Annotated in this window: 50 protein-coding genes, 2 tRNA genes and 3 rRNA genes (1 of these 55 only partly in view); 20 read left to right on the top strand and 35 right to left on the bottom strand. The window is 59.2% G+C overall.

Annotation, left to right across the window (positions count from 1 at the left end; all coding sequences use genetic code 11):
* From BFL40_RS15080 to BFL40_RS15055, 7 genes are all read right to left on the bottom strand, one after another.
* A protein-coding gene (locus BFL40_RS15080) for a DUF4118 domain-containing protein (RefSeq protein WP_071484749.1) crosses the window boundary here: on the bottom strand, positions 1 to 1758 show its 5' portion. Its footprint begins 894 nt before the window's first position; the window shows 1758 of its 2652 coding nt (coding positions 1-1758); it begins with the start codon at positions 1756 to 1758; its stop codon lies beyond the left edge, outside the window.
* A gap of 61 nt (positions 1759 to 1819) precedes the next feature.
* On the bottom strand, positions 1820 to 3889 hold the full coding sequence (gene kdpB, locus BFL40_RS15075; RefSeq protein WP_071484748.1) for a potassium-transporting ATPase subunit KdpB: 2070 nt from the start codon (positions 3887 to 3889) through the stop codon (positions 1820 to 1822).
* A gap of 11 nt (positions 3890 to 3900) precedes the next feature.
* Positions 3901 to 4548: a K(+)-transporting ATPase subunit C gene (kdpC, locus tag BFL40_RS15070; protein ID WP_071484747.1), complete on the bottom strand. Its 648-nt coding sequence runs from the start codon at positions 4546 to 4548 to the stop codon at positions 3901 to 3903.
* A gap of 10 nt (positions 4549 to 4558) precedes the next feature.
* Positions 4559 to 6265 (bottom strand): potassium-transporting ATPase subunit KdpA, encoded by a 1707-nt coding sequence (gene kdpA, locus BFL40_RS15065; RefSeq protein ID WP_071484746.1) that lies wholly within the window; start codon positions 6263 to 6265, stop codon positions 4559 to 4561.
* Between the two features lie 107 nt (positions 6266 to 6372).
* Positions 6373 to 6471, bottom strand: a complete 99-nt coding sequence (gene kdpF / locus BFL40_RS33025) for a K(+)-transporting ATPase subunit F (RefSeq protein WP_074851717.1) — start codon at positions 6469 to 6471, stop codon at positions 6373 to 6375.
* Positions 6472 to 7074: 603 nt separating this feature from the next.
* Positions 7075 to 8238, bottom strand: a complete 1164-nt coding sequence (locus BFL40_RS15060; RefSeq protein WP_071484745.1) for a catalase family protein — start codon at positions 8236 to 8238, stop codon at positions 7075 to 7077.
* Positions 8235 to 10046 (bottom strand): di-heme-cytochrome C peroxidase, encoded by a 1812-nt coding sequence (locus tag BFL40_RS15055; RefSeq protein ID WP_071484744.1) that lies wholly within the window; start codon positions 10044 to 10046, stop codon positions 8235 to 8237. The genes BFL40_RS15060 and BFL40_RS15055 overlap by 4 nt, the downstream gene beginning before the upstream one ends.
* Positions 10047 to 10293: 247 nt before the next feature.
* On the opposite strand from BFL40_RS15055, the gene bamJ reads away from it, so the two are divergent.
* From bamJ to BFL40_RS15035, 4 genes are all read left to right on the top strand, one after another.
* Positions 10294 to 11034: a BamJ family beta-barrel-assembly machinery protein gene (bamJ, locus tag BFL40_RS15050; RefSeq protein WP_071484743.1), complete on the top strand. Its 741-nt coding sequence runs from the start codon at positions 10294 to 10296 to the stop codon at positions 11032 to 11034.
* Between the two features lie 298 nt (positions 11035 to 11332).
* Entirely contained in the window at positions 11333 to 11788 is a 456-nt protein-coding gene (locus tag BFL40_RS15045) for a YkvA family protein (protein WP_071484742.1), read from the top strand.
* 96 nt (positions 11789 to 11884) lie between these two features.
* Positions 11885 to 12223: a helix-turn-helix domain-containing protein gene (locus tag BFL40_RS15040; protein WP_071484741.1), complete on the top strand. Its 339-nt coding sequence runs from the start codon at positions 11885 to 11887 to the stop codon at positions 12221 to 12223.
* Positions 12220 to 12591 carry a hypothetical protein gene (locus BFL40_RS15035; RefSeq protein ID WP_071484740.1) on the top strand — a complete coding sequence of 124 codons (372 nt, stop codon included), beginning with the start codon at positions 12220 to 12222 and terminating at the stop codon, positions 12589 to 12591. Before BFL40_RS15040 ends, BFL40_RS15035 begins: the two co-directional genes overlap by 4 nt.
* On the opposite strand, the gene BFL40_RS15030 is transcribed toward BFL40_RS15035, so the two are convergent.
* Complete coding sequence (locus BFL40_RS15030) at positions 12588 to 14357, bottom strand: bifunctional diguanylate cyclase/phosphodiesterase (protein WP_071484761.1); 1770 nt, start codon at positions 14355 to 14357, stop codon at positions 12588 to 12590. The two genes, BFL40_RS15035 and BFL40_RS15030, sit on opposite strands and share 4 nt — an antisense overlap.
* A 118-nt stretch (positions 14358 to 14475) precedes the next feature.
* Positions 14476 to 16557: a carboxy terminal-processing peptidase gene (locus BFL40_RS15025; RefSeq protein ID WP_235864750.1), complete on the bottom strand. Its 2082-nt coding sequence runs from the start codon at positions 16555 to 16557 to the stop codon at positions 14476 to 14478.
* A 138-nt stretch (positions 16558 to 16695) separates the two neighbouring features.
* Here BFL40_RS15025 and BFL40_RS15020 point away from each other — a divergent pair, with 138 nt between their 5' ends.
* On the top strand, positions 16696 to 17658 hold the full coding sequence (locus BFL40_RS15020) for a zinc-binding dehydrogenase (protein WP_071484738.1): 963 nt from the start codon (positions 16696 to 16698) through the stop codon (positions 17656 to 17658).
* Between the two features lie 545 nt (positions 17659 to 18203).
* On the opposite strand, the gene BFL40_RS15015 is transcribed toward BFL40_RS15020, so the two are convergent.
* The 6 genes from BFL40_RS15015 to BFL40_RS14990 form a co-directional block, all read right to left on the bottom strand.
* Positions 18204 to 18857: an HAD family hydrolase gene (locus BFL40_RS15015; protein ID WP_071484737.1), complete on the bottom strand. Its 654-nt coding sequence runs from the start codon at positions 18855 to 18857 to the stop codon at positions 18204 to 18206.
* A gap of 31 nt (positions 18858 to 18888) precedes the next feature.
* Positions 18889 to 19878 (bottom strand): ABC transporter ATP-binding protein, encoded by a 990-nt coding sequence (locus tag BFL40_RS15010; RefSeq protein ID WP_065901349.1) that lies wholly within the window; start codon positions 19876 to 19878, stop codon positions 18889 to 18891.
* On the bottom strand, positions 19875 to 20675 hold the full coding sequence (locus BFL40_RS15005) for an ABC transporter permease (protein WP_071484736.1): 801 nt from the start codon (positions 20673 to 20675) through the stop codon (positions 19875 to 19877). Before BFL40_RS15005 ends, BFL40_RS15010 begins: the two co-directional genes overlap by 4 nt.
* On the bottom strand, positions 20662 to 21525 hold the full coding sequence (locus BFL40_RS15000) for an ABC transporter permease (RefSeq protein ID WP_162843042.1): 864 nt from the start codon (positions 21523 to 21525) through the stop codon (positions 20662 to 20664). The genes BFL40_RS15005 and BFL40_RS15000 overlap by 14 nt, the downstream gene beginning before the upstream one ends.
* On the bottom strand, positions 21504 to 22310 hold the full coding sequence (locus BFL40_RS14995; RefSeq protein WP_071484734.1) for an alkaline phosphatase family protein: 807 nt from the start codon (positions 22308 to 22310) through the stop codon (positions 21504 to 21506). The genes BFL40_RS15000 and BFL40_RS14995 overlap by 22 nt, the downstream gene beginning before the upstream one ends.
* Before the next feature lie 186 nt (positions 22311 to 22496).
* Positions 22497 to 23564 (bottom strand): ABC transporter substrate-binding protein, encoded by a 1068-nt coding sequence (locus BFL40_RS14990; RefSeq protein WP_071484733.1) that lies wholly within the window; start codon positions 23562 to 23564, stop codon positions 22497 to 22499.
* A 351-nt stretch (positions 23565 to 23915) separates the two neighbouring features.
* On the opposite strand from BFL40_RS14990, the gene BFL40_RS14985 reads away from it, so the two are divergent.
* Positions 23916 to 24641 (top strand): UTRA domain-containing protein, encoded by a 726-nt coding sequence (locus BFL40_RS14985; protein WP_071484732.1) that lies wholly within the window; start codon positions 23916 to 23918, stop codon positions 24639 to 24641.
* On the opposite strand, the gene BFL40_RS14980 is transcribed toward BFL40_RS14985, so the two are convergent.
* Genes BFL40_RS14980 through BFL40_RS14945 form a run of 8 tightly spaced genes read right to left on the bottom strand, consistent with a single transcriptional unit; the run spans position 24622 to position 30772 of the window.
* A complete protein-coding gene (locus BFL40_RS14980; RefSeq protein ID WP_071484731.1) occupies positions 24622 to 25575 on the bottom strand; it encodes a metal ABC transporter substrate-binding protein in 954 nt (317 codons plus the stop codon). The genes BFL40_RS14985 and BFL40_RS14980 overlap by 20 nt on opposite strands.
* Entirely contained in the window at positions 25575 to 26474 is a 900-nt protein-coding gene (locus BFL40_RS14975) for a metal ABC transporter permease (protein WP_071484730.1), read from the bottom strand. The genes BFL40_RS14980 and BFL40_RS14975 overlap by 1 nt, the downstream gene beginning before the upstream one ends.
* A complete protein-coding gene (locus BFL40_RS14970) occupies positions 26471 to 27217 on the bottom strand; it encodes a metal ABC transporter ATP-binding protein (protein ID WP_071484729.1) in 747 nt (248 codons plus the stop codon). Before BFL40_RS14970 ends, BFL40_RS14975 begins: the two co-directional genes overlap by 4 nt.
* Positions 27214 to 28134, bottom strand: a complete 921-nt coding sequence (locus tag BFL40_RS14965) for a metal ABC transporter substrate-binding protein (RefSeq protein ID WP_071484728.1) — start codon at positions 28132 to 28134, stop codon at positions 27214 to 27216. Before BFL40_RS14965 ends, BFL40_RS14970 begins: the two co-directional genes overlap by 4 nt.
* 19 nt (positions 28135 to 28153) lie before the next feature.
* Positions 28154 to 28714, bottom strand: a complete 561-nt coding sequence (locus BFL40_RS14960; RefSeq protein WP_071484727.1) for a DUF6162 family protein — start codon at positions 28712 to 28714, stop codon at positions 28154 to 28156.
* On the bottom strand, positions 28711 to 29040 hold the full coding sequence (locus tag BFL40_RS14955; protein WP_071484726.1) for a hypothetical protein: 330 nt from the start codon (positions 29038 to 29040) through the stop codon (positions 28711 to 28713). Before BFL40_RS14955 ends, BFL40_RS14960 begins: the two co-directional genes overlap by 4 nt.
* Positions 29037 to 29573, bottom strand: a complete 537-nt coding sequence (locus BFL40_RS14950; protein WP_071484725.1) for a PA2404 family protein — start codon at positions 29571 to 29573, stop codon at positions 29037 to 29039. Before BFL40_RS14950 ends, BFL40_RS14955 begins: the two co-directional genes overlap by 4 nt.
* Entirely contained in the window at positions 29573 to 30772 is a 1200-nt protein-coding gene (locus BFL40_RS14945; protein WP_071484724.1) for a PepSY-associated TM helix domain-containing protein, read from the bottom strand. The genes BFL40_RS14950 and BFL40_RS14945 overlap by 1 nt, the downstream gene beginning before the upstream one ends.
* A 275-nt stretch (positions 30773 to 31047) precedes the next feature.
* On the opposite strand from BFL40_RS14945, the gene leuC reads away from it, so the two are divergent.
* Together leuC and leuD are read left to right on the top strand one after the other, a co-directional pair.
* Complete coding sequence (gene leuC, locus BFL40_RS14940; protein ID WP_071484723.1) at positions 31048 to 32466, top strand: 3-isopropylmalate dehydratase large subunit; 1419 nt, start codon at positions 31048 to 31050, stop codon at positions 32464 to 32466.
* Positions 32463 to 33077 carry a 3-isopropylmalate dehydratase small subunit gene (gene leuD, locus BFL40_RS14935; RefSeq protein ID WP_071484722.1) on the top strand — a complete coding sequence of 205 codons (615 nt, stop codon included), beginning with the start codon at positions 32463 to 32465 and terminating at the stop codon, positions 33075 to 33077. Before leuC ends, leuD begins: the two co-directional genes overlap by 4 nt.
* 316 nt (positions 33078 to 33393) lie before the next feature.
* Here leuD and BFL40_RS14930 read toward each other — a convergent pair whose 3' ends face one another.
* The 3 genes from BFL40_RS14930 to BFL40_RS14920 form a co-directional block, all read right to left on the bottom strand.
* Positions 33394 to 34308 carry a LysR substrate-binding domain-containing protein gene (locus BFL40_RS14930; RefSeq protein ID WP_218027753.1) on the bottom strand — a complete coding sequence of 305 codons (915 nt, stop codon included), beginning with the start codon at positions 34306 to 34308 and terminating at the stop codon, positions 33394 to 33396.
* Between the two features lie 54 nt (positions 34309 to 34362).
* Positions 34363 to 35238, bottom strand: a complete 876-nt coding sequence (locus BFL40_RS14925) for an alpha/beta fold hydrolase (protein ID WP_071484720.1) — start codon at positions 35236 to 35238, stop codon at positions 34363 to 34365.
* Positions 35239 to 35480: 242 nt separating this feature from the next.
* The gene (locus BFL40_RS14920) at positions 35481 to 35942 is read right to left on the bottom strand and encodes a VOC family protein (RefSeq protein WP_071484719.1); all 462 of its coding nucleotides are present in this window, start codon (positions 35940 to 35942) and stop codon (positions 35481 to 35483) included.
* Positions 35943 to 36167: 225 nt separating this feature from the next.
* Between BFL40_RS14920 and BFL40_RS14915 the strand changes: the two genes are divergently transcribed.
* From BFL40_RS14915 to BFL40_RS14905, 3 genes are read left to right on the top strand one after another with little or no spacing between them, the layout of a single operon-like run.
* A complete protein-coding gene (locus BFL40_RS14915; protein WP_071484718.1) occupies positions 36168 to 37391 on the top strand; it encodes an SfnB family sulfur acquisition oxidoreductase in 1224 nt (407 codons plus the stop codon).
* A 3-nt stretch (positions 37392 to 37394) separates the two neighbouring features.
* Positions 37395 to 38060, top strand: a complete 666-nt coding sequence (locus BFL40_RS14910; protein WP_016980232.1) for a methionine ABC transporter permease — start codon at positions 37395 to 37397, stop codon at positions 38058 to 38060.
* Positions 38061 to 38088: 28 nt separating this feature from the next.
* The gene (locus BFL40_RS14905) at positions 38089 to 38859 is read left to right on the top strand and encodes a MetQ/NlpA family ABC transporter substrate-binding protein (protein ID WP_071484717.1); all 771 of its coding nucleotides are present in this window, start codon (positions 38089 to 38091) and stop codon (positions 38857 to 38859) included.
* A 63-nt stretch (positions 38860 to 38922) separates the two neighbouring features.
* Here the strand turns inward: BFL40_RS14905 and soxR are convergent, their stop codons facing one another.
* Positions 38923 to 39372 carry a redox-sensitive transcriptional activator SoxR gene (soxR, locus tag BFL40_RS14900; protein ID WP_071484716.1) on the bottom strand — a complete coding sequence of 150 codons (450 nt, stop codon included), beginning with the start codon at positions 39370 to 39372 and terminating at the stop codon, positions 38923 to 38925.
* Positions 39373 to 39471: 99 nt separating this feature from the next.
* Here soxR and BFL40_RS14895 point away from each other — a divergent pair, with 99 nt between their 5' ends.
* Positions 39472 to 39837: an antibiotic biosynthesis monooxygenase gene (locus tag BFL40_RS14895; RefSeq protein ID WP_071484715.1), complete on the top strand. Its 366-nt coding sequence runs from the start codon at positions 39472 to 39474 to the stop codon at positions 39835 to 39837.
* Here BFL40_RS14895 and BFL40_RS14890 read toward each other — a convergent pair.
* The 4 genes from BFL40_RS14890 to msuE are packed head-to-tail and all read right to left on the bottom strand — an operon-like array spanning position 39826 to position 43896.
* The gene (locus tag BFL40_RS14890) at positions 39826 to 40929 is read right to left on the bottom strand and encodes a sigma-54 interaction domain-containing protein (RefSeq protein ID WP_071484714.1); all 1104 of its coding nucleotides are present in this window, start codon (positions 40927 to 40929) and stop codon (positions 39826 to 39828) included. The two genes, BFL40_RS14895 and BFL40_RS14890, sit on opposite strands and share 12 nt — an antisense overlap.
* An 11-nt stretch (positions 40930 to 40940) precedes the next feature.
* A complete protein-coding gene (locus BFL40_RS14885) occupies positions 40941 to 42128 on the bottom strand; it encodes an acyl-CoA dehydrogenase family protein (RefSeq protein ID WP_071484713.1) in 1188 nt (395 codons plus the stop codon).
* A gap of 55 nt (positions 42129 to 42183) precedes the next feature.
* On the bottom strand, positions 42184 to 43323 hold the full coding sequence (ssuD, locus tag BFL40_RS14880) for an FMNH2-dependent alkanesulfonate monooxygenase (RefSeq protein WP_071484712.1): 1140 nt from the start codon (positions 43321 to 43323) through the stop codon (positions 42184 to 42186).
* Positions 43324 to 43332: 9 nt separating this feature from the next.
* Positions 43333 to 43896 carry an FMN reductase gene (gene msuE, locus BFL40_RS14875; RefSeq protein ID WP_071484760.1) on the bottom strand — a complete coding sequence of 188 codons (564 nt, stop codon included), beginning with the start codon at positions 43894 to 43896 and terminating at the stop codon, positions 43333 to 43335.
* A 398-nt stretch (positions 43897 to 44294) separates the two neighbouring features.
* Between msuE and BFL40_RS33020 the strand changes: the two genes are divergently transcribed.
* From BFL40_RS33020 to BFL40_RS14865, 3 genes are all read left to right on the top strand, one after another.
* Positions 44295 to 44564 carry a hypothetical protein gene (locus BFL40_RS33020; protein WP_074851719.1) on the top strand — a complete coding sequence of 90 codons (270 nt, stop codon included), beginning with the start codon at positions 44295 to 44297 and terminating at the stop codon, positions 44562 to 44564.
* 233 nt (positions 44565 to 44797) lie between these two features.
* A complete protein-coding gene (locus BFL40_RS14870) occupies positions 44798 to 45958 on the top strand; it encodes a cysteine desulfurase family protein (RefSeq protein WP_071484711.1) in 1161 nt (386 codons plus the stop codon).
* A gap of 47 nt (positions 45959 to 46005) precedes the next feature.
* Positions 46006 to 47814, top strand: coding sequence for an aminopeptidase P family protein (locus tag BFL40_RS14865; protein ID WP_071484710.1), 1809 nt, complete (start codon positions 46006 to 46008; stop codon positions 47812 to 47814).
* Positions 47815 to 47883: 69 nt separating this feature from the next.
* Here BFL40_RS14865 and BFL40_RS14860 read toward each other — a convergent pair whose 3' ends face one another.
* From BFL40_RS14860 to rhtA, 4 genes are all read right to left on the bottom strand, one after another.
* Positions 47884 to 48474, bottom strand: coding sequence for a 2-hydroxychromene-2-carboxylate isomerase (locus BFL40_RS14860; RefSeq protein WP_071484709.1), 591 nt, complete (start codon positions 48472 to 48474; stop codon positions 47884 to 47886).
* A 35-nt stretch (positions 48475 to 48509) separates the two neighbouring features.
* Positions 48510 to 49241: an SDR family oxidoreductase gene (locus tag BFL40_RS14855; protein ID WP_071484708.1), complete on the bottom strand. Its 732-nt coding sequence runs from the start codon at positions 49239 to 49241 to the stop codon at positions 48510 to 48512.
* Between the two features lie 124 nt (positions 49242 to 49365).
* Complete coding sequence (locus BFL40_RS14850; protein WP_053255332.1) at positions 49366 to 49647, bottom strand: hypothetical protein; 282 nt, start codon at positions 49645 to 49647, stop codon at positions 49366 to 49368.
* Positions 49648 to 49813: 166 nt separating this feature from the next.
* Positions 49814 to 50701, bottom strand: a complete 888-nt coding sequence (rhtA, locus tag BFL40_RS14845; protein ID WP_071484707.1) for a threonine/homoserine exporter RhtA — start codon at positions 50699 to 50701, stop codon at positions 49814 to 49816.
* Positions 50702 to 51400: 699 nt separating this feature from the next.
* Here rhtA and BFL40_RS14840 point away from each other — a divergent pair.
* From BFL40_RS14840 to rrf, 5 genes are all read left to right on the top strand, one after another.
* Positions 51401 to 52937: ribosomal RNA gene (locus BFL40_RS14840) — 16S ribosomal RNA — on the top strand.
* A gap of 82 nt (positions 52938 to 53019) precedes the next feature.
* Positions 53020 to 53096 (top strand) — tRNA-Ile (locus tag BFL40_RS14835).
* Positions 53097 to 53126: 30 nt separating this feature from the next.
* Positions 53127 to 53202 (top strand) — tRNA-Ala (locus tag BFL40_RS14830).
* A 249-nt stretch (positions 53203 to 53451) separates the two neighbouring features.
* Positions 53452 to 56343, top strand: a 23S ribosomal RNA gene (locus BFL40_RS14825).
* A 163-nt stretch (positions 56344 to 56506) separates the two neighbouring features.
* Positions 56507 to 56622, top strand: a 5S ribosomal RNA gene (rrf, locus tag BFL40_RS14820).
* Together the 16S, 23S and 5S rRNA genes with 2 tRNA genes alongside form the textbook arrangement of a ribosomal RNA operon.
* Positions 56623 to 56631: the final 9 nt, after the last annotated feature.

Here is a 56631-nt window from a genome sequence, read left to right as displayed (position 1 = left end):
GGTGCCATGGCCGGCAACCTTGCCGTGGTCGTAGCTCCACTGGGCGATGCTGTCGTCAATCGGCAGCCCGCCCGCACCCACGCTGCGCACGGCATCGGCGGCGTCCGGTAGCGCCAGGCCGACCCGTGCCTCAAACACGCCGCTGAAGGTGCGCAGCGCGACTTCTCTGATTTGCTCCACGGTCAACGCCGCCGACAGGTCGCGGGCCAGCCGCGCCAGTGAGGTGGCGCGCCGTTCACGCGCGGCGGCGGTGCGTGCTTCGTGGCGCAGGCGGGCGGTGAGTTGGCCGGTGATCAAGGCGATGCCGAGCATCAGCGCAAAGGTGAAAAAATACTGGGTGTCATTGACGGTAAACGAGTAGCGCGGCTGCACAAAAAAGAAGTCGAAACACAGCACCGCGAGCATCGCCGCCCAGACGCCGGGGCCGCGTCCATAACGCAGGGCCACCAGCACCACGGTGAGCAAAAACAGCATGACCACGTTGGCCAAATCGAACACTTGCAGCAGCAGCGCGGCGATGGCCGTGGCGGTGAAACAGGCGAGGCTGGCCCAGACATACGCCAGTTTTGTACCCGCTGCCGGCGCGGTTTTTTCGATCGCTGCGGGCTTGCCCGGCAGCAGCCCGTGGGCAATCACGATCTGATCGATTTGCGGATGATGCCGACTGATCCGGTCGCTGACCGACTGATGCCAGAACCGCCATGGCTGGCGCGGATGATGGCCCAGCACCAGGCGATTAGCGTTGTGTTCGCGGGCGCAGGCGGCCAGGGCTTCGGCTACGTCCATGCCCGGCAGCGTCGCGGTGTCGGCACCAAACTCGCTGGCCAGCGCCAGGGTTTTCATCGCGGTCAGGTAGCGCTTGGCGCCGCGTCCCTGATGCGCGGCCACATGCACCACGATCCAGTCGGCTTCGAGTTTCTGTGCCAGGCGCGCAGCCTCACGCACCAGGCGCTCGTCACCGGCGTCGCCCGCCACGCCCACCAGCAACCGCTCACGGGCCGGCCACAGCGTACTGATCGAGCGCTCGCGGCGGTAAACGCGCATCTGCGTGTCGACCCGGTCGGCGGTGCGGCGCAGCGCCAACTCGCGCAATGCGAGCAGGTTGCCCTTGCGGAAAAAGTGCTGCGACGCGCGCGCCGCAGCAGGGCCCAGGTACACCTTGCCGTCCTTGAGGCGTTGCAGCAGGTCGTCGGGCGGCAGGTCGATGACCACCACTTCGTGGGCGTTATCGAACACATGATCCGGCACGGTTTCACGCACGCGAATGCCGATGATTCCACTGACCAGGTCGTTCAGGCTTTCCAGGTGCTGGACATTGAGGGTGGTCCACACGTCGATACCGGCGCTGAGCAGTTCTTCGACGTCTTGCCAGCGTTTGGGGTGGCGCGAGCCGGGCACGTTGCTGTGGGCCAATTCGTCCACCAGTACCACGGCGGGATGCCTGCGCAGGGCGGCGTCGAGGTCGAATTCACTGAGCGCGAACTCGCGGTGCAACAAAGCCGCGCGGGGCAGTTGTTCCAGGCCATGGAGCAGCTCGGCGGTCTCCGAACGGCCATGGGTTTCCACCACGCCGGCGAGCAGGTCACGGCCCAGGTCGACTTCGCGTTGCGCCGCGGTGAGCATGGCGCAGGTCTTGCCGACGCCGGCATTGGAGCCGAAGTAGATACGCAATTTGCCGCGCAAGGCGGCCTGTTCTTCCAACTGTATCCGGGCCAGCAGGGCGTCGGGGTCGGGGCGATCATCGTTTAATGCGGGCATGTCATTCCTGCTAAATGTAGGCGCTGGCAAGCCAGCGCCTACAGTTGATTGATGGTGTGGCTTACACCAAGCCCATTCCGGTCAGTAGCATGTCGATCAACTTGATCCCGGCAAACGGCACCAGCACGCCGCCCAGGCCATAGATCAGCAGGTTGCGATTGAGCAACGCCGCCGCGCCGATCGCCCGGTAGGTCACGCCGCGCAGGGCCAGGGGAATCAACGCGACAATGATCAATGCGTTAAAAATCACCGCGCTGAGAATCGCCGAGTTGGGGCTGCTCAGGTGCATCACGTTCAATGCGCCGAGCTGTGGGTAGGTGGCGACAAACGCGGCCGGGATGATCGCGAAGTACTTCGCCACGTCATTCGCAACGCTGAAGGTGGTGAGTGCGCCACGGGTCATCAGCATTTGTTTGCCGACCTCGACCACTTCGATCAACTTGGTCGGGTTGCTGTCGAGGTCGACCATGTTGCCGGCCTCTTTGGCCGCCTGGGTCCCGCTGTTCATCGCCACCGCCACATCAGCCTGGGCCAGCGCCGGTGCATCGTTGGTGCCGTCGCCGGTCATGGCCACGAGCTTGCCCTGGGCCTGGTAGTCGCGGATCAGTTGCAGCTTGTCTTCGGGGCGAGCTTCGGCGAGAAAGTCATCCACACCGGCTTCCACCGCAATGGCCGCCGCGGTCAGGCGGTTGTCACCGGTGATCATCACGGTCTTGATGCCCATGCGCCGCAGTTCGGCGAAGCGCTCCTTGATACCGCCCTTGACCACGTCCTTGAGTTCCACCACGCCCAACGCTTTTGTGCCATCGGATACCACCAACGGTGTGCTGCCGCGCCGTGAGACCTCATCGACTTTTGCCTGCAACGCGGCGGGAAAACTGCCGCCCAAGGCTTCGATATGGCTGCGAATTGCATCCGCCGCGCCCTTGCGGATCGCCCGGCCCTCGGGCAGGTCGACGCCGCTCATACGAGTTTGCGCGGTGAAGTGCACAAAGCTTGCACCCAGGGCGTTGATGTCCCGTGCGCGGATGTCGAACTTCTGTTTGGCCAACACCACGATGCTGCGGCCTTCCGGGGTTTCGTCAGCCAGGGACGCGAGCTGTGCGGCATCGGCCAGCTCGGCTTCCTTCACACCCGGTGCCGGCAAAAAGCTGCTGGCCTGACGATTGCCCAAGGTGATGGTGCCGGTCTTGTCCAGCAGCAACACGTCGACATCGCCCGCCGCTTCGACGGCGCGGCCCGAGGTGGCGATGACATTCGCCGACATCATCCGGCTCATCCCCGCCACGCCGATGGCCGACAGCAGGCCACCGATGGTGGTGGGGATCAGGCACACCAGCAACGCCACCAACACCGTGGCGCTGATCACGCTGCCGCTGCCGCTCATGGCCACGGCAAAAATCGAGTAGGGACTCAGCGTGGCGATCACCAACAGGAACAACAGGGTCAGGCCCACCAGCAAAATCGTCAGCGCGACTTCGTTGGGGGTCTTCTGGCGCTTGGCCGATTCGACCATCGAGATCATGCGATCCAGGAACGATTCACCGGGGTTGACGCTGATGCGCACCACCAGCCAATCCGAGAGCACCCGCGTGCCGCCGGTGACCGAGGAAAAGTCGCCACCGGCCTCGCGAATTACCGGCGCCGATTCGCCGGTGATCGCGCTTTCATCCACCGAGGCCACGCCTTCAATCACCACGCCGTCCAGCGGCACCAGGTCGCCGGCTTCGATCAACACCACGTTGTCCTTGCGCAGTTGGCTGGCCTCCAGCGGCAGCCAGGCGGAGCCGTGGCGGGGTTGTTGCAGCAGCTTGGCGAGGGTCTGGCGTTTCATCCCCCTAAGGCTTGCGGCCTGCGCACGGCTGCGACCTTCGGCCAGGGCTTCGGCGAAGTTGGCGAACAGCACGGTAAACCACAGCCACAAGGTGATGCTGAGGATAAAGCCGCTGGGCGCCTCACCCTGGCCACCCAGGGACTGGAACCACAGCAACGTGGTGAGGAGGCTGCCCAGGTACACCACGAACATCACCGGGTTTTTCCATTGGGCCTGGGGCAGCAGCTTCTTAAAAGCGTCGACGCCGGCAGCGAGCACGATGCGTCGATCAAACAGGGGTAAACGAGCATTTTTCATGAAGGAATCTCTTACTCACTGACCGCAATAGAAGGGCGACGGGCATCCAGCGCCAGATTGAGTTGCAGCACATTCACCCGTGGCTCGCCGAGTAAGCCGAGGGTGCGGGGGGCGGTGTGGTCGTTGAGCAGTTGCAGCAGTTCGGTTTCGGGGATGTGCCGCACACGGGCGACCCGCGCCAGTTGCAGTCGCGCGTTGGCCACCGAGATGTGCGGGTCCAGGCCCGATGCGGAAGCGGTGACCGCGTCCACCGGCACTTGGGCGCCAGCCGCCAGGGCGTTGTCCTGGCGATAGGCCTGGACGCGTGCGGCGACTTGGTCGACCAGTTTCTGGCTGGTCGGCCCCAGGTTGCTGGCGCCGCTGGAGCCTGCGTTGTATGGCTGCGAGATGCTTTTACTCGGGTCTTGCGGGTCGGCACCGAGGGTCATGCTCGGACGGCCACGGAAGTACTCGGGCTTGGTGAAGTCCTGGCCGATCAGCGTTGAGCCGATCACCAGCCCATCGCGTTCAATCAGCGAGCCTTGGGCCTGGAATGGGAACAACAGTTGCGCGGCAACAGTGGTGAAGGCCGGGTAGGCCAGCCCTGTCAGCAGCATGAAAAACACCGCTGAAACCAGCACCGGGCGCAACAGCCCTTTGAATATCGATTGAGTCGTCATCCACGTGTCCTCAGTTATACGTCTGGCCGGACAGCAACTGCAGTTGCTCCACCAGCGGGCCGAGCGCGAGCGCCGGCAAAAAGGTCAGGCCGCCGACCACCAGCACCACGAACACCACCAAAAACATGAACAGTGGGGTCGCGGTGGGAATGGTGCCGGCGCCGGCAGGCACGGTCTTTTTCATCGCCAGGGAACCGGCCACGGCCAGCATCGGCAGCATCGTGAAGAAGCGTCCGACCAACATCGCCAGGCCGATGGTGGTGTTGAAAAACGGCGTGTTGGCGTTCAACCCGGCAAACGCCGAACCGTTGTTGGCGGTGCCGGAGGTGTAGGCGTAGAGCACCTCGCTGAACCCATGAGGGCCGAGGTTGTTGAGGCTGGCCATGGTGTCTGGCCAGAGGGCTGCGAGGGCGGTGAAACCGAGGATGCTGATGGGATGCGCGAGCACCGAGAGCATCACCAGTTTTATCTCCCTGGCTTCGATTTTCTTACCGAGGAATTCCGGGCTGCGGCCGATCATCATACCCACCAGGAACACCGTGAGCAGGGCGTACTGGATCAGGTTGATAAAGCCCACGCCGTCACCGCCGAACACGCAGTTGAGCATCATCTGCGCCAGGGGCACGAAGCCGCCCATGGGGGTCAGCGAGTCGTGCATGGCGTTGACTGAACCAGTGGTTGCCGCCGTGGTGGTGGCGATAAACAGGCTGCTGTCGGCGATGCCGAAGCGCAGTTCCTTGCCCTCCATATTGCCGCCGCTCTGCTCAATCGACAGCGTCTGGTTGGCACCGGCCTGGGTCAGCAGCGGATTACCGTTTTGTTCGGCGCCATACACCAGCGCAAGGAAGCCGATAAACATCACCAGGAAGGTGCCGAAAAACACCCAGCCCTGACGGCGTTGCAGCAGCATGCTGCCAAAGGTATAGGTCAGCGCCGAAGGGATCAGCAACATGCTGAGGATGTGCAGGGCGTTGGTCAGCGGTGTCGGGTTTTCGAACGGGTGGGCGGCGTTCATGCTGAAGAAACCACCGCCGTTGGTGCCGATATGCTTGATCGATTCAAAGCTGGCAACCGCGCCGACAATCAACTGTTGCTGCGCACCTTCCAGTGTCGTCGCCAGGGCTTGGGAGGCGAATGTCTGCGGCATGCCTTGCCACACATACACCAGCGCCATGCCCACACACAGCGGCAGCATTACGCGGTAGAGCGTGCGGGTGAAGTCGACCCAGAAGTTGCCGATATCGGCCGCGCTTGAGCGGCTCAAGCCACGAATGAAACCCGCGGCTGCCACCACGCCAGAGGTAGCGCCGACAAACATCAGAAAGGTGATGACCGCCATCTGGCTGAAGTTCGACAGGCTAGTTTCACCCGAGTACGCCTGCCAGTTGGTGTTGGTAATAAAGGAGGCGGCGGTGTTGAACGCCAGGTCCGGTGTTTGTGCGGCCAGCCCCAGTGGGTTGATCGGCATCACCGCCTGCAAGCGCAGGATGAAATAGCCCAGCAACATCATCGCCGCGTTCGACAACACCAGTGCCGAGCCGTAGCGGGCCCAGCCCATGGTTTCCCGTGGATCAATGCCCAGCAGGCTATAGGTACAACGTTCCGGCAGGGCATGGCGGGTCCCGGTAAACACCCGGGTCAGCCACTTGCCCATCAGCACGGCGAGCCCGGTCATCAACCCCAGGATCAGCGTAAATTCCAGCAAAGTGCTTAACATGTCGTGGCTCCGTTCAAAGCTTGCCCATGGCGACAATGGCCATGGCAGTCGCAACAAAAAACATCAGGGAGAGGCCGATAAACATCACGTCGTACATGGCGAACTCCCTAGAATTTTTCGGCGCGAATGAGGGCATAACCCAAGTAAGCGAACAGCCCGACGGCGCATAAGCCGCTGGCGATATAAATGAAGGTAAGTGTGAGCACTGTGTAACTCCCCTGAATGAATAAGCCGCCATTGCGGACGCGGGGAGGTTAAGGGCTTGCGTATAGAGTTCGGGCACTGATTACGCGGGGCGGTATTAAGACGGTATATAGATGGGGTTGTGGTGGGCGAACGAAAACAAGGGATAGCCCGGTGTTGGGGTATCCCTTGAAAGTCTGGGGTTCTGCTGATTTCGGCGACCAGCTTATTTGGTTTTCTTTTTCTCTTCGCCGCGGGTGGCGAGGTGCTCGAAGCAAAACGCGGCGGTGCCGAAGAGCGCAATCATTGACAGGACGACCATGCCTAAAGTTGAACTTTCCACGATGACTTCCTACGGGTTTTGGGGGTAGGAGGTGACGGTAGAATGTGTGGGCTTAGTTGTTCAACAGGGACGACGTAATCGTTATGGGGAATGGGGGATCTATACGTATTCTTTACGGGCTGGGTGTGCATATCCGTTATTTGGGTAACGGCTGATATGGGTTCCGCTCTTACAGCGGCTCACTTTGGAAAAGCCCCAAAGTAAGCCGCCGTAAGGGCGAAACCCTAAGCCGCCGTTACCCAAAAAACGGATATGTACTCAATAGCGCCATCCCCCCCACACCTCACAAGTTACGACTATGCCGATAGTCGCTGACAGCCTCATACACCGCTTTACGCAACCGGTTGATCCCGCCAATCGGCCGATGCGCCTCCAGCCCAAACCAGGGGTTGAACGATTGGTTGTCACACGCCAGGTTCAACGCCGGCGTGTCGAAATCCTGAGCCGGGATCCTCACCTTGGCCACAGTCTCATAAGCCGCATCGCTTTCCTTCCACTCGACGCTGGTGTCCTCGATCGGCATGAATTTCTGCGGATTCTGCCGCTGAATCTGCAGCACAAAACACGCAGGTACACGGTCGGTGGACAGTTGCTGGTTCAGCGCACTGCGCAAGAAGTTCGGCAGGTCATGGTTCTGTTGGGGCAGCGCATATTCCGGGCAACTTTGCGGGTCGGGCGCAACGCGGAACTTGGCGTTAGCCGCGCCGAACTTGTAGGGCGAAACTGAAAAATAGGTGGTCTGCGTCGGACTGATCGGCGCAGGAGCCAGGGTCGCCAGGGCGATAAACAGGTGGCGCACCTGCCAACTGCGCGGATCGGCCTTGGGGAAGAACGCCAGGACTTTCTTGCCATCCGCCTGGGCGCCGACGTTCTGTGCATATTCCGCCACATCGCTGACAAAAAAGTTCGGGTGGCTGAACATCACGAAGTCTTGTTCCGTGCGCGTTTGCTGGTCCGCCAGCAGCTGTTTGCCTGGTACATCCAACAGTTTGATCGCCATGCCACGGGCATCTCGAATGCTGTCGAACTGTGGATAGGCATTGCCGTTGGACAGCCGCATCATCGCTTGCCAAGTCTTGCCCGGCTCTGCGAACACGCCTTGGCGTAATGCCGGGTCGAGGTCCGCCAGCACGCTGACTTCGGCTTTCACGCAGCCGTGGGCCTTGGCATGGGCATCACGCAGGTAGCGCGTGCCTTCACGGTGCTGGTCGACGATACGCACCGCCGTCTGAATGATGCCTTGGGTCATCGCCGCTTCACCGGGTGGGATCTGTTCATCCGGCGACACCGGGCCGCTGTGTTGCCAGGCGTACCAAGCGGTGGCCGCCAGCCAGCCGAGCAAGCCCAGGCCCACCAGCCACAGCAGGGTTTTGCCGAGAAACTTGCCCAGGCGCAGCCATAGACGGGCGAGCAGGGAGCGCTCGTTGTATTGAGATCGAATAATCATGGCAACTGTTGCTCCAGCGGGCCGCCCAGCACTTTGAGGTATTCCAGCAGCGCCCAGCGTTCCTGCGGCAGCAAGCTGCGGCCGATCACGCCATTGCCACGTGTGCCGGCACGGAATTCGTGGCCGCTGTTGTGGTTGCCGGTGATTTTGGTATCGAACAGAAAGGCGTTCTTGAATGCACCGGTCTGGAAGCCCAAGTGGCGCGGGTCGTAGTCGAAAGTGCCTTTATAGAAAGTGGTGCTGCGCTCGTCCTGGGGTGAGAGCAATTGGTAGATCGTCGGCACCGAGCCGTTGTGCAGGAACGGCGGGGTGGCCCACACACCGGCCAGTGGCCGGGCTTTGTAGGCACGCAGTTCACGCACGCCGATGGGCAGGCCAAACCCGTCCATGTTTGGGCGTTCGGCTGGGGTCACGCCGGCTGCGCGGTAGGCGTGGTCTTCGACGAAGGCGGTGACGTAGGCCAGGCCCTGGGCCACAGACATTTTGTGCAAGTCCAGAGGGGCGGTCGGCTTCGGGTGCAACTCAACATTGAGTTTGGCCAGTTCCGCCGGGTCCCATTGCAGGGCGCTGAGGTCATAGCGCTGGTCGGCGATGTTGTTGGCGGTGCCGGGGTCGGTGCCGATGTATTCCACGGGGAGCATTTTCAGTTGCTGCACCGGCCGGCCATTTTCCTGGCTGACACTGGGTAGATGGCAGCCGGCGCAGTTCTCGGCGAACAGCGCACGGCCTTGGGCGGCGAGGGGCTTGTCGACAGCACCGAACAGGTCTTCGGGCCAAGTGGGTGGCTTGAGACGTTGCAGGGTTTCTTCGATCAGGTTCAGGTCACGCACCCGCACGCTGGAGGGGTAACGGGCGTCGCCCTGAAGCGGTTGGCCGGCGCTGTCGAAAAAGTCCAGGGTCGCGCCGACGCCGAGGGCTTCTCCGATATTGCGCGCCATGGGCTGCTGGGCCGAACCGTTCCATTGCACCCAGTCGAAGGTCCAGATATCCCACAGATGTGGGTAGTCCACTGGCGCGTTGGCGACGCGATAATTGTCCGGTGAGATGGCGTCGCCGAAGCTGGCGTTGGCGATGCGGCCAAACGCGTCGGTACGTCCCGGGCCTTCTTCGGTGGGGTAGAGGCCGCGGTGGGTGTCGTTCCAGGCGACTTTCAGGAATTTGTTCAGCGACTGCTTGAAGTCCTGCCGCAGTTGCTTTTGGTTGTGCTCGTCGTAATCGTGGCCTAGAACCGTGCGAGCAAAGCGCTCGAACTTCCACGGGTTGTAATAAGTTGCGGCAAGGCTGGCCACCAGGGCCTGGCCGAAACTGCCACCCCGCAAGGTGGGCACGCTGGAGGGCAATACGTGCTGGGCCGAGCCGCCGTCGATGCGCAGGGCCTGGCCTTTGAAATGCAACTCGCCGGTGTGGCAGGCGGCGCAGGTGATATCCAGGTATTCAACGTTGCTGCCGGCATTCTGGTGTCGTGCGAAGCCCACCGGCAGGTTGCCGGGGTTTTGCGCGGTAGGCCCTTGCTTGGGGTCGACCAGGAAGCCAAAGCGCGCCAAATATTCCGGCGTGGCGAACCGCTGTTCGGAAAACGGCAGTTCCAGGGCGGTGAACCAGTCGTAATGCAGGCCTTTTACCTGGGTGCCTTGGGGCGTGAAGTAGTAGGTCTGACGATCAGCCGCACTCCATTGGTCCTGGTAGTGCACCTGCTCCACGGGCACGTAGTCCGGCAGCTTGGGGTTGACGGTGTAGTAGATCACCACGGCCAGGACCAGGCCCAGCGCTGCGAGTATCAGGAGTAAAACACGGGAAAAAATGCGCAAGATAACTATCCTTGTCGGGTTGTAGTGTTCTTATGCCATTGCGCCACACGTGCGGCAAGTGGCCATTAGCGTGGTTGCAGGCGGTCCCGCGATCCGTCGCGGGGTTCCATAATGGATGAAAATGCTTTTAAACACGTGAACTTATCAGAAGTTTCCTGCTCACATGCCGGTAGCCATTGGTCGTGGCCGCCTGATAAGCTCGCGACTTTATTCGAATGCCCTTTTGGCGCATGAACAAGGAAATAGCATGAAACAGCATCGGTTGGCGGCGGCGGTGGCCCTGGTTAGCCTGGTACTTGCGGGTTGTGATTCGCAGACCAGCGTAGAGCTGAAAACCCCGGCGCAAAAAGCTTCCTACGGCATCGGCCTGAACATGGGCAAAAGCCTTGCTCAAGAAGGCATGGATGACCTGGACTCCAAAGCGGTAGCCCAAGGCATCGAAGATGCCGTCGGCAAGAAAGAACAGAAGCTGAAAGACGACGAACTGGTTGAAGCGTTTGCCGCACTGCAAAAGCGTGCTGAAGAACGCCTGACCAAAATGAGTGAAGAGTCGGCAGTCGCCGGCAAGAAATTCCTCGAAGACAACGCCAAGAAAGACGGCGTAGTGACCACTGCTTCCGGTCTGCAGTACAAGATCGTGAAGAAGGCCGACGGCGCCCAGCCTAAGCCAACCGACGTGGTGACTGTTCACTACACCGGCAAACTCACCAACGGCACCACCTTTGACAGCTCCGTGGATCGCGGTAGCCCGATTGATCTGCCGGTCAGCGGTGTGATCCCTGGTTGGGTCGAAGGCCTGCAACTGATGCACGTTGGCGAGAAGGTCGAGTTGTACATCCCGTCCGACCTGGCCTACGGCGCGCAGAGCCCGAGCCCGGCGATTCCAGCCAACTCCGTGCTGGTATTCGACCTGGAACTGCTAGCTATCAAGGACCCAGCCAAGGCTGACGCCCCTGAAGCACCTGCTGCACCAGCCGCCAAGAAGTAATCGGCGCCTGAATACACAACGCCCCGTCTCGACGGGGCGTTGTTGTTTCTGTGACCTGCACAAATCCAAACGAACGCCTACAACCTGCAACAGTCTGATATAAGACTCGAACACGGGTAGCTGCACGTCAGCGCCAAGTCAATGAAATCTTGGGTTTTTTTTATGTGCGCAAAAAACGCCCGATCTGACTGTAAGCCTTGTAGTCCGTGGCTTTCAGCCGTTAAAACAGGCTCTGTTCACAAGGTTATCCACAATTTGTGTGGATAACCTTTTATGTCGCCTGGAACTGGAGTGACGAATGAAACCACCCTTCAATTTCACCCGTTTTCTGCCTATGGCTGCACGCCTGCTCGGTCGCGGACGTTTGCCGACGCTGCTGTTTGCCGTGGCTGCCAAAGGCTCAAGCCAGGGCAACCGGCTGGGTAAGCTCAAGGATGATCTCAAATTGCTCCAGGCCTTGTGCCTGGCCTACTGGCGCGGTGAATACCGGGCGATCAGCCCCAAAGCGCTGATCACGGTGGTGGCGGGACTGATGTACTTCCTCAGCCCGATTGACGCGATCCCGGATTTTATTCCGGTGTTCGGCATGTTGGATGATATCGCCGTGCTGGCATGGGTCATGAAGACCCTGAATGACGAGCTGAGCGTGTTTCGCGCCTGGCGCGACGCCCAGCGCCCGGAAAAACTGGCAGTGGTTGAGCGCCTGCCAGAGACGCCTGCACTGCTGGCCCAAGAAAACCCGCAAAAAAACTGATGACACGGATATCCCCCTGCGACCTTTGTGGCTGTTAGGATTACACTTCTAAGGAAAGAACTTACTTAGTAAGTGTTGTTATCCTACGGGGCAGTCATGGATATTCAGATAATTTCACGCAATGGCGAACCCGAATACGCGGTGTTGCCATGGGACCAGTACCAGGCGCTACTAAAAGCCGCCGGTCAGCAGCCACCCACTCTTGCTTTTTCCCCTGCTGCAACCATCGCCCCCGACCAGGACCTGCGCCTGCTCGCAGACCTGCGCGGCCTGCGTGAAGCCAAGGGCCTGGCTGTCGAAACCTTGGCCCGCACGGTGGGTATCAGCCCCTCGTATCTCGGATTGATTGAAAGTGGTGAACGCCAGCCGGATGCCGCGATACGCCGCAGCCTGGCCTGGGAATTGGGCGTTGCAGGTTGGAGGGATGAATCTTGAGCCTACGTATCAGCCGTCAACACTGGGATGGGTTACTCAACGAACTGGACCAGGCGCGCCGCCAGCGCCATCTGCTGACCTATCGCGCACTGCTGGAGCGCCTGCAATTTCCCTCGCCGGCGATGCAAACGTTGGCCGCAGCCCTTGAGCACTTGGCCGCACTGGATGCCAAGGCCGAGCAGCCGTTGCGCAGCTCCCTGGTGATCAGCCAGGGCGCCAGTCGCTTGCCGCGTACCGGGTTTTTCGAGTGTGTGGAGCGCTTGGGGCGTTTCAGCGGGCCATCCGATGGTGTGGCCGCCGCGTCCTGGCACGCCTCGGAAGTGGTGCGGGTGTTCGAATACGAGTATCCGGAGTCTGCCGAGGCTTAAAGCGCCTGGGGCAGGGCGTCCATGCTGTCGATCACATGGATGCTGTAGCCGGCCACATCCTTGGCATGGTGCTTGGCTTGCGAGGCCAGCTCTGCCAACTGGCTGGCATCGAGTTGTCCACAGGCCTGTGGATACAAATGCACCACGCCGATCGACAGCGACAACAAGGCGAACTCCTGGCGCACGCCTTGGCGGTTTAACGCCACGAAACAGCCGGCGTCGAGGTGTTCGGCGCGGTAGAAGCGTCGGCATTGGGTGTGAAAATCATCCAGCAGTTGGTTAAGCCGCTTGCGCCAATCCTGCGGCCCCAACACCAGTAAAAAATCATCGCCACCGATATGCCCGACAAAGTCGCGGCTGGGGTCGACCCGGTCATTCAGGCACTGCGCCAGGCATAGCAACACCTCATCCCCACGCCCATAGCCATAGATATCGTTGAACGGCTTGAAGCTGTCGATATCCACGTAGCAGATCACCGATTCGCGCTGTTGCTGCAGCAGCCGTGTCAGGCATTGCTGGATCGGCACGTTGCCCGGTAGCAGCGTCAGTGGGTTAGCGTAGCGCGCCTGCTGGATTTTCAGTTCAGTGATCAGCTTGAGTACATCAATCACCCGGCCCAGGCCCAGGTAATCGCCGTTCAACGTAATAATGAAATCTTCTTCAATCCGTTGCCGCGCGCGACTGGTCAACAGGCGGCTGACTTGCTGCAGGGATTGACTTAGTTCCACCGCAAGAAAATCATCGCTCATCAAGCGGCTGATGGGCTTGCGCGCGAACAGGTCGGTGGCGAACGGTTTGAGCAGCGCATCAGACAACGAATGCCGATGCACGATACCGACCGGGTGACCACGCTCATCCAATACGGCCAGCGAGTTAAGGTTGGCCTGGCGGCGGAAAGATTCCAGCACCTGGGCGGTGGCGGTATCTTGATCCACCGCCGGTTGTTCGTTGAGCAGGGCGCTGAGGTCGCTGCCTTCTTCGTTGAGGGCAATATTGGCGTTGTCCTGCTTGGGCAGCATCACTCGCGCTTCCTGGGGCGGCTGTTCCTGCGGACGGCAGAGCAGGTAGCCCTGGACCAGGTCGACGCCCATCTCCGTCAACACCGCTAACTCTTCCGGCAGTTCGATGCCCTCGGCGATGACTTGGGCGCGAGACGCCTTGGCGATTTGCAGGATGGAACCGACGAATTCACGCTTGAGGGCATCCTGGTGGATGCCATCGATAAAGTGCCGGTCGATCTTCACATAATCCGGACGCAGCTCTGACCACAAACGCAGGCTGGAATACCCGGCGCCCAGGTCATCGAGTGCGATGGCAAAGCCCATGTTGCGGTAATGGTGCAGGGCCGTTTGTAGCAGGTCGAAATCGTCGGTGGGTGTCTGCTCGGTGAGTTCGATCACCACCTGGCTGGGCGGAATACCGAAGTCGCGCAGCAGTTGCAGGGTGCGTCCTGGTTGGTGAGCCGTCTCCATCAAGGATTCCGGCGAGATATTCAGGAAGAGTTTGCCCGGCAGTTTCTGTTCGCTGAAGCGCCGGCATGCGCTTTCGCGGCAGGCGACTTCCAGTTCGCTAAGGCGCCCGGCATGGCTGGCCACGGAGAACAATGCGACGGGGGAGTGCAGCGGGCTGTTGGACGGTCCACGGCTGAGGGCTTCGTAGCCGAGAATGCGTCGTTCGGATAGGCAGATGATCGGTTGGAACAGGCTGTGCAAACTGCCTTGAGCCAGGATAGAGCCCAATGCATTCAGCTGTTCGGTCATGGTCATGGCGATCTCGATCGAAAAAAAAGGACCGCAGGCGATAAGCCTGCGGTCCTTCATTTCACGACAGAATGATGTCTATATGATGACACTCCGGGGAGTGCTCACATTAAATCGCCATCATTTACTGCTTGGCCACCTGCTTGCTGATCTTCAGGTAGTCCAGCAGGATCCGACCTGTCTCAGACAGGTAGGCGTCGTCTTCCGGCTTGGTTTTTTCCGCCTCGGCCGGCAGTGCATCTTCATCTTCTTTCTTCAGCTCTTTGAGCGGTTCTTCGCCCTTGGCCTTGCGGCGGGCGTTTTCCAGCACAAGCTGTTGATTTTCGATACTGCTGTGTTGCGCACGGCGATCCGCTTCGTTGAGGCTGACGGTTTTCTCTTCCATCAGTTTCTTGGCCAAGGCCAGTTTGTCGCGGATAAACACGAACTCGGCATCCTTGGCGGAGCGAGCGTCATGGTCAGCTTTCAACTGCGCAATGAAAGGCTTGAACGGGTCCGATGCCGGTTTGATCGCAGGACGGATGGTGTCCCACGGCATGGCTTCGGGCAGGGCGCTCTCGCCGATTTCCTTGGTGTCGATGATCGACGGGAAGTCGATATCCGGCAGTACGCCCTGATGCTGGGTGCTCTGCCCGGAGACCCGGTAGAACTTGGCCAACGTCAGCTTCAACTCGCCATGGTTCAGCGGCTGAATGGTCTGCACGGTGCCTTTACCGAAGGTCTGGCCGCCGATGATCAATGCGCGGTGATAGTCCTGCATGGCGCCGGCGAAAATCTCCGAGGCCGAGGCCGAGAGGCGGTTGACCAGCAACGCCATCGGGCCTTTGTAGAAGGCGCCCGGGTTTTCGTCTTCCAGCACGTCGACGCGGCCGTCAGCGTTGCGTACCAACACGGTCGGGCCCTTGTCGATAAACAGGCTGGTCAGCTCGGTGGCTTCCTGCAGGGAGCCGCCGCCGTTGTTGCGCAGGTCGATGACCACGCCGTCGACTTTGTCTTTCTGCAGTTCCGTCAGGATTTTCTTAACGTCGCGGGTGGTGCTCTTGTAGTCCGGATCGCCCGCACGGAACGCTTTGAAGTCCAGGTAGAAGGCCGGGATTACAATCACGCCCAGCTTGTAGTCCTTGCCATCCTGCTTGAGGTTGAGGATTTGCTTCTGCACGGCCTGGTCTTCGAGCTTCACCGCTTCGCGAGTAATCGAAACGATTTTGCTGGTCTGGTCGTTCGGCGCATTGGTGTGCGGAATCACTTCCAGGCGCACCACGCTGCCTTTCGGGCCACGGATCAGCTTGACCACTTCGTCCAGGCGCCAGCCGACCACATCGACCATCTCTTTGTCGGCCTGGGCCACGCCGATGATCTTGTCAGCCGGGGCAACCTGCTTGGTCTTGTCCGCCGGACCTGCCGGCACCAGACGCACGATCTTGACCTGGTCGTTGTCGCTTTGCAGGACGGCACCGATGCCTTCCAGCGACAAGCTCATGTTGATATCGAAGTTTTCCGCGTTATCCGGCGACAGATAATTGGTGTGCGGGTCGTAGGACATCGCGAAGGTGTTGATGTAGGCCTGGAAGATATCTTCGGCACGGGTCTGGTCCAGACGTGCGAGCTGATTCTTGTAGCGCTTGGTCAACAGCTCTTGAATGGCCTTGGGCTCTTTGCCGGCGATCTTCAAGCGCAGCACTTCGTCCTTGACGCGTTTGCGCCACAGGTCATCGAGTGCGGCGGTGCTGGTCAGCCAAGGCGCGTCCTTGCGGTCCACCAGAAGGGTTTCCTTCTGGGTGAAGTCGAGCTTGTCGACGCCTTTGCCCAACTCAGCCAAAGCGAAGTCCAGACGCGCTTTGACGCGGTCCAGGTAACGCTTGTAGATGGTGAAGCCGGGCTGCAGGTCGCCGCTCTTGAGGAAGTCGTCGAACTGCGTCTTCCACTTGTCGAACTCAGCGATATCGCTGGCCAGGAAGTAGCTGCGCGACGGATCCAGCAGCTTGAGGTAGCTGTCGTAGATGATCACCGAGCGAGCGTCGTCCAGCGGCGGCTTGCTGTAATGATGGCGCTTGAGCAACTCGACGACGTTAAGGCTGGCAATCACCTCATCGCGATCAGGCTGAAGGTTGTCCCAGCTATTGGCTGCGAACGTATTGGTCGACATCGACGCGAAGCCGAGACCAATGAAAAAAGCGAGGGCGGTGCTGGGGAACAAATGCTTCATGCTGATTCGACGCGGGGGCAATTGATAACGCATATTAGGCCGTCTTTGAAGTCGCCGGTTCCACATGGGCCGGTCGCATAATGCAAAAAGCCCGACGCTACAGCTACGGGCTCAGTCCAGACTCACTATGGAGGCACTGTGAAAGCATTGCAAGGCGTGGAAGGTCATGTGGAGTGGTTAGAAGAAGCCAGTCCTACCTGCGATGTAGGCCAAGTTCGTATCCGCGTGGCGGCTGCGGGCCTCAATCGCGCTGATTTATTGCAGCGGGCGGGGCTTTATCCGCCACCGCCGGGCGCCAGCCATGTGCTGGGCCTGGAGTGTTCCGGGGTTATCAGCGAAGTGGGGGCGGGCTCGTCCTGGCAGGTCGGTGATCGCGTCTGTGCGCTGCTGGCCGGCGGCGGCATGGCCGAAGAAGTGGTGGTCGACGCACGCCATGTGTTGCCGGTGCCGGAAGGTTTGTCGTTGATCGAGGCGGCGGCGCTGCCTGAGGTGTACAGCACGGCGTGGCTCAATCTGTTCCAGTTGGCGGGCCTCAAGCCCGGTGAAAAGGTGTTGTTGCATGCCGGCGCCAGTGGTGTGGGCTCTGCGGCGATCCAGCTGTGCAAGGCGTTTGGCAGCCCGTGTTGGGTCAGCGTCGGCTCGGCGGATCGCCTGGCTTACTGTGAGGAACTGGGTGCCCAGGGGGGCGTGGTACGTACCGACGGTATCGAAGGGCTGCGGGATTTCGGGCCGTTCGATGTCATCCTCGACCCGGTGGGCGGTAACTATGCCGCGCTGGATCTCAAGTTGCTGGCCCTGGATGGTCGCTGGGTGTTGATCGGTTTGATGGGGGGCCGCGAGGCGCAACTGGATCTGGCGCAGGTGCTGGGCAAGCGTATTCAGTTGCTGGGGTCGACCCTGCGCAGCCGCGACGATCAATTCAAGGCTGATCTGTTCAGCGACTTAAGTCAGCATGTGTGGCCGCTGTTTGCTGAAGGTCGTTTGAGCCCGCAACTGGCCAAGACTTTCCCGATCAAGGATGCCGAGGCGGCGTTTGCTGAGTTGGCGACCAATCAGGTTTCCGGGAAGTTGGTGTTGGTGATTGACGAGACTCTGGTCTGATCTCAACTTGGAATGCGGTCAATGTAGGAGCTGGCTTGCCTGCGATAGCGGTGTATCGGTGAAGAATGTTTCATCTGATACACCGCTATCGCAGCATAGGTATCTACACCGTTCTTGGAACTGCGCTAAACCTGTGATGCGGGGCTTGCTCGCGAGGCGGGCTTTGGATTGGTCATATTCTTTAGGTCGATTGAGTACATATCCGTTGCTGCGGTAACGGCCTCTATTCGTTCCGCTTTTACAGCGGGTCACTTTTGGAAAAGAGCCCGGAATGCCGGCCCAGCCAAAAGTAACCAAAAGGGCTCTTGCCCCACCACTCGGCACCTCGCTGTGGCTCGGTGTGCCCGCACACCGAGCCTAGGCGAGGTGCCGAGTGGTGGGGCAAGAGCCCTTTGCTTACTTTGGGGCTTTTCCAAAGTGAGTCGCCGTAAGGGCGAAACCATAAGCCGCCGTGACCCAAACAACGGATATGTACCCAGCGGCCCCGCGACAACCACAGAGCCCAAGCCCCACAGTTGACTGAGTTTTAATTCAAAAGGGCGCAATCAGACCCAATGATGAATCGGCCAGCCAGCCTTTTCTGCATGCTCACGCAACACCGGATCCGGGTTCACCACGTGCGGGTGATCCACCTTCAGCAGTAACGGCAAATCATTGCGCGAATCCGAGTAGAAATACGCACCCTCCAGCGTTTCACCTTCCTGCTCAAGCCACGCCAGCAAGCGCGTGATCTTGCCTTCGCGGTAAGTCAGCACGCCCACGGTACGACCGCTGTACACGCCATGGCTGACGTCCAGATCAATCCCCAGCACTTCATCTATACCGATTCTTGCCGCAATCGGCGTGACCAAGTGAGTGCCCGAGGCGGAGATCACCAAAATCCGGTCGCCATTCGCGCGGTGCCGGGCGATGGTCTTGGTGGCGTCGCTGTAGATCAGCGGCTCGATGATGTCTTCAACCCACGGCTCCACCAAGTGTTCGATTTCTTCCGGCGTACGGCCGATCATCGGTTCCAGGCTGAAGTCCATGAAGTCTTCCATCAACAACTTGCCTTGGCTGTAGGCGTCCATCAGTTCGTTGTTCTTGCGCATGAACGACTCAGGGTCGACCCAACCCAGGCGGCCCATTTGCTCGCTCCACAGGGTGGCGCAGTCGCCGTGGATCAGGGTGTCGTCCAGATCAAAAATTACCAATGCCATCAGTCATGCTCTCTCATTAAACGCTGCATCGTCAGGCTACCTCACACAGGGCGCTCGGATCGATGGAAAGTGCCAGGCGCTGCCCATCCGGGTGCAGGTCGTCGGCCGAACGGTTGAGCACGTCGACCACCAACTCCACGCCGCGGGCTTCGATGCGGTAGCGAATCACATTGCCGAGCAGGCTGTGGCTGCGCACCAGGGCGTCCAGCTCGCCGCTGCGGCTTAGTTCGATGGCTTCCGGGCGAATCGCGATGCGCCCGCTGATCGGGCGTTGCAGCAGTTGACTGGCCTTGTCGGCGTCCAGCAGGTTGTAGTTGCCGATAAAACCGGCGGCGAATACATCCACCGGAGCGGTGTAGAGGGTCTCGGCATCCCCGCTCTGCACGATCTTGCCCTGGTTCATCAGGAAGATTCGGTCGGACATGGTCAGGGCCTCTTCCTGGTCATGGGTCACGAAAATCGTGGTCAACCCCAGCTCGCGCTGGATCTGGCGGATCTGTTCGCGCAGGTGCTTGCGAATCCGTGCGTCCAGCGCCGACAACGGCTCATCCAGCAGCAACAGGCGCGGGCGGGTCACCAGGGAGCGGGCGAGGGCCACGCGCTGGCACTGACCGCCGGACATCTGGTGCGGGTAGCGGCCGGCGAGGTCCTTGAGTTCCACCAGTTGCAGTACTTCCTGCACGCGCTTGTGGCTGTCGTCGGCGTTGACCTTTTGCATGCGCAGGCCGAAGGCGACGTTCTGTTCCACGGTCATGTTGGGGAACAGCGCATAGCTCTGGAACACCATGCCGATGTGCCGTTTCTGTGGGCTCAAGGGCACGATGTCCTGGCCGTCCAGCAGGATTTTTCCACTGTCCACCGACGTGAGGCCGGCGATGCAGCGCAGCAGGGTGGACTTGCCGCAACCGGATGGGCCGAGCAGGGTGACGAACTCGCCTTTGGCGATTTCGCAGTTGATATCACTGAACACCGGCGTGCCGGCATAGCCTTTTTGCAGGTGTTGGACGCTGACGAAGCTCATTGGCTTTTGTCCTTGTTCAAGATATTGGCGGCCCAGGTCAGCACCAGCACAAAGAAGAAATAGGAAATAACGATGGCGCTGGTGAAGTGGCCACTCGTGTTGCGCATATTGTTCAAGTAGACCTGCAGGGTTTCGTAGCGTGTGCCGACCAGGATATTGGCGAACACGAACTCACCGAACAGGAACGAGAACGACAGCAGCAGCGCGACCATCAGGCCTTTACGCAGGTTAGGCAGCACCACGAAGATTGCAGCCTGCCAAGTGCTGGCGCCGAGCAGTTGCGAGGCGTCCATCAGGTCGCGCAGGTTGATCGCTTGCAGGTTGTTGGTGATCGCCCGGTACATGAACGGCAGCGCCACGGTGAAGTAGCAGCCGATCAGAATCCACGGCGTGCCCACCATCGCGAACGGCCCGGAGCCGTAGAGTTGCAGCAAACCCACCGACGACACCACTGGCGGCACCGCGAAGGGCAGCAGGATCAGGATGTTCATCAACGCGTCGAGTTTGGGGAAGTGGTAATGCACCACAAACAGCAGCGGCAGAATCAGCACCACCGAGAGGATCAGCGCACCCACGCACACCAGCAGCGACTGGCCGAAGGCTGCCAGGAAGCGCGGATCGCTCCACAACTGCACATACCATTTCACGGTAAAACCGGCGGGTAAAATGGTTGCCGACCAACTGCTGGCAATCGAATAGACAAAGGTGCCCACCAGCGGCAACACCAGGATCGCAAACAACACATACACCACTACCCGATGGTAGAGGGAGGCCGGGCCGGCTTCAGCGCGAGACATGGTAGCTCCTCTTGAGCAGCAGTTGATGGACCACCGTGACCACGGTCATCAGCGCCACCAGCACCACAGCCAGTGCACTGGCCATGTTCGGGTCCAGGGAGATATCGCCGGAGACCATCGCCGCGATACGAATCGGCAGCACGTTGAAGTTGCCGGTGGTCAGTGCGTACACCGTGGCATAGGCGCCGAGGGCGTTGGCCAGCAGGATCACGAAGGTACCGAGCAGCGCGGGGGTCAGCACCGGCAGGCCGATGTGCCGCCAGAACTGCCAGCCGCTGGCGCCGAGCAGCGAGGCTGATTCGCGCCAGTCTTCACGCAGTGCGTCGAAGGCCGGATAAAGCAGCAGCACGCCCAACGGGATCTGGAAGTAGGTGTACAGAATGATCAGCCCGGTCTTGGAGTACAGGTTGAAGTCCTGAATGATCCCGGCCTGCTTGAGCATGATGGTGATGCTGCCGTTGAAGCCCAGCAGGATGATGAACGCGAAGGCCAGGGGCACGCCGGCAAAGTTGCTGGTCATGTTGGCGAAGGCGGTGACGAAGTTGCGCAACGGCCCATCCACGCGGCGCAACGAGTAACTGCCGAGCACCGAGATGATGATCCCGAACACGCTGGAGTAGAAGCTGATCTCCAGGCTGTACTGGATAGCTTGCAGGTAGAACTTCGAGCTGAAGATCTTGGTGAAGTTGGCCAGGCCCCAGCCGAACTCCTCCGATTGCAGGCTGTTGATCAACACCCACACCAGCGGGGCGATTTCAAACACGATAAAGAACAGCGCAAACGGCACCAGGCACAGGATCGCCAGCCATTTGCCACGGGTTAAAGAATTCACTTCAACAGCTCCCGGCATACAGGTTTGTCGTGGGGCACGCCGAGCAGTTCGCAGACGGTGCCGCACAGTTCGGTTTGCTTGGGGGTGGCAGAAGGGTTGAAGTTGAAGGCCGAGCCCAACACGAACAGCGGCACTTCACGTTCTTCCGGCAGCAGGCCGTTGTGCGAGCGATCGTTGTTCATGCCGTGGTCGGCGGTCACCAACACCTGGTAACCGGCGTCGAGCCAGCCTTGCAGGTAGTCAGCGAGGATGATGTCGGCCGAACGCGCGCTGTTGCGATATTGCGGCGTATCGAGGCCATGTTTGTGGCCGGCGTCATCAATGTTCATCGGGTGTACTACGAGGAAATTCGGCGCGTGTTTATGGCGCAGGCTTTCAGCGTCGGCGAACAGGTGGGAATCCGGGTAGTGGTCATTCCAATAGAAATGCCCGTGCTGGATCGCCAGCGCTTTGTCGTCGGTATGACGATCACGCGCGGCTATAAAGGGCGTGCGGTTATACAACTCGCTGACCCAGTGGTAAGCCGCCGCCGCGGTGGTGAGGCCTGCGTCGGTGGCGTAATGGAAAATGCTGCGCTGGTTAGACAACCGCGAGACTTGGTTGTGGACGATGCCGCTGTCGATCGGTGGCACGCCGGTCAGGATGCATTCATACAATGGCCGCGACAGGGCCGGCAGTTCACATTCCAGTTTGTAAAGCGCTGCGCGTCCTGCGCCGATATAGGCCTGGAGATGCCCCATGGCATGTCGGGCAACCTCGTAGTTCAGGCCGTCGAGCACCACAAGGATGACGTTGTGCTTCATAGGGACTGGGGCTCCGCAACTAATAGGCTTGATTCGGTTTTTCGGTAGAGCCCGGACCAAATGTGGGAGCTGGCTTGCCTGCGATAGCGGTGCATCAGGCGACATATATGTTGAATGTCAGACCGCTATCGCAGGCAAGCCAGCTCCCACACTGACCGCGTTCCACTCAGGTAGGCGCGTGAAGCCTTACTGCATATTGATGATGACTTCTTCCTGCCACTTCTGCGGCAGAGCCTTGGAGGTCTTCTCCCACGCGTCGGCATCTTTGATCGGCGTGACCTTCTTGTACTGCTCGTTCGGCAACAGCTTGGCCTGAACGTCGGCAGGCAGGGTCAGGTGCTCGGCACGAATCGGACGTGCGTTGCCGCGCGCCAGGTTGGTTTGGCCTGCGTCGCTGAAGATGTATTCGCGGGTCAGCTTGGCGGCGTTCGGGTGCTTGGCGTATTTGTTGATGATGGTGGTGTAGCCGGAAATCACCGAACCGTCCGATGGGATCAGCACCACGTAGTCATCCGGGTTGGCCATCTTGGCTTTGTAGCTCAAGCCGTTGAAGTCCCAGACCACGCCGACTTCGACTTCGCCTTTTTCCATGGTGGCGATGGTCGGGTTGGCCAGCGACAGGCGACCTTGCTTGGCGATTTCGGCAAACATCAGCAGCGCAGGCTGGATGTTCTTCTCGTCGCCACCGTTGGCCAGTGCTGCAGCGAGTACGCCGTTGGCAGCCTGGGCGGCGGTGCTCACATCACCAATCGATACTTTGTATTTGCCGGTCTTCAGGTCAGCCCAGCTTTTGGGGGCATCGGAACCGTGCAGCAGTTTTTTGTTGACGATAAAGGCGATGGTGCCGGTGTAGGCCAGGGCCCAGTTGCCGTCTTTATCTTTTGCCCAATCCGGGACTTGTGCCCAGGTGGTCGGTTTGTACGGTTGGGCAACGCCCTGTTTTACCGCGATCGGGCCGAAGGCGGCGCCGACGTCACCGATGTCGGCGCTGGCGTTGTCTTTCTCGGCGGCGAACTTGGCAATCTCTTGGGCCGAGCTCATATCGGTGTCGATGTGCTTGAGGCCGTAGGTCTTGGCCAGGTCATCCCAGGTGCCTTTCCAGTTGGCCCAGTCATCGGGCATGCCGACGCTGTTGACGGCACCTTCCGCTTTCGCGGCGGCTTCCAGAGTTTTTAGATCGGTATCAGCGGCCATGGCGGCGGTGCACATGGCAATGGTCGAGCCTAACAGTGATGCCAGGAAAAGCTGTTTCATCCGAAGCTCCTTTGGGCGTTTTCAACGCGGCGTTTTTATGAACGATTGCGGTGGTGTTGGTCTAGGTCAGCAATACCTGAGCCAATCTAGGCTCGATGGATGACAGTTTCATGTCGATGTCGTTTTTAAATCGCTTTTGTCGCTAAGCGCAGACTTAGCGTAGACCATGCCCAAGTGCCCGCAGGCCTTGGACTTGGCCGATGTATTGCAGGGTGTGGTGCAGGGGATAGACACGGACTGTCATCTGTCGGTCATCTGTAATGCCTAGGCTGGCGCGTAGCAGCAGACGCCCAAATAGCGCGCGGTTTGTGCACCTGAACGGTGCTGGTCTAGTCCAGATAGGTAACGTTGATGCGTGATGAGGCAATCAAGGCGGTGACATCCATCGGCCTGGCGCTGCAAGAGCAGATCGACCACGGCCTGTTGCCGCCTGCGAGTAAATTGCCCGCCGAGCGCAAGCTCAGCGAGTTGTTTGGTACCACCCGCATTACCGTGCGGGAAGCCTTGTTACAGCTGGAGGCGCAAGGGCAGATCTATCGTGAGGAACGGCGTGGCTGGTTTGTCTCGCCGCCACGGCTGGCCTACAACCTGATGCAGCGTAGCCACTTTCACGCGATGGTCAGTGACCAGGGGCGGGTGGCATCGACTGAGGTGATTAGCGCGCGGTTGCAACCGGCGTCGGCGGCGGTGTGTGCGTGGTTGCAATTGCCGGCGCTGTCGAGCGTGATCCAGATTTGTCGGGGCCGACGGATCGATGGGCGCTTGGTGCTGTATGTAGAGCACTACCTGAACCCGCAGTATTTTCCGGGGATTCTGGAGTGCGACTTGAATCAGTCGATGACCGAGCTGTATGCCCGCAAGTATGACCTGCACTACGGGCGGGTACGCTTCGAAATCGTCCCGACATCATTGCCGGTGGAAGCCGCCGCCACGTTGCGCGTCTCGGTGGGTAGCCCGGGCTTGCGCATCGCCCGGGTCAATTATGACCAGCATCAACGGTTGATCGACTGCGACCTGGAGTTCTGGCGGCATGATGCGATTCATGTGGGCGTGGACGTTATGGGGTCAGCGTCTTGATCACCTGATCCACATTGGTTTCCAGCTCCGTCACCGGGTCCGCGCCGTCGACGTTCAGCACCAACAACTGCGCACCGCCTGCCGTCACCGCTGCTTTGACTGCATCACTGGGCTGACGATGATGCAGCACCACCGCCACATCGTTGTTCTTCAAGCTGGCGCTCAATTGCTGCAACGCTTCGGGTGTCCAGTCGGCGTCAGGCCGTGCGTCGGTGCTGACCACTTCCAGGTTCAAGCTGCTGACCAGATACGCAAAGTGATCACTCAGGCTGACTACGCTGAGGTTGTCTGATTTGGCCAGTCGCGCTTCGCTGTCGGCGGTGAGCTTGAGCAGGCGCTGTTTGAGGGCGGCCAGGTTGGTGTCGATCTTCGGTTTGGCGTCAGGGGCCAGGCGGCTCAGATCGGCGGCCATCACATCGGCCATGCGCCCCATATTGTTACTCGACTGCCACGGCTGGCTGTTCAGGCCATCGGTGGTGCCCGGTTGCACGGCGATACCCGGCAGGCCACCGTCCACCGGGCGCGCGGCGTCTACTTCGACGATGCGGATATTGGCGCGCCGCGCAACGGGGTAGAGCGGGTCATCCGCCCACAGCGAGCGCAGGCCAATCGCTGCGTCGGCGTCCTGGGCCAAGGTGTTCAGCGCCGGAGCGCCCCGGCCGGTGAAATAGGACACCTGCCGTGAGCCGGGCAGGTTGGCCGGAGCTGCGCGTTCAAGTTGCACATTCGTGCCTTTGAGCAGCACCTCGGCCAGGCCGTAAGTGATGGGCAGTGAGGCCAGGACCTTGACCGGTTTTTTAGTCTTGGTCAGGGCGGCATGGCCCAGGCCTTGGTTGACTTTGAAGTCTTTGGGTTCGAAGCCATCGACGGCCAATGTCGAGGTACTGATCAAACAAGCGATGGCCAAGGCCAATGGGCGAAAGACGGGGCGCATTATCCAATATTCCCTTTGAGGCTGGGCACCGTGCCGCGCGCGATGGCGGCGAAGGCGAAGGCGATACCGGCCACCAGAATAATTGCGGCGCCGGAGGGGATAGGCAGGTCGAAGACGATTGGCAGCAAGATGCCGCACAGTGTGCTGACGGTGGCGATCACCACCGAGACCCAGAAGAACCCTTTGAGCGACTGGCTCAGCAGGCGCGCTGCAGCAGCCGGAATCACCAGCAGGGCGCCCACCAGGATCGCGCCGATCACCTTGACCGCTGCTACGGTGATCAGCGTCACCAGGATCACGAACAGGTAATCCAGTGTTTTCACCGCGACACCACGCACCGCCGCCAACTGCGGGTTGAAGCTGGCGAGCATGATGCGGTTATAAAGAGGCAGAGCCAGGGCCATCACCAGGGAACCGACAACCGCGAGCACCAGCAGGTCATTGCCGTTCACTGTCAGCACCGAGCCGAACAGCACGTTCTCCAGAATGTGTACGTTGATCTTGCCCGCGAGGATCAGCAGCAAACTCGCGCCCAACGCCAGGGACACCGACAGGAACACGCCGATCAAGGTGTCCGGCGCCAGGCCGGTACGGTTGCGCAGGTAGTTGAGCAAAATCCCGAACAACAGGCAGTAGCCGAACAGCGCGCCATACGGCCCGGTGTAGGGTTCTCCCAGCAGGATGCCCACGGCCACGCCGGTCAGCGCGGCATGGCCGACCGCCTCGGAGAAAAACGCAAAGCGCTTGACCACCACCAGCGTACCCAACCCGCCAAGGACCGGGCCGATCAGTAAACCGGCGAGCAGTGCGTTGACCACAAACCCATAGGCCAGTGCTTCCGGCAGATACCCGGAAGAGGCCCAGCCCTGGACCATCAAGCGAAAGGCTTCATAACTCATTGCGCCGGGCTCCGAGGGTGGGTGGAGAACAGGGTCAGCAGGCGATCCGGGGTCAACGCCTCTTTTGGCGTGGCGTCGAACAGCACGCGGCGGTTCAGGCCGGTAACGCGATCAGCCAGGCGGCCGACGGCTTCCAGATCGTGTTCGATCCACAGCACGGTGATCCCGGCCAGGCGCCAGTCATTCAACAGCCGTTCGAACACCTGGATGCCGGCTTCATCAAGCGCCGACATCGGTTCGTCCAGCACCAGCAGGTGGGGCGTCGGGATCAGGCCCTGAGCCAACAACACGCGCTGACGCTCACCGCCGGACAACGCGCCCATGCGGCGCTTGCGTTTGTCCTGCATGCCGACCCGTTCCAGGGCCTCGCCAATGGCGCTGGCGTAGTGTTTGGACAGGCCGAGAAACGCCGGGCGCCGCTGGCACATGGCAGCCATGAAGTCGTCGACGGTCATTGGCAAGCCCCGGTCGAACTCCAGGGCCTGGGGCACATAACCGACGGTGCCTACGGTGGTTGGCCATTGCAGGCGCAATTGGCCCTGGTGTGGCGTTTGCCCCAGCAGGGTCTTGATCAGCGAGCTTTTACCACCGCCGTTCGGGCCCACCAGTGCATGAATACTGCCCGGCTGCACCTGAAAGCTCACGTTATCCAGAATCACCGTACGACCCAGGGTCAACGACACCTTATCGAAATCAATGGTCGGGCCGACGCTGGCTACCTTCAGTTGTTCCGCCGCCGTCATGTCCCCGACTCCTGAATGGCACGGACCACGGTGTTGAGGTTACCGGTCATTTCCACTTCGTATTTCTCAGGGGTGTATTCGCCGTAGGAAATATGCGACAGCGGGTACAGCTTGACCCCGGATTCACGCTGAATGGTCTCGACGTAGGTGGACGGGAAATCCATCTCCGAGAAGATCACTTTCACGTCCAGGGCGCGCAGTTCATCGATGGTCTTTTTCAGCTGGCTGGGGCTGGGCTCGATACCGTGGGCGGGCTCGACCACGGCCGTGACTTCCAGGCCGAACTCGCGCAGCAGGTAGTCGTACGCCGCGTGCACGGTGGCTACGCGCAAGTCCGGGTTCGGTGCACTGGTCAGCTTGGCCAGTGCATCGGCGCGCATTTGGCGCAGACGTTTGCCGTAGGCGCGGGCGTTCTGGGTGTAGGTCTTGGCGTTGTCCGGGTCGAGCTTGCCCAGTTCGCGGGCGATGTTGTTGACCTGGGCAATCGACGCACTGATCGACAGGAAGGTGTGTGGGTTGACCACTTTGCCCGCGCCGCGTGCGGCATTCCCGGTGGCGGCCAGCAGCGGCACGTTGGCGTTGGCTTCGATCACCGGAATGTCCGGGCGCTCGCTGGTAGCGATCATGCGATCGGCGAAGTCGTCATGCCCGACACCATTGAGCACGATCACGTCCAGGGTGCCGATGCGCTTGATGTCTTCGGCGCGCGGCTCGTAGGCGTGGGGGTTGAAACCGGCCGGAATCAACGGCACCACCTCAGCCTTGTCGCCGACGATATTGGCCACGTAGCTGTAATAAGGGTGCAGGGTGATGCCGATACGCAGGCGTTTGGCAGCCTCGGCGTTGGCCAGAGGGGCGAGCATCAGGCTGAACAAACTGACCAGCAACAGGCGCAACAGGGGAGATGAAATAGACATGGGCAATCGGTCTTCTCGTTCAGTGACGGTGCTGGCGGGTCACGCCGGCATCGAATTGCGTGACCACCTGCTGCCAGCCAGCGGCGATCAACGCCGGGTCAGTCAGGTCGGAAGGGGCCGCCAGGTTGGCTTGGCGGTTGAGCCAGATGTCCGGCTCGGCGCCGTGCACGCGCATCAACAGTGAACCGCTGGTGGTCGGTGTCTGGCTCAAGCCCAGATAGGCCGCAGGCGCAAGCAACTGCCAGTGATGGTTGCCACGGCTGACCGAGCTGGCGTCCTGGGCAAACGGCGCGAAGCCTTCTTCGGCCAGTTGCTCGGGCGTCGGCAGGGCGTTTTGCTCCTGTTGCAACAGCTGGATCTCATCCAGTGTCACCCGCAGGTCGGCGTAGATGCCTTGTTCTGAGGCGCTCAGGTCACGGCGCGCATCCAACTGATGGCTGGGCACCGCAACCACTTCCTGGGTTTCACCGTGCAGCGCCACCACCGAGCCTGCCACCGCGAGGATGATCAGACACAGCAGCAGCACGTAGAGCGTTTCGTGACCGGCACCGGCGGGGCGTACAACCTGTGTCGTACTCATTGGGGTTGGATATCCGCTTGGTCGATTTCAACGACGTGGCCTGGGCCGGCATCAAACAAGACATAGAATTCGGCGGACGGCTTTTTGAAGGTCAGCGTCGAATCCTGACCGAGCTTGCCGGGCAGCAGGATGGTTTCGTCGTAGCCGATCACGTCCAGGGTCACACCGGGGGCGCCGCTGCCGTCGGAAAAGCCGCCGGTGCATTTGATCTGCTCGCCGGGGATTTCCTTGCATTCACACATCGGGTTGTGGGCCAGGGCCACGGTACTGAAACCGGCGCACAGCAATAGCACGCTGCAGGCGCGGGTCAGGCGCATCAAAGTCATGGTTTAACTCCTTGCTTGTTCAGCCAGGCAATGGTGGCAGGCGAGGCCTGGTTCAGCGGGATGGACCCCTGGTGCATGCTGCCGTCCCAGCCTTCCATGGTGATCCACAGCTCGGCGTCGACAGGTGTGCGTTCCGGCACCGGCAGGGCGGCGCCCATGCGGTAGGGCGTACCAAAGAAAATGACCCCGGCGGCCCGCAGGCTCCGAGGCTTGCCGATACGCAGGTAAGTGGCCTTGACCTGCTCGGCGCAGGTGTCACACAGGGCAGCGTTGAAGAATTTCATGGGGCCGGCCGGGTCCGGACGCGGGCCTTCATTGCGAAGCTCGGCGAGCTTCAGGCTCCAGGGCCCGACCTGCACGTCACCGATCACCCGCTCACCAATCCCGGTGTCACCGCGAAACAGCGCAACGTCGGCAAAGTACTTGGGCATGAACCCCAGGGGCACCAGCAACAGCAGCACATTGATGTGGAAGCGCCATTTCAGCCAGAAGGCTCGCAGCGGTGAAGGTGGTACAGCGCCAGCCTTGCTCATCATTTGCCCTCCGAAGTTTCAGCCTGCATGACCGGGATGGGGACAGGTTGGCGCTGCGTTTTGGCTTCACGCTTGAGAGCATTGAGGGTGGCCAGCGCGGTGCGTTTGGTCCAGATCAGCAGGCCGCTCAGCACCATCATGCTCAGCACCAGCCCGAAGAACGCCCAGATCAGCTTGATCCATATCCCGCCAAAATCCCCGGTGTGCAGCGGGCGCATGGATTCGGTGACGAACTCCAGCTTGGTGCGGTCGGACAGCAGGTGTGAAGAGGCGATTTCACCGTCATACGGGTTGATTTGCGCAGTCTGGAACATCAGCGGGTACCAGCCCCGGCCGCCAATCTGCAGGTGGCTGTAGGCATTGAGCGGCAGGCTGATGAAGCTCGCTTCCAGCCCCGGGATACGCTGGGTGGCGATCGCGATGGCTTCATCCACGGGAATCCTCGGGGCTGGCACGCCGGGCGCCGAGGTGGGTACTTTTTCCCGGGAAATCACCGGGACGACAGGCTCACTGGAGATGGAAATCTGGTTGTCGCCTAGGATCGCCTGGATCAGGAACCAGGTGCCGGTGATGGAAATGACCGCGATGAACCAGATCGACCAGATACCGCTCAGGCGGTGGAAGTCACCCCAGAAGATCCGCGCGCCGTGGTGGATACGCAGGGTCGGCCTGAAAAAGCCCTTCCAGAAACGCTTGTACACCACCAGCCCTGTGACCAAGGACGCCAGCAACGGTAAGCCGAGCAGCGACACCAGGTACCAGCCCCAACTGTAGCCATTGGTAAACGGCACCAGCCACCAGCCGTGCAGGGCGCGGGTGAATTGTTTGAAGTTGAACGACGGGCTGATGCCCTGGATCGCCCCGGTATACGGGTTGACGTAGACCTCCACTGAGCGACCGTCGGGGTAGCTCAGGTCGACACTCAGCGCGAAGTGCGATTCATCGGGACGGCTGATCGACTGCACGATCACCTGGGGCTCGGCCTGCTTGATGGCGGCGATCACCTTGTCGTAGCTCAGCGGCTCGGCGTCATCCGACGGTTTGCTCGCACGGATATCCGGGTTGGCCAGCCAGACGATCTCCTGGCTCACCACCGCCAGGGTGCCGGTGACGCAGACGATCAGTACAAAAAACCAGATGGGCAATGCCAACCAACTGTGTACGAGAAACCAGAGTTTTGAGCGTGACTTCTTCGACATGTGAATGCGGGTCTTGATCGGAGGGGGGGCGATGGAGGCCCGGAAAAGGCCGGTCGTAGCTTTTGCTGACGCGACGGGCTGTATTTAAGTTAAGACGGATGAGAATGGGAAAACCCTAAGCCGAACATGAAAGAAATTGTTTCAGGTTCGCATTCGCTGCACTTCAGCGCTCCGATCGAACACGAAGCATGTTCTCAGCCATCACCCAGGTGCCATTGATGGGGCCGGGTGGCTGCGTAGGATGGGCTCATACCGTTGAGCGAGCCCCAAGAAAAATGACTGCCAGAACCCTCTACGACAAACACATCGATTCCCATACGGTGTGCCGCCTGGATGATCAGGGCCATGTCCTGCTTTATATAGACCGCCAAGTGATCAACGAATACACCAGCCCCCAGGCTTTCAGCGGCCTGCGCGAGGCCGGGCGCAAGGTCTGGCGCCCCGGCACGGCGCTGGCGGTGGTCGACCATGTAAACCCCACCACGCCCAAGCGCATTGCGGCGATGCCCGATGCGGGCGGTGCGCGGCAAGTGTCGTACCTGGCGGAAAACTGCCGGGACTTCGGCATCGAACTGCTGGATATCCTCGACAAGCGCCAAGGCATCGAACACGTGATCGCTCCGGAGCAGGGTTTCATTCTGCCGGGCATGGTGATCGCCGCCGGTGACAGCCATACCACTACCTACGGCGCCCTCGGCGCGTTTGGGTTTGGCATCGGCACCTCCGAAATCGAGCATCTGCTGGCTTCGCAGACCCTGGTCTACAAACGCCTGAAAACCCTGCGCGTGACCGTCGACGGCGCATTGGCCCCTGGCCTGACCTCCAAGGATGTGATCATGGCGCTGATCGGCAAGATCGGTGCGTCCGGTGCGACTGGTTACGCCATCGAGTTTCGTGGTTCCACTGTCGATGCGTTGAGCGTCGAAGCGCGCATGACCATCTGCAACATGGCGGTAGAAGCCGGTGCGCGTGGCGCCTTCATGGCACCGGACGAAAAAGTCTTCGCCTACCTCAAGGGCAAGCCTCGCGCACCAAAAGGCGACTTATGGGAGCAGGCCTTGGTGGGCTGGCGCCAGCTGCATTCGGACGCCGACGCCGAGTTCGATCAGGAAGTGCAACTCGACGCCACCACTCTGGAACCGATGGTCACCTGGGGCACCAGCCCCGACCAGGCTGCGCCTATCGGTGCCTGCGTGCCCGACCCGCAAAGCGTCAGCGATCTGATCCTGCGTCAGGACATGCGCCGCGCCCTCAACTATATGGGCCTGGAGGCCGGTATGCCGCTGAGCGATATCGTGATCAGCCATGCGTTTATTGGCTCCTGCACCAACGCACGCATCGAAGACCTGCGCGACGCCGCGAGTGTAGTGCGCGGAAAACAGGTGGCCGACCATGTGCGGGCGATGATCGTGCCGGGCTCCACCGAAGTGCGTGACCAAGCCGAAGCCGAAGGGCTGGCGGCGATTTTTATCGACGCCGGTTTTGAATGGCGCCAGTCGGGTTGCTCGATGTGCCTGGCGATGAACGACGATGTGCTGGCTCCCGGCGATCGCTGCGCCTCCAGCACCAACCGCAATTTTGAGGGTCGTCAGGGCGCCGGTGCGCGCACCCATCTGATGAGCCCGGCGATGGTTGCCGCCGCAGCCATTACCGGCCGCCTCACGGATATTCGACATTTTGGAGAGCGCGTATGAGCCTGCAACCGTTCACTGTGGTCACCGGCAAGGCCGCGCCGATGCTGGCGGCGAATATCGACACCGACGTGATCATGCCCAAGCAGTTTCTCAAGGGTATTGACCGTAGCGGCCTGGATCGCGGGTTGTTCTTTGACCTGCGCTTCCTGGCCTCCGGCGAGCCAAACCCTGAGTTTGTGCTGAACCAACCGGCCTGGCAGGGCGCAAGCTTTATGGTGGTGGGGCCGAACTTTGGCTGTGGCTCCAGCCGTGAACATGCGGTGTGGGGTTTGAAACAGATGGGCATTCGCGCGTTGATCGGCAGTAGTTTTGCCGGGATTTTTTACGACAACTGCCAGCGTAATGGGGTGTTGTTGATCACCTTGGAGGAGGAGGTGCTGCACGCGCTCGGGCAGACCGTCAGCCAACCCGAGCAGGCGCAGATCAGTGTGGACCTGGAGCAACAGCAGATTCGTTTGGTGGATGGCCAGGTGATCCCGTTTCAGATCGACACTTTGCGCAAGACCACGCTGTTACTCGGGCTGGATGCGATAGGCAGCACTTTACAGCGCAGTGAGCAGATCAAGGCGTTTGAGCGCCGGCATCTGCAGGCCAACCCCTGGCTTAACTGACGCACCTCAATCCAAATGTGTGGCTTGCCTGCGATGAGCATGGGTATCTACACATCTCTTGGAATTGCGCTAAACCGTGGGGAGGGAGCTTTGGGTGGGCCATTTTCCTTAGGTAGATTGAGTACGTATCCGTTACCCAAAAAACGGATATGTACTCAGCGGCCCCGTGACAACCACAGAACCCAAGCCATAAAGAGATGTGTAGATACCTATGCTGCGATGAGGCTGGTTCAGCTTGCTCATTTGTCACTGACACACCCTCATCGCAGGCAAACCCGCTCCCACATTCGATTGGGTTCACAGGGCTGGATCGGCATCAGATCGAGAGGCCTTTGAAATGCTCCTGCAAAAACTCAACGCACGTCCTTAACTTCCCGGAATACGCCAACCGTGTCGGATACACCGCCCACACGTTGGCGCTCTGGCTGTAGTCGTGCAGCACTTGCACCAGCTTGCCTTGCTCCAGCAGCGGCTTCACGTCCCACATCGAGCGCAGCACTACACCGCGCCCATCCAACGCCCACTGCAACACGATCTCGCCATTGTTGGAGGAAAGCGGCCCACGTACGCGCACACTTTCCTGAGCGCCGTTGTGCTCCAGGTTCCAGATGCCAAACGCGTTGTCGCGCTCCTTGAGCACCAGGCAATCGTGCTGCTCCAAGTCACTCAGCTGTTGTGGCGTGCCTCGACGTTTCAAGTAAGCCGGCGCCGCGCACAGCACCCGGCGATTGCTCACCAGCCGTCGGCCGATGTGCTGGCCGGGAATATCGTCGCCCACACGAATCTCCAGGTCGAAGCCTTCACTGACGATATCCACCACGCGGTCGAACAGGTCCAGGCGGATTTCCAGGTCCGGGTACTGCTCCGCCAGCAGCGACAGGGCAGGGGCCACATGGTTGCGGCCAAAGCCGAAGCTGCTGCACAGGTGCAGATGGCCACGCGGGCTGTCGTGGGCGTCGCTGAGTTCATCGGACAGTTGCTGGAAGTCTTCCAGGATACGCACGGCCCAGCGCTGCACCCGCTCACCGTCTTCGGTCAGGGCGATACGGCGGCTGGTGCGGTGCAGCAGACGGGTGGCGAGGGTGGTTTCGAGGATCTGGATACGCTTGCTGACATACGCAGGCGACAGCCCCAGCTCATCGGCGGCCGCAGCAAAGCCAGCCTTGCGAATCACAGTCAGAAACACCCGCAGGTCTTCGGGGAGGGGCACGCTATCTTTCTTATTGGTCATCGCAAACAGGCGTGGCGGCATGAGCCGCCAGAATAGCACTGCACTATCGTGTGTTCAGCGTAGGAAGGTCAGGACTTCGCCCAGCAACACCTCAGGGGCTTCTTCGGCAATGTAATGGCCGGCCGGCAGGGCCTTGCCACGCACGTCGGTGGCGACTTTTTGCCACTCCTTCAGCGGCTCGAAACAGCGGCCGACGGTGCCTTCGGCGCCCCACATCACCAGTAACGGCAGGTTCAAGTGATTGCCGGTGTCGATATCGGCCCGGTCGTGCTCAAGGTCGATACCGGCGGCGGCACGGTAGTCTTCACAGATGCCGGTGGCAGTGCCTGGCAGTTTCAGGCAGCGCAGGTATTCGGCGAAGGCTTCGTCGGTGAAGGGTTTGAGCCCGGCACTGCGGCTGCCCATCACACTGCGCAGGTACAGTTCGGGGTTGCTCTCGATCAAGGTTTCCGGCAACGGCGCCGGGCGGATCAGGAAGAACCAGTGCCAGTAGGCGCGGGCAAAGGCTTCGTCGGTCTGGGCGTACATCGCCAGGGTTGGCGCAATATCCAGCAGCACCATGCGTTGCACAGCGTTGGGGTGATCCAGTGCCAGACGATGGGCGACGCGGGCTCCACGGTCGTGGGCCAGTACCGAGAAGGTGTCCAAGCCCAGGGTTTTCATCAGTTCGACGTTGTCCTGGGCCATTTCGCGTTTCGAATAATGGGTGTGGTTGTCATTGGCCGGCGGCTTGCTGCTGTCGCCATAGCCGCGCAGGTCGGCGGCGACCACGGTGAAGTGCTGGGCCAGTTGCTCGGCGACTTTGTGCCAGATGATGTGGGTTTGCGGGTGCCCGTGCAGCAGGAGCAGACCGGGACCTGTACCGCCTTTGCGGTAGCTGATGTCCACGCCATTGACGTGGCAGCTGTCTTTTTGGAATCCGGCGAACATGGAATGACTCCTTGTGATGATTGCCTGCATCCTGGAATCACGCGGCGTTTGGGGCAAGGGGGAAAGCGTGGAGGGGGTGTTCATGAAGTGTGTAGCAGCTGTGGTAATTGATCTGGCAAGCACAAATCCTTGTGGGAGCTGGCTTGCCTGCGATGATATCGACTCGGTGTGTCTGAAACACCGAGGTGTCTGCATCGCAGGCAAGCCAGCGCCTACAGTGGATATGTGTTGCCCCTGGATTTTCAGTTTTGCTTGAACATATCGGCGGCACGTTGGCGGATCTGCGCCTCGGTCAGGTCTTCCTTGTGAGTGGCCAGGAACCACACGTGTCCGAACGGATCTTTCAACGTACCGGTACGGTCGCCATAGAACTGGTCCTTGGGTTCGGAGATTGCGGTGCCACCGGCGGCGATAGCTTGTTTATATTGGGCGTCGACATCCGTCACATATAAATGAATGCCGACACTGGTGTGGCCGTCGCGAGGGCTGCCGAAAGGGCTTTCATCACAGGGTGAGCCCAGCATGATTGGCGAATCACCGATGCGCAGTTCGGCGTGGCCGACCTTGCCGTCGGGCATGTCCAGACGCATGACTTGAGTGGCGTTGAAGGCTTTTTTGTAGAACTCGATAGCTTCGGCGGCCTGGTCAACGCCCAGGTACGGCGTGATGCTGTGAAAGCCCTCGGGGATGGGGTTAACGCTCATATCAATCTCCTTGGTTGTGGTTGTGGAGGAGCGGCCTGTTCACTATAGGCCACGCCAGCCGTGGCCTCTGGGCAACCGACGAGGTGTTCGCCAGGCAACAGTGAACGGGCAAATTGCTGCGCCGTAAGCGGTGTTGGACCCCGTTAGTAGCGTCAAACTGCCGGTTTCAGGGCTCGGCACAGAAGCTGCAATGCCTCAGGCAAACCATTCGCCCGAGAGCGTTGTATGTCTGTACTGCCTGTATCTGCCGATTACCCGATCCACACGCCCCACGCGCAATTGATTCGCGACGGAGCCGAGGCGATTGCCGTCGCCCACCGAGTCGCAGCGGTTCTGTTGGCGCAGGATGCTGAGCGCGACCGCACTCGCCAAGTGCCTGCCGAGGTGGTGGACCTGTATTCCAACAGTGGCTTGTGGGGCATCAGCGTGCCACGCGAATTTGGCGGGGCGCAGGTGTCCTACGCGGTGCTGGCCCAGGTGATTGCGATTATCTCGGCCGCTGACCCGTCGTTGGGGCAGATCCCGCAGAACCACTACTGCCTGTTGGAAGACATCCGTTTGCAAGGCACGCCCGAGCAACAGGCGCACTTTTTTGGCTTGGCGCTGCAAGGTCATCGTTTTGCCAATGCGCTGTCGGAAACCGGCGGCAAGAACGTCCAGGACATCCAGGCGACCATTCGCCGCGAAGGCGACGGCTATGTGATCAACGGGCGCAAAGGCTACTGCACCGGTTCGCTGTACGCCCACTGGTTGGCGGTGCTGGCGCTGGATGAAGAGCAAAATGCGCAGTTGGCTTTCGTAAAGCGAGGCACCGAAGGGTTGGTGGTGGTCGACGACTGGGACAGCATGGGCCAACGCACGACCTCCAGTGGTACGGTGCTCGCAGAGAACCTGCGGGTGCCTGCGTTCAACCTGTTTCCTACCCATAAATCCTACGATTCGCCGACCTTGGCCGGCCCTTTCGCACAACTGACCACTGCCGCGATCGACGCCGGTATCGCCCGTGCCGCGCTGCGTGACACGGTGCAGTTCGTCCAGCAATTCGCCCGCCCGTGGATCGACGCCGGTGTGGAAAAAGCCAGCGAAGACCCGCTGACCATCATTCAGGTCGGTGCCCTGGATATTCGCTTGGAAGCCGCCGAAGCCTTGTTGGAACGCGCCGGTTTCGCCTTGGACGCCGCACGGCCTGCGCCGAATGAAGACAACGTCGCCCACGCCTCCCTGGCCGTGGCCCGGGCCAAGGTGCTGACCACCGAAATCGCCCTCGAAGCCAGCAACAAGCTGTTCGAACTCGGCGGCACTCGCTCGACCCTCAAGAAGCACAACTTCGACCGCCACTGGCGTAACGCGCGGGTGCACACCCTGCATGACCCAGTGCGCTGGAAATATCACGTGGTGGGCAACTGGCTGCTCAACGGCACCAAGCCGCCGCGCCACGACTGGTCGTAAGTCATGGCCGAACTGTTCAAAAACATCTACTGGGCCGACATCGGCCAAGCCTGCCTGGAAACCCTGAGCATGCTCGCCGCAGCCTTGGGTTTTACCGTGTTGCTGGGGTTGCCACTCGGGGTGTTGTTGTTTCTCACCGGTAAACGCCAGTTGCATGAAGCGCTGGTGGTGTATCGGTTGTTGTCGGTGGTGGTCAACGTGCTGCGTTCGCTGCCGTTCATCATCTTGCTGATTGTGTTGATCCCGCTGACCACCTTGCTGGTGGGCACTTCCCTGGGCGTGCCGGGCACCATCCCGCCGCTGGTAGTTGGGTGTACGCCGTTCTTTGCGCGGCTGGTGGAAACCGCGTTGCGCGAAGTCGACCGCGGCGTGGTCGAGGCTACTCAGTCGATGGGCGCCAGTACCTGGCAGGTGATTCGCCACACGCTGTTGCCGGAAGCCCGTGGTGGGCTGCTGGCGGCGGTAACGGTTACCGCGATTGTGCTGGTGGATTACACCGCCATGGCCGGGGTGATTGGCGGCGGAGGCCTGGGTGACCTGGCGATTCGCTACGGCTACCAGCGATTCCAGACCGACGTGATGGTGGTCACCGTGGTGCTTTTGCTGGTGCTGGTGCAGGCCCTGCAGATGACCGGTGATCGTTTGGTGGCGCGTTATAGCCGCCGTTAATGCTTATAAAGCTGCCTTCGGAGCAATCATGAAAAAATCCCTGGCCATTTTGGCTGCTGTCCTGTCGTTCAAGGCCTTCGCCAACGAAAAGTTGGTGGTGGGTGCTACCCCCGTGCCACACGCGGAAATTCTCGAGTTCGTTAAACCGGTGTTGGCCAAGGAGGGTGTGGATCTACAGATCAAGGTCTTTACCGACTTCATTCAGCCCAACCAGCAACTGGCGCTGAAAAACATCGACGCCAATTACTACCAGTACCGCCCGTTCCTCGATGACTACAACAAGACCCGTCACACTGACCTGGTGCCGGTGGTGGGGGTGCACATCGAGCCATTTGGCGCTTACTCGACGCGGATCAAAAACATCTCTGAATTGAAGGACGGCGCCACCGTGTCCATCCCCAACGACCCGGTCAACACCGGCCGCGCCCTGGTGCTGTTGGATGAGGCCGGGTTGATCAAGCTCAAAGATCCGAGCAACACCCTCAGCACGCCGCGCGATATTGCGCAAAACCCCAAGCATCTGAAAATCCGCGAACTGGAAGGCGCCTTGCTGGCCCGCTCGGTGAGCCAGGTGGACCTGGCGTTTGTGTTTGCCAACTACGCACTGGAAGCGGGGATTGATACCAACAGTGCGTTGATCGTGGAAAAGGGCAAATCCTTGTACGTCGAGTACCTAGTGGCGCGACCGGACAACATCAACGACCCGCGTATCCAGAAACTGGCCAAGGCGTTGAACTCCGATGAAGTGCGCCAGTTCATCCTGACGCGCTACAAGGGCCAGATCGCCCCGGGTTTCTAAGCCCACCGCAGATCAATGTAGGCGCTGGCAAGCCAGTTTTCCTACATTGATCGGGTTTTCACTTCAGGATTGTGTGGTTGGCTCCAGCAACTGAGCCCCTGGCCCATGCTCACCAAGCTGGTCACCCCCGTTACGCAACGGGCACGCCTCCAGCGACAAACACCCGCAGCCAATACACCCACTGAGCTTGTCCCGCAGCAACATCAGCTTGTTGATACGTTCATCCAGGTCTTCGCGCCACAGCGCCGACAGCCGTTCCCAATCCTGCGTGGTGGGCGTGCGCCCATCCGGCAAGGTGTGCAGTGCTGCGCCAATCGTTGCCAGCGGAATGCCCAAGCGCTGGGCGATCTTGATCACCACCACTCGCCGCAGCACATCCCGTGGATAACGCCGCTGGTTACCGGCATTGCGATTGCTCTTGATCAGCCCCTTGGACTCGTAGAAATGCAGAGCCGTGACCGCCACGCCACTGCGGGCGGCCAATTGGCCGACGGTGAGTTCCTTGGCAACCATAAAAACTCCGGATAAGTGCTTGACCTTGACTTAACTAGAGGTTTTACCCTGCGTGGCATCGAATCGCAAGATTCTGCCTACAGAGAGAGGGGAGTGTTCATGCAGGTATCAGAGAAGAATCGCAGCTTCACTCAATTGATCGAGTTTCAGATCGAACCCCAGCAGCAATGGGCCCTGGTGGCGGCTTTGTCCACCCAAAGCGAACGTTTGGCCCAAGGCCATGGCGGGTTTATCAATGCGAGCGTGCAGGTCAGCGATGACGGGCGACGGGTGCTCAACTACCTGCAATGGCAGTCGCGTGAGGACGGCGAGGCTGCCTTTAAATGCTTTGAGCACGGCGAGGAAGATTTCTGGACACTGATTCGCGCCCACCAGGCCACGGCTGTGACCTTTGGTTCGTTCCAGGTGCTGCGCAGCTTCGAGCGCAGCCATGACAACGCGTTGCACTGCCGACTAAATGGATAGGTGCAACATCCGCTCACCTTGCACATTCTCCCCGGGCCGGCGCTTGTTCACCGCCAACTCACCGATTTTGATCAGGCGGGTACGTGTGACGTTGCGGCTAAGGCCCAGTAAGTTGGCGGTGTGTACCTGGTTGTAATGGCTGAAGCGGTAGGCGGCGCGTAGCAGCGCGTCTTCGACCTTTTCATGCAGAGCGCCGGCCTGTTCCTCGAAGAGTTTTTGAAAGGCGCGCTCCAGCAACGCTTCGGCACTGTTGTCGGTGCCGTGCTGGCTGTCGTCCTGACGCTCGATGCGCATGTTCGACAGGCGCAAGTCATCGCGTTCGATCACACCGTTACGGCAGATCAGCAAGGTGTGGTGAATCACGTTTTCCAGTTCGCGAATATTGCCTGGCCAGCTGTAGCTCTTGAGCTTGTGTTCGGCCTCGCGGCTGATGGTGATCGGGCCATAGCCCAAGCGCTGGCTGTAGGCTTCGATGAAATGTCGGGTCAGCGGCAGGATATCGCCGGGCCGCTCGCGCAGCGGGCTGAGCTCCAGGCTGACCACGTCGAGGCGGTAGTAGAGGTCTTCGCGGAAATGCCCGGCGTTGATGGCCTTTTCCAACTGCACGTTGGTCGCGGCAAGTACGCGCACATCAATCGCAATGCTCTTACGCGAGCCCAGGCGCACCACTTCGCGCTCCTGTAACACGCGTAACAGTTTTACCTGGATCGCCATCGGCAAGTCGCCAATTTCATCGAGGAACAAGGTGCCGCCGTCGGCCTCTTCGAACCAGCCGGCTTTGGCACTAAGGGCGCCGGTGAAGGCGCCTTTTTCATGGCCGAACAGTTCGGCTTCCACCAGGGATTCAGAGAACGCCCCGCAGTTCACCGCCACAAAGGGCCGGTTACGCCGCGCGCTGAGGTTGTGGATGTGGCGCGCCACCAGCTCTTTACCGGTTCCGGTCTCGCCGATGATCAGTACGCTGGCTTCGCTGGGTGCTACTTGCTGGATGTGGGCGAGCAGCGCCTGGGATTTCGGGTCCTCGAAGACCTGGGCCGTGGCGCGGATCGAGGTCGCGAGGGCAGGCGAGGGCGGTAGGGTTAAAAGCTGCATGGGCACCTCTCTTAGGAGTAGAACGTCGGAATCGGCAGGGATTGGTTCAACGCCCAGTCCCCCAGTTCGTGGAGTTTGTAGTCCACCGGGTCGTGCAAGGTTTGCGTGCGCAGGTTGCGCCAGTGACGGTCCAGGCGCAGCGACGCGTGGGTGGAGCGCGCGCCGGTGACTTCAAACAGGCGGCTGCACAGGTCCAGGCCTTGGCGAGTCGCGGCAACCTTGGCGGTGGCGATCGCAATCGCCAGTTGGCCGCGCTCGTGTTCGCTGAGGTTGGGGCCTTTCGCCCATGCCTGGTCGAGCAGATCGGCTGCGTGTTCTACCAGCAAGCGCACGCCTTCCAAAGCAACCCAGAACTCGCCGTAGTGGTGGAGCACGTAAGGGTCCTGACGCACGTCGTTGGCGCTGGATTTGTGCCATGAGCGGGTTTCGGTGAGGGTGTAGTTGCGCGCTTCTTCAAAGGCGCCTTCGGCAATGCCGAGGAACATATGGGTGAAGGTCAACTGGGCGATCAGCGGGCGTAGACAGGCGAAAGGCGTGCTCAGCGGGCCTGGGTCGAGCAACAATTCCGACTCCTCGACGCGCACCCGCTCGAAGCTGGCGCTGCCGCTGTCGGTCTGGCGCTGGCCTATATTGTTCCAATCGTTGTGCAAGGTAATGCCGCTGCGCCCGCTGGGGATTGCGGCGATCAGCAGCTTGCCGCCGGCGCTTTCATCGACTGCCGAGGCAATGAGCATTTCCGAATCGCTGGCGCCGGAGCAGAAGCTTTTTTTGCCGGAGAACTCGCGCCAGCCGCCGAAGTCCTTGACCACCGTGCGCGTGTCCAGCGGGTTGAGCGCGTTACCCCAAAACCAGTTCTTGCGCGCGGTTTGTTCGAACCAGGGTTGCCATTGGTCCGGGCGCGAAAACAGACGCACGGTGGCGAGCATCAGGTGGTGGAAGCCGAAGACATGGGCGATGGAACTGTCGACCTTGGCAAATTCACGCACGATGCCCAGGGTTTCGCTCCAACGCGCGCCGAGGCCGCCGTATTGGGTGGGAATGCTCAGGGCCAGCAGGCCGCTTTGTCGTAGGGCGTCACGTTCGGTTTTGGGCGTTCCGCCGCGCTCGTCGCGTTCGACGGCAGTCAGGGCGAATTCGGCGGCGAGTAATTTGGCAGTCTGCAGAGGCGATGGCAGGGCGCTGTGGGGTTTGGCTGTCACGGGGTTTCCTCTTTATAGGCAGGAACGGGCGAGGCCGTCCCTGCTGGTCTGCCGATCAGGCCTTGGCTGGCAGTACATCGTTGGCAATCATTTCGCCAAACGGGCCAGTGAGGTTGGTGATGCCACGTCCGGCGAGGCTCGCGTAGGGTTCCGGCAGCAGCGGGAACACCAGCTCGGCGAAGCGATAGGCCTCTTCCAGATGCGGATAGCCGGAGAAGATGAAGCTCTCGATACCCAGGTCGGCGTATTCCTTGATGCGCTCGGCCACTTGCTGCGGGTTGCCCACCAGCGCCGTACCGGCTCCGCCACGCACCAGGCCGACACCGGCCCACAGGTTGGGGGCGATTTCTAGGTTGTCGCGGCGCCCATCGTGCAAGGCGGCCATGCGGCGCTGGCCTTCGGAGTCAAAACGCGAGAAGGATTTTTGCGCGGCGGCGATCGTTTCGTCGCTGATGTGCTCGATCAGTTTGTCGGCGGCTTTCCAGGCGTCTTCTTCGGTCTCGCGCACGATCACATGCAGACGAATGCCGAACTTCACGGTACGGCCGTGGCGCGCAGCCCGCTCACGCACGTCCGCGAGTTTTTCCGCGACGGCGGCGGGTGGCTCGCCCCAGGTCAGGTACACGTCTACCTGTTCGGCGGCGAGGTCGTGGGCGGCGTCGGAAGAACCGCCGAAGTACAACGGTGGATAAGGCTTCTGCACCGGTGGGTAAAGTGCCTTGGCGTTCTGTACGCGTAAGTGCTTGCCTTCGAAATCCACCGATTCGCCCTGCAACACGCGACGCCAGATTCTGAGGAATTCGTCGGAGACTTCGTAGCGTTCGCTGTGGTCAAGGAAGCTGCCGTCGCCACGGTTTTCGTCGGGGTCGCCGCCGGTCACCACGTTGATCAGCAAACGGCCATTGGACAGGCGATCCAGGGTGGCCGCCATGCGCGCGGAGACGGTGGGCGAGATGATGCCCGGACGGATTGCCACCAGATAGCGCAGGCGTTCCGTCAGCGGCACCAGCGCCGAGGCGATCACCCAGGAGTCTTCGCACGAGCGTCCGGTAGGAATCAGCACGCCGTGGTAACCCAGACTGTCAGCCGCTTGGGCGACTTGCTTCAGATAATTGAGGGTGACCGGCCGAGCGCCTTGAGTGGTGCCCAGGTAATGACCGTCGCCATGAGTCGGCAGAAACCAGAAAACATCCATGACAAATCCTTAAGCGATTTTCAGCAGAGAGGGGGAGTGCGCAGTGAACAAAGGCGCTGCACGTTCTGCGGCCAGTTGAATACGGGCTTTTAATAATTCGCTGGTTATTTGGTAGTCGGTGAAGTCGGCTTCGGTGGCGTACACGCCGATCGGCAAGGTCAATGCCTGGAAGAAGCTGAATAACGGTCTTAGCTGGTGATCGAGTACCAGTGCGTGGCGTTCGCTGCCGCCAGTGGCTGCGAGCAATACGGGCGTGTTGATCAGCGCGTTGAGGCCGACCAGATCGAACAGGTGCTTGAGCAGGCCAGGGTATGAACCGCGATAAACCGGTGCGGCGACAATCAGCAGGTCGGCTTGTTCGATGGCCAACAGTTGCGCCTCGACCTCAGCCGGTAGTTCATCACGCGACAGCGCGCCGCCCAGGGGGCGGGCAATGTCGCCGAGTTCGATCAGGGTGGCCTGGATCGGCAGCAAGGTGGCCAGTTCGGCCAGCACCGCTTGGGTCAGCACCAGGGTACGGGACGGGCGCCAGGTTCCGCCGGAGAGGGCAACGACATTCAGGGGACGGGTCATGAGCAGTTCCTTTTTCAACAGTGGTTCATAGCAGGAGAAGTGAAACGGCTTGAGCAAGAGCTGTACCAACGGCTACAAGCCTTGATTGGCGGGGTTGCGGGTTCACTGCTGAAACATGAAGCTGTTGTCTGCCTGATGTTTTGTTGAATGACTGTTGCCTAGGCAACAGTTGCGTGGCGAACAGTGGCGACTCGGTGCAGAGGCATTTATAGAGGGTTACTTTTATTCCGTAAATGAACGTATTTCCATATTAATAGATCATAAGTGAATATTAACGGGCGCTATCGAAGGTGTCTGAACGGTTGATAGCAACTATCACGAGTGGTGATTTTTCACTGTGCAGGGGCGGGAGTAGCCTGTGTTCATTGACTTAAAACATCCTTCGCAGGGCCCTCGCCATGAACCGTTTTCTCGCTGTTTCCTTGTTAGTTGTCAGCTCCGTTCTCGCCGGTTGTGCGACTCATCCTTCACCTGAATTACGCCCCTACACCGCCGAAGAAACCAAACAACTGGCCCTGGAAGCATTGAGCCGTCGTGGCTTGTCGTTTGATGAATATCAGCAGCAGCGCGCCGCGCTGACCGGCCAGCCACAGAAACCCTTCGGCTTTGATCGCCAGGGCGAAATGAACGCCGAACGCAGTGTGGCCCTGCATGGTCGTCCCAGTTGAGCCCGCGTTCTATGGCAAAAAGCCCGAGGTTTCCCACAAGGAACCTCGGGCTTTTTGTTTGCCATGGGGCTACTTCAGCCTGTTAAGCTGAATTTCAGGAGCGTTCCTACGCACATTTACATAAAGTGGTCCTTCTTTAATGGCATTCGATTGGTTAAACCTGACGACCTCTGTTCCGGTCGATGCCCCTGAGACGTTGCTCTCGGGAACACGCTCTGCGAGTCTTTAACGTCATGAATAAACGTCCGTTGTATTTCGACTACGCCGCCACCACGCCGGTGGATGAGCGGGTCATTCAGGTGATGGTTGAGTGTTTGGGCTTCAATGCCAATTTCGGTAACCCTGCGTCCAGTTCCCATGCGTTCGGCCAGGCGGCCCGGCAAACGGTTGAGCAGGCACGTCGCCAGGTGGCCGAGTTGGTGGGCGCCCAGCCCGAGCAGATCGTCTGGACCTCCGGAGCCACTGAGTCCAACAATCTTGCGATCAAAGGTGTGGCCCAGGCTCGCGGCTTGGCGGGTGGGCATATCATCACCAGTCAGATCGAGCACAAGGCCACGTTGGACACCGCGCGGCAGTTGCAGGAAGCCGGGGTGGCCGTGACCTACCTGGTGCCGGATGCCGAAGGGCTGATCAGCGCCGAGGCTGTGAGCGAGGCGTTGCGTGAGGACACTTTTCTGGTGTCGTTGATGCTGGTGAACAACGAACTGGGCACCCTCAACGACATCCCGGCCATCGGCGCAAAAGTGCGTAAACATGGCGCGTTGTTGCATGTGGACGCGGCGCAAGGGGCGGGCAAGGTGGCCATCAACCTGGCTGAGTGGCCGGTGGATTTGATGTCATTTTCCGCCCACAAACTCTATGGCCCAAAGGGTATCGGCGCGTTGTACGTCGGGCCTCGGGCGCAGCAGAAGGTGTTGGCGCAGATTCACGGCGGTGGGCACGAGGGCGGGTTGCGCTCCGGCACGCTGGCGACTCACCAGATTGCGGGGATGGGCACGGCGTTCGCTTTGGCGGCGCAGTCGTTTGCCGAAGAGAAGGCGGTGATCGTGGCGTTGCGTCAACGCTTGCTGGATCAGTTGGAGACGATCGCCGGTGTGCGCCTCAATGGCAGCCTCACGCAACGTATTCCCCACACGCTCAGCCTCACGTTCAACGAAGGCGAATTCAATTCCGCTGCATTGAGCGCGGGTATCGCCTTTTCCGCGACCTCTGCCTGTAACTCGGCAAGCAACGCCCCGTCCCACGTGCTTCTGGCTCTGGGCCATGATGCTCGCAGCGCCGGTCGTACCATTCGCCTGAGCTTGGGCCGGTTTACCACCGAGCAGGATATCGATCAGGCCGTGCAACTGATCAAAGCCGCTCTGGCCAGCGCACCGGCGTTCTGGGCGGTCTGATTTTTCTCGCAACACACAACAATTATTAGTGGTTAGCAGGAGACACAATGAGTACACAGCCTTTGACCCATGGAACGGTTCCCCAGCGCCTGGCACATACCCGCGAACTGATGCGCCGCGAGGGCATCCACGCCTTGTTGGTGCCATCGGCCGACCCGCACTTGTCCGAGTACTTGCCGGGTTACTGGCAGGGGCGGCAATGGTTGTCGGGGTTTCATGGGTCGGTGGGGACGCTGATTGTCACCCCGGACTTCGCGGGTGTCTGGGCAGATAGCCGTTACTGGGAACAGGCGACCAAGGAACTCAAGGGCAGTGGTATTGAGTTAGTGAAGTTGCAGCCAGGCCAACCCGGCCCGCTGGAGTGGCTGGCCGAGCAAACCCCGGAAGGTGGTGTGGTGGCGGTAGACGGCGCGGTTATGGCTGTAGCGTCGGCGCGTACCCTGGGCGGCAAGCTGGCAGAGCGCGGCGCGCGCTTGCGTACCGATATCGACCTGCTGAATGAAGTCTGGCAAGACCGTCCGACCTTGCCAAACCAGCCGATCTACCAACATCTGCCACCGCAAGCCACTGTCAGCCGTGGCGAGAAACTTGCCGCATTGCGCGCCAGCTTGAAAGAGAAGGGCGCCGACTGGCACTTCATCGCCACCCTGGATGACATCGCCTGGCTGTTCAACCTGCGCGGCGGTGACGTTTCGTTTAACCCGGTGTTTGTGTCCTTTGCCTTGATCAACCAGCAGCAAGCCACGTTGTTTGTGGCCCTGAGCAAAGTCGATGCCGAACTGCGTGCGGTGCTTGAGCAAGATGGGCTGATCTTGCGTGACTACAGCGAAGTGGCGGGTGCACTGCGTGCAGTGCCGTCGGGCGCCAGCTTGCAGGTCGATCCGGCGCGTGTGACGGCCGGCTTGCTGGAAAACCTTGATGCCGGCGTCAAGCTAATCGAAGGGCTGAACCCGACCACACTCGCAAAATCGCGCAAGAGCCTGGCAGACGCCGAGCATATCCGCCAAGCCATGGAGCAGGACGGTGCGGCCTTGTGTGAGTTCTTCGCCTGGCTGGAGAGTGCATTGGGCCGTGAACGCATCACGGAGCTGACCATCGACGAGCACCTGACCGCTGCACGCACCCGTCGCCCGGATTATGTGTCGCTGAGTTTCAACACCATTGCTGCGTTCAACGCCAATGGTGCGATGCCGCATTACCACGCTACCGAAGAAGAGCACGCGCTGATCGAAGGCGATGGCTTGCTGCTGATCGACTCAGGCGGCCAGTACTTGGGCGGCACCACAGATATCACGCGGATGGTGCCTATCGGTACGCCGAGTGAGGAGCAAAAGCGTGACTGCACGCGCGTGCTCAAGGGCGTGATTGCCCTGTCTCGTGCACACTTCCCCAAAGGCATTCTGTCACCGCTGCTGGATTCGATTGCGCGTGCGCCGATCTGGGCGGAAGGCGTGGACTACGGCCACGGCACCGGTCACGGCGTAGGTTATTTCCTGAATGTGCATGAAGGCCCGCAAGTGATCGCTTATCAAGCCGCCACTGCGCCGCAAACCGCAATGCAGCCAGGCATGATCACCTCGATTGAGCCGGGTACTTATCGCCCGGGCCGTTGGGGGGTGCGTATCGAAAACCTGGTGTTGAACCGTGAAGCGGGCAAAACCGAGTTTGGCGAGTTCCTCAAGTTTGAAACCCTGACCTTGTGCCCGATCGACACCCGTTGCCTGGAACCGTCGTTGCTGACGACGGACGAGCGAGAGTGGTTTAACGGTTACCACGCCGAAGTGCGGGAACGCTTGAGCCCGTTGCTCAGTGGTGCTGCATTGGAGTGGTTGCAGGTGCGTACGGCGGCTATTTGATTGGGACCCAACAAGCACCGCTTGCGATCTGCTCGCAAGCGGTGCTCAAGGGCTGTTGACAATCGACGACTAGCTGAGGGCTTCGCGCACAAATTCCAGACGGTCCTGACCGAAGAACAACTGATCGCCTACAAACATGCTGGGCGCACCGAACACGCCGCGTTGAATTGCCTGTTCGGTTTTGTCCTTTAGAGCGGCCTTAACGGCTTCATCGTTGGCCAGTTCCAACACTTCCTGCGCATCAAAACCATGCTCGGCAAGCACGGTTGCCACCACGGCAGGATCACCCAGATGACGGCCTTCCACCCAAAGGGCGCGGAACAGGCAGTCGATAAAGGCGTGGAAGCGTTCGGGCTGGCGCATTTGGATGCCGGTAACTGCACGCATCAGCACCAAGGTATTGATCGGGAAGTGCGGGTTGAACTTAAGCGCCACCTTGTAGCGCTGGGCGTATCGCGCCAGATCATCAAACATGTAGCGACCTTTGGCCGGGACGGTGATCGGGGAGGCATTGCCGGTGGCTTTGAACACGCCGCCCAATAGCATCGGCTGATACACCAACTGTGTGCCGGTTTCGGCGCACAGGGCAGGTAGTTGGGTGTAGGCCAGGTACGTGGCGGGGCTGCCGAGGTCGAAGAAGAATTCCAGGGTTTTACTCATGGTCGATACTCGCTGCTTATTGTTATGGGGCGTGCTTACCAGGGTTCATTCCAGGGGCGCAGGTCCAGTTCGAAGGTCCAGGCGTCGCGTGGTTGGCTGTGCAGGTACCAATAGTTGTCGGCAATGTGTTCGGGGTTGAGTATGCCGTCCTGATCTTTCAGGGCGTATTTTTGCGGGAAATTGTCGCGAATGAAGTCAGTGTCGATAGCGCCGTCGACCACCACATGGGCGACGTGGATATTCCTGGGCCCCAATTCTCGCGCCATGCTTTGCGCGAGCGCTCGGATGCCGTGCTTGGCGCCGGCGAACGCGGCAAAACCTGCTGCTCCGCGTAAGCCTGCAGTTGCGCCGGTGAACAGGATGGTGCCTCGGTTGCGTGTCACCATGCGTTTAGCCACTTCGCGAGCGTTCAAGAAACCCGAGAAACAGGCCATCTCCCAGATCTTGAAGTATTTGCGCGCGGTTTCTTCGAGAATACTGCAGGGCACATTGGCGCCGATGTTAAAAATGAAGGCTTCAATGGGCCCCAGTTCGGTTTCGATCTGTTCGATCAGCGCGATGACGTCTTCTTCTTTACGTGCATCACAGGCGAAACCATGGGCCTCGCCTCCCGCCGATTCGATGCTGTCTACCAAGGGCTGCAACTTATCGGCACTGCGACGGGTGACACAGGCCACGTAACCTTCGCGGGCGAAGCGCTTGGCAATGGCGCCGCCGGTTGCATCACCGGCACCCACTACCAATACGATTTTCTTGTTGTGTGTCATGGGAACTCCATTGGCTCGAATGTCGAGCAGGAGTCTAGCTGCAGCGTCGCGAATGGCCCGGCCAGTATCAGGAATTTAATGTGGACGTCGGTGTGGAGCAGTCGGAAGAGAACTGCTCTGGCCGTTATTTACAGATCACGATCATGCTGCGGCTGGTGTAGCCGGCAGGGTTGATACCGAAGGGGTAGTCTCCAGGCTCCTCGGAATTGTCGCCGGACTTGGCGATAACCCGGTAGCCCTTGGCGCCGCATGAATTGGTTGCACTGGTGTAGCACTGGTCCCAGGAGGAAGACAGGCCGGAACAGTTGATATGCAGCCCTTTTTTGCCCCGTTTCACTTCTGTCTTGGTGGTCGCGGCACAACCGGCAATGCCTACGACCATTAACAGTATCAAAATTCGTTTCATTCCTATCCTTAATAGCCGCTTCGCAAAAAGGCCCGATGCTGGCTCTACTCGCTCTCGATTCTGGCGTTCGTGCTGTCCTTGTCGAAATTCTCCATGAATGACATCAGCTTACGGCCTAAACATGGCCTAAATGGGCGGCAAATACCAGAGCTACCTGTAAAGACGATCAATCGGCTGGCACTAGCGGTTTGGATTCGTTGCGCATCGTCAGAGTGGCGCCTACGGAGGCCAGAATAATGCAGGTGATGGCCAGCCATTGTGCAAGGGACAAGTGTTCTTGCAGGAAGAACAGACCGGAGAGTGCGCCAAATGCGGGTTCGATGCTCATCAGGGTGCCGAAGGTGCGAGCAGGAAGGCGAGTGAGTGCGACCATTTCCAACGTATAGGGTAAGGCTGTGGATAGAACGGCGACACCAATGGCGACGGGGATCAGTGTGGGGGTCAGCAATGCTGCGCCGGCATGGACGATGCCGATAGGTGCTACGAACAATGCGGCGATCATTACGCCGAGGGCGGCGGTTTGGACGCCATTGTCGTTGCCGGCCTTTTGGCCAAACAGGATATAGAGTGCCCAGCAGATACCTGCCCCTAGTGCGTAGGCGGCGCCGGTCAAGTCGATGCCGCTGCTGGCTTCCCCCATTGGGATCAACAAGAGGAGGCCAGCGATCGCAAGAGCAATCCACAGAAAGTCTACCGCTCGCCGTGAGGCGTAGATGGCGACGGCGAGTGGGCCTGTGAATTCGAGGGCCACTGCAATGCCTAAAGGCACGGTGCGCAATGACATATAGAAGAGGAAGTTCATGCCGCCCAGTGCCATCCCGTAGATGATAACGGTGCGTAGGGACTTGGCCGTCAGCTTTGCGCGCCATGGACGTAATAGAAGCAGCATTATTACGCTGGCGAAAAGCAGGCGCAGGGTGGTGGTGCCTTGCGCGCCGACGACAGGGAACATGCTTTTAGCCAGCGAGGCGCCGGATTGAATGGAAGCCATGGCGATCAGCAGCAGGCCGACAGGGAATAGCACGGAAGCCAGGCTGCGGGGTGGGGTGGTCATTGGGGGTGTTCGTCCGAAGTCATAGTAGAGAAGCGGAAAGAGCTATGATGCTTAACTGTTGAGTCTTGAGCAATATATTGCTCAGTTATCACTGTGTGACTCTATATAGAGGGCGGATTCAGGAGACTTCAGGTGGCTTGATAGAAAATTCAAATTAAGTGTTGACGGCGATTTATATCTGTCTATAATTCGCCCCACTTCCGGCGCAGTCGAAACGGAAAATTCCTTGGTAAACAAAGAGTTATGTAGGTTTCGATAGCGAGTTGCTTCAGTTCATCGAAGCCCAGAAGGAGTTGGTAGGGCAGTGTAGTTTGGCTCTATTAACGTTTCGATCCTCTCGGTCGAAAGCGGAGAAAAAGAGGTGTTGACAGCAGCGTGTAACGCTGTAGAATTCGCCTCCCGCTAACGAGAGATCGGAAGCGCAAGTGGTTGAAGTTGTTGAAGAAATCTTCGAAAGCTTCTGAAAATAATCACTTGACAGCAAATGAGGCTGCTGTAGAATGCGCGCCTCGGTTGAGACGAAAGATCTTAACCAACCGCTCTTTAACAACTGAATCAAGCAATTCGTGTGGGTGCTTGTGGAGTCAGACTGATAGTCAACAAGATTATCAGCATCACAAGTTACTCCGCGAGAAATCAAAGATGTAACCAACGATTGCTGAGCCAAGTTTAGGGTTTCTTAAAAACCCAAAGATGTTTGAACTGAAGAGTTTGATCATGGCTCAGATTGAACGCTGGCGGCAGGCCTAACACATGCAAGTCGAGCGGTAGAGAGAAGCTTGCTTCTCTTGAGAGCGGCGGACGGGTGAGTAATGCCTAGGAATCTGCCTGGTAGTGGGGGATAACGTTCGGAAACGGACGCTAATACCGCATACGTCCTACGGGAGAAAGCAGGGGACCTTCGGGCCTTGCGCTATCAGATGAGCCTAGGTCGGATTAGCTAGTTGGTGAGGTAATGGCTCACCAAGGCGACGATCCGTAACTGGTCTGAGAGGATGATCAGTCACACTGGAACTGAGACACGGTCCAGACTCCTACGGGAGGCAGCAGTGGGGAATATTGGACAATGGGCGAAAGCCTGATCCAGCCATGCCGCGTGTGTGAAGAAGGTCTTCGGATTGTAAAGCACTTTAAGTTGGGAGGAAGGGCAGTTGCCTAATACGTAACTGTTTTGACGTTACCGACAGAATAAGCACCGGCTAACTCTGTGCCAGCAGCCGCGGTAATACAGAGGGTGCAAGCGTTAATCGGAATTACTGGGCGTAAAGCGCGCGTAGGTGGTTTGTTAAGTTGGATGTGAAATCCCCGGGCTCAACCTGGGAACTGCATTCAAAACTGACTGACTAGAGTATGGTAGAGGGTGGTGGAATTTCCTGTGTAGCGGTGAAATGCGTAGATATAGGAAGGAACACCAGTGGCGAAGGCGACCACCTGGACTAATACTGACACTGAGGTGCGAAAGCGTGGGGAGCAAACAGGATTAGATACCCTGGTAGTCCACGCCGTAAACGATGTCAACTAGCCGTTGGAAGCCTTGAGCTTTTAGTGGCGCAGCTAACGCATTAAGTTGACCGCCTGGGGAGTACGGCCGCAAGGTTAAAACTCAAATGAATTGACGGGGGCCCGCACAAGCGGTGGAGCATGTGGTTTAATTCGAAGCAACGCGAAGAACCTTACCAGGCCTTGACATCCAATGAACTTTCTAGAGATAGATTGGTGCCTTCGGGAACATTGAGACAGGTGCTGCATGGCTGTCGTCAGCTCGTGTCGTGAGATGTTGGGTTAAGTCCCGTAACGAGCGCAACCCTTGTCCTTAGTTACCAGCACGTAATGGTGGGCACTCTAAGGAGACTGCCGGTGACAAACCGGAGGAAGGTGGGGATGACGTCAAGTCATCATGGCCCTTACGGCCTGGGCTACACACGTGCTACAATGGTCGGTACAGAGGGTTGCCAAACCGCGAGGTGGAGCTAATCCCATAAAACCGATCGTAGTCCGGATCGCAGTCTGCAACTCGACTGCGTGAAGTCGGAATCGCTAGTAATCGCGAATCAGAATGTCGCGGTGAATACGTTCCCGGGCCTTGTACACACCGCCCGTCACACCATGGGAGTGGGTTGCACCAGAAGTAGCTAGTCTAACCTTCGGGAGGACGGTTACCACGGTGTGATTCATGACTGGGGTGAAGTCGTAACAAGGTAGCCGTAGGGGAACCTGCGGCTGGATCACCTCCTTAATCGACGACATCAGCTGCTCCATAAGTTCCCACACGAATTGCTTGATTCATTGAAGAAGACGATAAGAAGCAGCCCGAAATTGGGTCTGTAGCTCAGTTGGTTAGAGCGCACCCCTGATAAGGGTGAGGTCGGCAGTTCGAATCTGCCCAGACCCACCAATTTTGTGTGGGAAACGCCTGTAGAAATACGGGGCCATAGCTCAGCTGGGAGAGCGCCTGCCTTGCACGCAGGAGGTCAACGGTTCGATCCCGTTTGGCTCCACCACTACTGCTTCTACGTTATGAAAGCTTAGAAATGAGCATTCCATCAGGTTGATGGTGAATGTTGATTTCTAGTCTTTGATTAGATCGTTCTTTAAAAATTTGGGTATGTGATAGAAAGATAGACTGAACGTTACTTTCACTGGTAACGGATCAGGCTAAGGTAAAATTTGTGAGTTACTCAGTTTTGAGTATTATCGAATTTTCGGCGAATGTTGTCTTCACAGTATAACCAGATTGCTTGGGGTTATATGGTCAAGTGAAGAAGCGCATACGGTGGATGCCTTGGCAGTCAGAGGCGATGAAAGACGTGGTAGCCTGCGAAAAGCTTCGGGGAGTCGGCAAACAGACTTTGATCCGGAGATGTCTGAATGGGGGAACCCAGCCATCATAAGATGGTTATCTTACGCTGAATACATAGGCGTAAGAGGCGAACCAGGGGAACTGAAACATCTAAGTACCCTGAGGAAAAGAAATCAACCGAGATTCCCTTAGTAGTGGCGAGCGAACGGGGACTAGCCCTTAAGTGGCTTTGAGATTAGCGGAACGCTCTGGAAAGTGCGGCCATAGTGGGTGATAGCCCTGTACGCGAAAATCTCTTAGTCATGAAATCGAGTAGGACGGAGCACGAGAAACTTTGTCTGAATATGGGGGGACCATCCTCCAAGGCTAAATACTACTGACTGACCGATAGTGAACTAGTACCGTGAGGGAAAGGCGAAAAGAACCCCGGAGAGGGGAGTGAAATAGATCCTGAAACCGTATGCGTACAAGCAGTGGGAGCCCACTTTGTTGGGTGACTGCGTACCTTTTGTATAATGGGTCAGCGACTTATTTTCAGTGGCGAGCTTAACCGAATAGGGGAGGCGTAGCGAAAGCGAGTCTTAATAGGGCGTCTAGTCGCTGGGAATAGACCCGAAACCGGGCGATCTATCCATGGGCAGGTTGAAGGTTGGGTAACACTAACTGGAGGACCGAACCGACTACCGTTGAAAAGTTAGCGGATGACCTGTGGATCGGAGTGAAAGGCTAATCAAGCTCGGAGATAGCTGGTTCTCCTCGAAAGCTATTTAGGTAGCGCCTCATGTATCACTGTAGGGGGTAGAGCACTGTTTCGGCTAGGGGGTCATCCCGACTTACCAAACCGATGCAAACTCCGAATACCTACAAGTGCCGAGCATGGGAGACACACGGCGGGTGCTAACGTCCGTCGTGAAAAGGGAAACAACCCAGACCGTCAGCTAAGGTCCCAAAGTTATGGTTAAGTGGGAAACGATGTGGGAAGGCTTAGACAGCTAGGAGGTTGGCTTAGAAGCAGCCACCCTTTAAAGAAAGCGTAATAGCTCACTAGTCGAGTCGGCCTGCGCGGAAGATGTAACGGGGCTCAAACCATACACCGAAGCTACGGGTATCACGTAAGTGATGCGGTAGAGGAGCGTTCTGTAAGCCTGTGAAGGTGAGTTGAGAAGCTTGCTGGAGGTATCAGAAGTGCGAATGCTGACATGAGTAACGACAATGGGTGTGAAAAACACCCACGCCGAAAGACCAAGGTTTCCTGCGCAACGTTAATCGACGCAGGGTTAGTCGGTCCCTAAGGCGAGGCTGAAAAGCGTAGTCGATGGAAAACAGGTTAATATTCCTGTACTTCTGGTTATTGCGATGGAGGGACGGAGAAGGCTAGGCCAGCTTGGCGTTGGTTGTCCAAGTTTAAGGTGGTAGGCTGGAATCTTAGGTAAATCCGGGATTCTAAGGCCGAGAGCTGATGACGAGCTAACTTTTAGTTAGCGAAGTGGTTGATGCCATGCTTCCAAGAAAAGCTTCTAAGCTTCAGGTAACCAGGAACCGTACCCCAAACCGACACAGGTGGTTGGGTAGAGAATACCAAGGCGCTTGAGAGAACTCGGGTGAAGGAACTAGGCAAAATGGCACCGTAACTTCGGGAGAAGGTGCGCCGGTGAGGGTGAAGGACTTGCTCCGTAAGCTCATGCCGGTCGAAGATACCAGGCCGCTGCGACTGTTTATTAAAAACACAGCACTCTGCAAACACGAAAGTGGACGTATAGGGTGTGACGCCTGCCCGGTGCCGGAAGGTTAATTGATGGGGTTAGCTAACGCGAAGCTCTTGATCGAAGCCCCGGTAAACGGCGGCCGTAACTATAACGGTCCTAAGGTAGCGAAATTCCTTGTCGGGTAAGTTCCGACCTGCACGAATGGCGTAACGATGGCGGCGCTGTCTCCACCCGAGACTCAGTGAAATTGAAATCGCTGTGAAGATGCAGTGTATCCGCGGCTAGACGGAAAGACCCCGTGAACCTTTACTATAGCTTTGCACTGGACTTTGAATTTGCTTGTGTAGGATAGGTGGGAGGCTTTGAAGCGTGGACGCCAGTCTGCGTGGAGCCAACCTTGAAATACCACCCTGGCAACTTTGAGGTTCTAACTCAGGTCCGTTATCCGGATCGAGGACAGTGTATGGTGGGTAGTTTGACTGGGGCGGTCTCCTCCTAAAGAGTAACGGAGGAGTACGAAGGTGCGCTCAGACCGGTCGGAAATCGGTCGTAGAGTATAAAGGCAAAAGCGCGCTTGACTGCGAGACAGACACGTCGAGCAGGTACGAAAGTAGGTCTTAGTGATCCGGTGGTTCTGTATGGAAGGGCCATCGCTCAACGGATAAAAGGTACTCCGGGGATAACAGGCTGATACCGCCCAAGAGTTCATATCGACGGCGGTGTTTGGCACCTCGATGTCGGCTCATCACATCCTGGGGCTGAAGCCGGTCCCAAGGGTATGGCTGTTCGCCATTTAAAGTGGTACGCGAGCTGGGTTTAGAACGTCGTGAGACAGTTCGGTCCCTATCTGCCGTGGACGTTTGAGATTTGAGAGGGGCTGCTCCTAGTACGAGAGGACCGGAGTGGACGAACCTCTGGTGTTCCGGTTGTCACGCCAGTGGCATTGCCGGGTAGCTATGTTCGGAATAGATAACCGCTGAAAGCATCTAAGCGGGAAACTAGCCTCAAGATGAGATCTCACTGGAACCTTGAGTTCCCTGAAGGGCCGTCGAAGACTACGACGTTGATAGGTTGGGTGTGTAAGCGCTGTGAGGCGTTGAGCTAACCAATACTAATTGCCCGTGAGGCTTGACCATATAACACCCAAGCAATTTGCGTCGGCTCTTTAATACAGAGCAGCAGATTGCGGTGTGTGAAGACGATAGAACCGAAAGTTCGAATCTCACAAAACACCGAAAGCTGTCACATACCCAATTTGCTGAAGCGAGGCATTCTTGTCACGACTCAGTACCCGAATTTCTTGACGACCATAGAGCATTGGAACCACCTGATCCCATCCCGAACTCAGTAGTGAAACGATGCATCGCCGATGGTAGTGTGGGGTTTCCCCATGTGAGAGTAGGTCATCGTCAAGATTAAATTCC

The sequence above is a fragment of the Pseudomonas costantinii genome, assembly GCF_001870435.1.
Lineage (GTDB): Bacteria > Pseudomonadota > Gammaproteobacteria > Pseudomonadales > Pseudomonadaceae > Aquipseudomonas > Aquipseudomonas costantinii.
The sequence above is the reverse complement of the archived record's forward strand: the minus strand, read 5'-3'. Positions and strand labels throughout refer to the sequence as shown.

Excerpts from the sequence above, each read along its gene's own strand:
- kdpB (WP_071484748.1), bottom strand. The coding sequence starts at position 3,889 with ATGAAAAATGCTCGTTTACCCCTGTTTGATCGACGCATCGTGCTCGCT.
- BFL40_RS14960 (WP_071484727.1), bottom strand. The coding sequence starts at position 28,714 with ATGAGTACGACACAGGTTGTACGCCCCGCCGGTGCCGGTCACGAAACG.
- bamJ (WP_071484743.1), top strand. The coding sequence starts at position 10,294 with ATGAAACAGCATCGGTTGGCGGCGGCGGTGGCCCTGGTTAGCCTGGTA.
- BFL40_RS33020 (WP_074851719.1), top strand. The coding sequence starts at position 44,295 with ATGAACCGTTTTCTCGCTGTTTCCTTGTTAGTTGTCAGCTCCGTTCTC.
- BFL40_RS15060 (WP_071484745.1), bottom strand. The coding sequence starts at position 8,238 with ATGATTATTCGATCTCAATACAACGAGCGCTCCCTGCTCGCCCGTCTA.
- BFL40_RS14910 (WP_016980232.1), top strand. The coding sequence starts at position 37,395 with ATGGCCGAACTGTTCAAAAACATCTACTGGGCCGACATCGGCCAAGCC.
- BFL40_RS14865 (WP_071484710.1), top strand. The coding sequence starts at position 46,006 with ATGAGTACACAGCCTTTGACCCATGGAACGGTTCCCCAGCGCCTGGCA.
- msuE (WP_071484760.1), bottom strand. The coding sequence starts at position 43,896 with ATGACCCGTCCCCTGAATGTCGTTGCCCTCTCCGGCGGAACCTGGCGC.
- BFL40_RS14950 (WP_071484725.1), bottom strand. The coding sequence starts at position 29,573 with ATGAGCAAGGCTGGCGCTGTACCACCTTCACCGCTGCGAGCCTTCTGG.
- BFL40_RS14930 (WP_218027753.1), bottom strand. The coding sequence starts at position 34,308 with ATGACCAATAAGAAAGATAGCGTGCCCCTCCCCGAAGACCTGCGGGTG.
- BFL40_RS14990 (WP_071484733.1), bottom strand. The coding sequence starts at position 23,564 with ATGAAACAGCTTTTCCTGGCATCACTGTTAGGCTCGACCATTGCCATG.
- BFL40_RS14920 (WP_071484719.1), bottom strand. The coding sequence starts at position 35,942 with ATGAGCGTTAACCCCATCCCCGAGGGCTTTCACAGCATCACGCCGTAC.
- BFL40_RS15000 (WP_162843042.1), bottom strand. The coding sequence starts at position 21,525 with ATGCCGGGAGCTGTTGAAGTGAATTCTTTAACCCGTGGCAAATGGCTG.
- leuC (WP_071484723.1), top strand. The coding sequence starts at position 31,048 with ATGACTGCCAGAACCCTCTACGACAAACACATCGATTCCCATACGGTG.
- BFL40_RS14985 (WP_071484732.1), top strand. The coding sequence starts at position 23,916 with ATGCGTGATGAGGCAATCAAGGCGGTGACATCCATCGGCCTGGCGCTG.
- BFL40_RS14975 (WP_071484730.1), bottom strand. The coding sequence starts at position 26,474 with ATGAGTTATGAAGCCTTTCGCTTGATGGTCCAGGGCTGGGCCTCTTCC.
- BFL40_RS15045 (WP_071484742.1), top strand. The coding sequence starts at position 11,333 with ATGAAACCACCCTTCAATTTCACCCGTTTTCTGCCTATGGCTGCACGC.
- BFL40_RS14905 (WP_071484717.1), top strand. The coding sequence starts at position 38,089 with ATGAAAAAATCCCTGGCCATTTTGGCTGCTGTCCTGTCGTTCAAGGCC.
- BFL40_RS15040 (WP_071484741.1), top strand. The coding sequence starts at position 11,885 with ATGGATATTCAGATAATTTCACGCAATGGCGAACCCGAATACGCGGTG.
- kdpC (WP_071484747.1), bottom strand. The coding sequence starts at position 4,548 with ATGACGACTCAATCGATATTCAAAGGGCTGTTGCGCCCGGTGCTGGTT.
- BFL40_RS14860 (WP_071484709.1), bottom strand. The coding sequence starts at position 48,474 with ATGAGTAAAACCCTGGAATTCTTCTTCGACCTCGGCAGCCCCGCCACG.
- BFL40_RS14850 (WP_053255332.1), bottom strand. The coding sequence starts at position 49,647 with ATGAAACGAATTTTGATACTGTTAATGGTCGTAGGCATTGCCGGTTGT.
- ssuD (WP_071484712.1), bottom strand. The coding sequence starts at position 43,323 with ATGGATGTTTTCTGGTTTCTGCCGACTCATGGCGACGGTCATTACCTG.
- leuD (WP_071484722.1), top strand. The coding sequence starts at position 32,463 with ATGAGCCTGCAACCGTTCACTGTGGTCACCGGCAAGGCCGCGCCGATG.
- BFL40_RS14970 (WP_071484729.1), bottom strand. The coding sequence starts at position 27,217 with ATGACGGCGGCGGAACAACTGAAGGTAGCCAGCGTCGGCCCGACCATT.
- BFL40_RS14965 (WP_071484728.1), bottom strand. The coding sequence starts at position 28,134 with ATGTCTATTTCATCTCCCCTGTTGCGCCTGTTGCTGGTCAGTTTGTTC.
- BFL40_RS15010 (WP_065901349.1), bottom strand. The coding sequence starts at position 19,878 with ATGAGCTTCGTCAGCGTCCAACACCTGCAAAAAGGCTATGCCGGCACG.
- BFL40_RS14945 (WP_071484724.1), bottom strand. The coding sequence starts at position 30,772 with ATGTCGAAGAAGTCACGCTCAAAACTCTGGTTTCTCGTACACAGTTGG.
- BFL40_RS15005 (WP_071484736.1), bottom strand. The coding sequence starts at position 20,675 with ATGTCTCGCGCTGAAGCCGGCCCGGCCTCCCTCTACCATCGGGTAGTG.
- BFL40_RS15015 (WP_071484737.1), bottom strand. The coding sequence starts at position 18,857 with ATGGCATTGGTAATTTTTGATCTGGACGACACCCTGATCCACGGCGAC.
- kdpA (WP_071484746.1), bottom strand. The coding sequence starts at position 6,265 with ATGTTAAGCACTTTGCTGGAATTTACGCTGATCCTGGGGTTGATGACC.
- rhtA (WP_071484707.1), bottom strand. The coding sequence starts at position 50,701 with ATGACCACCCCACCCCGCAGCCTGGCTTCCGTGCTATTCCCTGTCGGC.
- BFL40_RS14980 (WP_071484731.1), bottom strand. The coding sequence starts at position 25,575 with ATGCGCCCCGTCTTTCGCCCATTGGCCTTGGCCATCGCTTGTTTGATC.
- soxR (WP_071484716.1), bottom strand. The coding sequence starts at position 39,372 with ATGGTTGCCAAGGAACTCACCGTCGGCCAATTGGCCGCCCGCAGTGGC.
- BFL40_RS14855 (WP_071484708.1), bottom strand. The coding sequence starts at position 49,241 with ATGACACACAACAAGAAAATCGTATTGGTAGTGGGTGCCGGTGATGCA.
- BFL40_RS15025 (WP_235864750.1), bottom strand. The coding sequence starts at position 16,557 with ATGAAGCATTTGTTCCCCAGCACCGCCCTCGCTTTTTTCATTGGTCTC.
- BFL40_RS14915 (WP_071484718.1), top strand. The coding sequence starts at position 36,168 with ATGTCTGTACTGCCTGTATCTGCCGATTACCCGATCCACACGCCCCAC.
- BFL40_RS14925 (WP_071484720.1), bottom strand. The coding sequence starts at position 35,238 with ATGTTCGCCGGATTCCAAAAAGACAGCTGCCACGTCAATGGCGTGGAC.
- BFL40_RS14895 (WP_071484715.1), top strand. The coding sequence starts at position 39,472 with ATGCAGGTATCAGAGAAGAATCGCAGCTTCACTCAATTGATCGAGTTT.
- BFL40_RS15030 (WP_071484761.1), bottom strand. The coding sequence starts at position 14,357 with ATGACCATGACCGAACAGCTGAATGCATTGGGCTCTATCCTGGCTCAA.
- BFL40_RS14995 (WP_071484734.1), bottom strand. The coding sequence starts at position 22,310 with ATGAAGCACAACGTCATCCTTGTGGTGCTCGACGGCCTGAACTACGAG.
- BFL40_RS14955 (WP_071484726.1), bottom strand. The coding sequence starts at position 29,040 with ATGACTTTGATGCGCCTGACCCGCGCCTGCAGCGTGCTATTGCTGTGC.
- BFL40_RS14890 (WP_071484714.1), bottom strand. The coding sequence starts at position 40,929 with ATGCAGCTTTTAACCCTACCGCCCTCGCCTGCCCTCGCGACCTCGATC.
- BFL40_RS14870 (WP_071484711.1), top strand. The coding sequence starts at position 44,798 with ATGAATAAACGTCCGTTGTATTTCGACTACGCCGCCACCACGCCGGTG.